The organism is Pradoshia sp. Z3_51 (assembly GCF_058215915.1).
Genome location: NZ_JBZAJC010000004.1, coordinates 173,014 through 230,684 on the forward strand (window position 1 = coordinate 173,014; position 57,671 = coordinate 230,684).

Sequence of the window (57,671 nt, forward strand, 5' to 3'; positions counted from 1 at the left end):
GATGCCGGAGTTAATGTGCCTGGCAGAACAGGTAACAAAACTACAGGCAGTTTGTTCCGTATGCGGATCCCCTGCAAGCCGGACGCAGCGTTTGATTGATAAGAAGCCTGCAGGCTATGAGGACCCTGTTATTTTAGTGGGTGCATCGGAATCCTATGAGCCAAGATGCCGTCATCATCATGAAGTACCAGGCAAACAAGAAACGGTACATACACCGATTAACGGTGGTATCGAAAACATAAAAACAAACAGGCTTTAAAAGGAATGAACACCTCCGGAGGAATAAGTGGAATTTGGGGGTGTTTTTGTATGTCAGAAATAAAAGGGTATGGCAGATTAAAGGATGTATGTTCATCTTTGCCGTCTCTTTTTTTCGTTTCCGTCTGATTGTGGTACAATAAACAAATCAAATACTGAGGTAAAAACCTCTTTTAAAAACCTGTTAATGAGGTGAAGAAATTGATCGATCGTTTACAAGCGGTAGAAGACCGATATGACAAATTAAATGAGCTTTTGAGTGACCCGGAAATCGTAAATGACACTAAGAAGCTTCGCGAATATTCCAAGGAACAATCAGATATTCAGGAGACTGTCTTTGCGTATCGAGAATATAAAGATGTACGTTCCCAATTTGTTGATGCGAAAGCAATGCTTGAAGAGAAGCTGGATGCTGAAATGCGTGAAATGGTGAAGGAAGAAGTAGATGAACTTTCCGGACAAATGAAAGAGTTGGAAGAAAAGCTTAAAGTATTGCTAATTCCCAAAGATCCTAATGATGATAAAAACGTTATTATGGAAATTCGCGGAGCAGCCGGCGGTGATGAAGCGGCCCTATTCGCAGGAAGTCTTTATAGAATGTACAGCCGTTATGCTGAGGCACAAGGATGGAAGATTGATGTAATGGATTCAAATCCAACGGGGCTTGGCGGTTATAAAGAAATCATCTTTATGATTAATGGAAATGGCGCATACTCCAAGATGAAATTCGAAAACGGTGCCCATCGTGTACAACGTGTCCCTGAAACAGAATCAGGCGGTCGTATTCACACATCAACAGCGACTGTGGCTTGCTTACCGGAGGCAGAAGAGGTTGAGGTTGAAGTTCATGACAAAGATATCCGTGTAGATACGTTTGCATCCAGCGGACCGGGCGGACAAAGTGTTAACACTACCATGTCAGCTGTACGTCTTACTCACGTTCCTACGGGGATTGTTGTATCCTGCCAGGATGAAAAATCCCAGATTAAAAACAAAGAGAAAGCAATGAAAGTATTGCGTGCTCGTATTTATGATAAATTCCAGCAGGAAGCACAGGCTGAGTATGACAGTGCTCGTAAATCTGCAGTCGGAACAGGGGATCGCTCAGAACGTATCCGTACGTATAATTATCCGCAAAACCGTGTTACAGATCACCGCATTGGATTAACCATTCAAAAGCTGGATCAAATCATGGAAGGCAAATTGGATGAAGTGATTGATGCATTGATTGTTGAGGACCAGGCTAGCCGTCTTCAAAATGCGGAGGATTAAGAATGATGAAAGTGTATGAAGCTCTTCGATGGGCTTCTTCTTTTTTAAGGGAGAATGGCCGTGATGAAAATGCTGGAGAATGGCTGTTGATGAATCAGCTGGGTCTATCCCGTGCTCAAATGCTTGCGAATATGCATGATGAGTTAACGGAAGAGGAAGAAGCTATCTTTATAAAGGATGTAAAAAAGCATGGAATCGAAGCAGTACCTGTGCAGCATATAATTGGCAGCGAGGAGTTTTATGGCAGGACATTTCTGGTGAATGGAGATGTATTGATTCCGCGTCCTGAAACGGAAGAGCTGATATTTCATGCCTTAGCTAAACTAAAAAAGCTTTTCAATCCTGAAGAGAAGCTGGACATGGCTGATATTGGGACAGGCAGCGGGATTATTGCGATTACGATGGCCTTGGAATGCCCAGGTATGAAAGTGACGGCTGTCGATTTGTCAGAGAAAGCATTGAAACAGGCAGCTGAAAATGCTCAACGCCTTCAGGCTGAGGTGGCGTTCTTGCAGGGGGATTTGCTCAAACCATTAATAGATGCTGGTAAAAGGGTGAATGTTCTTCTTTCTAATCCTCCTTATATTCCTGAATCAGATCATGCAATCCTTTCGGATGTGGTTAAAAACCATGAACCTCATCTCGCCTTGTTTGCTGGAAATGATGGCTTGGATTGTTATCGCCAAATTACATCAGATCTGCCAAGTGTACTTGCAGACAAAGCATTGGTTGGATTTGAAGTAGGCGCCGGTCAGGGAGAGCAAGTAGCAGAACTAATGCAAGCTGTTTACCCTGAAGCCCATGTAGAAGTCCTGTTCGATATCAACGGAAAAGATCGAATGGTCTTTGGCGAAATAAAAAGCTGAAACGGCTTGATCAGAAGCGAGGAGCATAAGACAGGGGCTCGGAGGGAGGTGCTCTTCCCTCCCGCAGAGGTCATGCTTATGTCCTGAGCTTCTAGCCGTTGAAGCTAGATTACATAAAAAGCTGAAGAGCCTGTATCGATGAACGAAGACTAAGAACGCCACGTCCTGTGGCAATGTCTTCATGACCAACATCCTGTAGGCCCGCGACGAGCATAAGATGAATACTCGGAGGGAGGCGTTCTTCCCTCCTGTAGAGTATTTGCTTATGACTCGAGCTCCTAGGCCCAGAAGCTGGATTACATAAAAAGCTGAGGCGACTGCCCAGCTCCGACAAGCATAAGGAGAGGCATGAAGGGAGGCTATTAAGGAACAAAGACTAAGAACGCCACATCGTGTGGCAACGTCTTTGTGATCAACTTCCTGTTGACCTCCGTAGTGGCTATCCTTATGACCTCGAGGAGCTAGGAGTCGAAGCTAGATTCTCAAAAATCCGAGATACCGTGTGCCCTGAAAAGATAGATTCCCAATATCTCCTTCTGCTAACATCCCGTAGTCTTTTCCACTTAAAGTCAATTCCATTCGGTCGCCGCTTTCCATCTCAAACGTCGCATAATACCAGGTACTGGACGAATTGTCACTTCCTCTGCTCTCTGATCGTTTGGTGACAACCTTAGCAACTACATTCAGCCTGGGCTGTTTATTATTATGACTCCATTTAGATAGGCTTTTGATGATAATAAATAGAAAAGTGCCAATGACTAAAATAAAAATAATACCAAAGATGATTGGAAATCCAGTTAAAAAAATGCCAAAGAACCCACCATCATCCATCAAAAAATTATCCATTTTTATACTCTCCCTTCCCTTAATTTCAAGAATGCGGTAAATAAAACGCAGTAGAAATAAAATTCAGATAATTATAGTTTAAGATAGAAAAAAACTGTCCACACTGTTTGTAAGTGAAGGGACGGTGTTTACGATGATGGCAAAAAAATATTTGCCTTTAATATATATTGTATTACTTTGTGCGGCAACAATGACTGGAATGATTATACCGAAAAACAGTTCTTCTGCGACAGAAACAGAGGTTCAAGTAATCCCGAATGAAGCGATCCGCTTACGGATCTTAGCAAACAGTAATAAAGAAGCTGACCAGGAATTGAAACGATCCATCAGGGATGAGGTCAATAAAGAAATTAACAAATGGGTAGCAGAATTAACTTCAATTGAGGAAGCCAGAAAAGTGATTGGTTCCCGTTTGTCTGATATAGAAGCTATAGCTGAAGATGTTATGGTCAAAGAAGGTAATGTACAAAAGATACAGGTTGATTTTGGTGAAACTGTTTTTCCAACTAAGCTATATGGACAATATTTATATCCGGCAGGCAAGTATGAAGCTATTAAAATCACATTGGGTGAGGGTCAAGGTGAGAACTGGTGGTGCGTCCTTTTCCCGCCGCTATGCTTTCTGGATTTCAACAGCGGAACAGCTGTAGCAAATGATTCAGCGTATGAAGAGTCAGCTGAAGAAGTTGCGCCAGTTAATAATAGTATGAACGAGGAAACTGCAGAACAAACGCAAACGGATGATCAAAAAATACAACCGATTAAGACTGCCGCCCAAACGGATAAATCGATTGAAAAGGCAGAAGATCAAGAAACGCAAATGGATTACGAGAACCAGTCTGAAGAAGCCGGACAAGATATCGCCCCTCCTGTTTATGAAAATCAGGATGAAGAGCCGGTTAAGGTGAAATTCTTTTTAAAAGAGATCTTGAAGGATTTGTTTTGAGAAACAGAATAGTACTCGGAGCAAATCAAGTTAAAAGTACAAATAGGAAGTGTTGTGCTGGAGCCGAAGTGGTTTCAGAATAGAGCGGGAAACTGGGAAATACCAGCCGAAGTTGAACAGAATTCAGCCGAACTGGCATAGAATTCAGCTGAATTTGCCAAAATAGCAGCCAACCGGATAATCAGCCTGATCCGGTTCTATTTTCCCTATTAATTCATATCCATATAGTAGTTGTGATTTGATAGTGAAGGGAGAATAGAAGGTGTATTATTTATCTATATCAAAAAGTACCGATATTGAAGGAATTGAGCGGTTTGCGGCACCTCAAGGAGTTGAGCTGCATCATGAAGACATTAGTTCAGGAAAATTTGTTTTATTAAAAGAAGAAGGCTCTATTAAAGGAATGATTGGTCTGGAGCCATGTGGAGATTATGGGGTGCTTAGGTCTTTTCTGTTTAAAGAGGAGGCTCAGGTGCAAGTACCTGCCCTGTTTGAAACGATCTTGGCTTTAGCAAAGGAAAAAGGGTTGAAAAAGATATTTCTGATATCGAATAAACTGCAAGCGTTAGGATTTTTTGAGGCTCTTCAATTTGAAAGAGTGAAAAACGGGGAGATTCCTAAAGACGTAAGAGATTCCTCGGTTGTGGAAAAGGTGTGGACAATAAACGAAACATATATCATGGAAAGAGCCCTATAAGGATGAAATTATCCACGATTTTATTGGCTTTATTCACAGACTGTGGATAAAGCTTGTTTTATTGTATAAATTCTTTTATACTTGCAAGGTGATTTTGTGAAAAATGTCGAGGAATCCTTATTTAATAAGTAATTTATAGAGAATGTTGTAGATTGGTGGCAGGTGATAATAGTGGAAACAAAAATGTGGACAGTGGATAAAATTGTGGATAAAGAAGAGGGTTATCCACAATTGATGGATGCGGCCCAAAAATTGAAAGCCGGAGAGCTGATTGCTTTTCCGACTGAAACGGTTTATGGACTTGGTGCAAATGCTTTACTTGGAGGGTCTGTAGCAGCTATTTATGAGGCGAAGGGAAGACCGAGTGATAATCCTTTAATCGTCCATATTGGAGAAAAGGAACAGGTTCATGGATTGGTGGGAGAAATTCCTGCAGTCGCAGATAAACTAATGGAACAATTTTGGCCAGGTCCGTTGACGCTAATTTTCCAAAAGAAAGAGGGCGTGTTCCCGGATGTTGTAACAGCAGGTCTTTCATCAGTAGCTATCCGAATGCCGGATCATCCGGTGGCATTGGATTTACTGAAAAAGGCGGGCTGTCCCACAGCCGCGCCAAGTGCAAATCTGTCTGGTAAACCAAGTCCGACAACAGCAGAGCATGTTCGCGAGGATTTAGATGGTAAAATTGCTGGGATCGTGGATGGAGGTCCAACTGGGGTTGGCTTGGAATCAACAGTACTTGATGTGACTGGCAGTATTCCGCAAATACTTAGACCTGGTGGTATTACGCGTGAACAACTGGAGAAGGTAGTCGGTGAAGTGTCTGTGGACCCTGGCTTGGTGAAGGACAGTGATGCACCGAAAGCTCCCGGTATGAAATATACACATTACGCACCGAAAGCCCCATTGACCTTGGTTGAGGGTACCCCTCAGTTTATCCAAACATTAATAAATGAAGAGCGGGACTTAGGTAAGCGAGTGGGTGTGTACACGGTTGACGAACATGCCCATTTGTATGAAGCTGATGTTATTATTACTGGCGGAAGCCGTGAGCAGCTGGACACTGTGGCTGAAAAAATGTATGGAGTGCTGCGCCAATTTGATAAAGAGCAGCCAGATCTAATTTTCGGAGAAGTGTATCCGGAGGATGGGATTGGGATTGCAATCATGAATCGCTTGAAGAAAGCGGCAGGAGGAAGAATCATCACACAAGACAAGTTCTAATTGATCCGGGACAGGCATATGTTTATTTAGGCTGGTCCCGGGAGGTTACTTGGATGGAACAAACGATGGTTGAATTTTTTGGCCTGCTTTTTATGGCTTTCGCACTCGGAATGGATGCCTTCTCAATTGGATTGGGAATGGGATCGTACAAGCTGAGGCTTAAGCAAGTACTCATCATTGGTTTTACTGTTGGTATTTTTCATGTGTGGATGCCGCTCTTGGGTATCTTTTCAGGAAAGTTATTATCCGCTCAGTTTGGATTGTTTGCCTCATACGCCGGTGCTGGTTTATTACTATTTCTTGGCTTGCAAATGCTGCTCACTGGAATTCAGGGTAAAGGTGAAACGGTTGTGGCTCCAGTTGGAACAGGATTGATTCTATTTGCGATAAGTGTCAGTTTGGATAGTTTCTCAGTTGGACTGAGCCTCGGAATGCTGGGATCCCGAGCGCTGATGACCATCCTGTGCTTTGGCTTTGCCGCCTTTTTCTTGACGGTGTCAGGGTTGTTGTTAGGGAGAAGAGTACATACATATCTCGGCAAATACAGCCTTGTTTTTGGGGGGAGCATCATGTTTGCGGTTGGGTTAAAGATCATCCTGCACCTGCATGGATAAAGATGTGTATCAGATTAATCTGATACATTTTTTTATTGTCCGTAAATATTCTATAATGGGGACAGGAGGGAAAATACGTTGAAGAATATTTTATTCGTTTGTACAGGAAATACATGTCGAAGTCCTATGGCAGAAGCTATTTTGCGAAATTATAATCTGTCTGATATAGAAGTAAAATCAGCAGGGGTTTATGCCTATGGGGGTCAAATGGCATCTGAGTATACGGTTACGGTACTTGATAAACACAAAATTGCGCAGGACCATGCCTCATCTCCATTAAAAGGAGAAGACATCGAGTGGGCAACCTATGTATTAACGATGACAGAAGGCCATAAGCAGTTAATTGCTTCGCATTACCCTCAGGCGATTGAAAAGACGTTTACATTAAAGGAATTTGTAAGTGACGATCCTGGGAACAGAGATATTTCAGATCCATTCGGGGGTAATGAACAAGTATATGAGCAAACTTTCCATGAATTATCTAAATGGATTAAAAAGCTTGTGGAAAAATTAAAAGACTAGATTTAGGATAGAAACTGTGCAGTTCAAATTGAAGGGAGCCATGTTACCATGAAAGTTATCATTGCATCAGATCACGGTGGAATAAATATAAGAAAAGAAATTATGAACCTAATGGAAGAGCTTGAGATTCAATATGAGGATTTTGGATGCGATTGTGAAACATCTGTTGATTATCCAGATTATGCGTTGCCTGTTGCTGAAAGAGTGGCAAAAGGAGAATTTGACAGAGGGATTTTGATCTGCGGTACTGGAATCGGAATGAGCATCGCGGCGAATAAAGTAAAAGGAATTCGTGCAGCATTGGTACATGATATGTTTAGTGCCCAAGCTACAAGAGCTCATAATAACAGTAACGTACTAACAATGGGAGAGCGTGTAATTGGTCCTGGTTTAGCCAGAGAAATTGCCCGCGTTTGGCTGACAACGGAATTTGAAGGCGGCCGCCATGAAACACGGATTGGAAAAATAGCTGAGGCAGAAAAATAAATCTTAGAAGGGCAGTAGAAGAATGAGTGAGATTAATTTAAAAGAAATAAAAACTCAGGTGACTGCCATTCTCGAAGATTTGGAAGCTCATTTTCCGATGAATGGCCGTTTGTTGGTAATTGGCTGCAGTACAAGTGAAGTAATCGGAAAGCGAATTGGTACAAGCGGGACGATGGAAGTGGCACAAGCAATCTTTGAGGCCATATATGATTTTTCTAAACAAAAGGGAGTCTACTTGGCTTTTCAGGGCTGTGAACATATTAATAGGGCTCTGATTATTGAACGAAAGACAGCTATTCAATATAATCTGGATGAAGTATCAGTTGTGCCTGCCCGGAATGCGGGTGGAGCATTGGCCGCTTGTGCATTTGCTAATTTCGAGAATGCAGTTGTGGTTGAGCATATTTGTGCTGATGCAGGCATCGATATTGGGGATACAATGATTGGAATGCATCTGAAGCATGTTGCAGTCCCGTTGCGTTCAGCGATTAGAGAGATTGGGAAGGCGCATGTAACATTTGCTATGACCCGGCCGAAACTGATAGGTGGGCCGAGAGCTCAATATGATAGAGTAAATATTAGAGAAATGTAAGAATTATACGTCAATGGAATAAATGACTATTGTCCTTTTTCGTGCTAGAATTGAAGGGATTAAATTGAAGATTTGTCCGTTTTGACGAAAAGGGAGGAAGCTATAAGATGAGGCATTTGCAAAAGCAAGACTCGCAAGTATTTGATGCAATTCAACAAGAATTGGACAGACAACGCGGTAAGATTGAGCTGATTGCTTCAGAAAACTTTGTCAGCGAAGCAGTAATGGAAGCTCAAGGATCCGTGCTTACGAATAAGTATGCGGAAGGATATCCAGGCAGACGCTATTACGGCGGCTGTGAATATGTGGACGTAGTTGAGGATTTGGCTAGGGAACGTGCCAAAAAGATATTTGGCGCGGAGCATGCAAACGTACAGCCACATTCAGGCGCTCAAGCAAATATGGCTGTTTACTTTACGATTTTGAATCCAGGAGATACGGTACTTGGAATGAACCTATCCCACGGAGGCCACTTAACTCACGGAAGCCCTGTAAACTTCAGCGGAATCCAATACAATTTTGTTGAATACGGTGTTGATGAAAAAACCCATCTTATAAATTACGAGGATGTTAGAGAGAAAGCAATCCAATGTAAGCCTAAATTGATTGTTGCCGGTGCGAGTGCGTATCCACGTTCAATTGATTTCAAGAAATTCCGTGAAATTGCAGATGAAGTAGGCGCCTATTTAATGGTGGACATGGCTCATATTGCAGGGCTTGTTGCAGCCGGTTTGCACCCAAGTCCAGTTCCTTATGCGGAATTCGTCACGACGACAACTCACAAGACATTGCGCGGACCACGCGGAGGAATGATCCTTTGCAGAGAAGAGTTTGCCAAGAAAATAGACAAGTCCATTTTCCCTGGTATTCAGGGAGGACCTCTAATGCATGTAATTGCTGCAAAAGCAGTGGCATTTGGCGAGGCACTTCAGGATTCCTTTACAGATTATGCAAAGGAAATTATAGAGAATGCAAAACGCCTTGGTGAAAGTCTGCAGAAGGAAGGACTTACGCTCGTTTCAGGCGGTACAGATAATCACTTATTATTAATCGATGTCCGCTCCATCAACTTAACTGGTAAAGTAGCAGAAAAGGTACTGGACGATATTGGTATTACAGTGAACAAAAATACGATTCCATTTGACCCAGAAAGCCCATTTGTAACGAGTGGGGTTCGTATTGGAACAGCGGCTGTTACAAGCCGTGGATTCAAATTGGAGGATATGGATGAAATCGCGGCAATCATCAGTCTCGCCCTCAAGAACCATGAGGACGAAGAGAAACTGAAAGAAGCTGCAGAGCGAGTGACTAAGCTATCTGGAAAATATGAATTATACCCTGAGTATTAAGGGTGAATAGAAGAGGTGTTGGTGAGTCTGATAGGACTTATTGACACCTCTTTTTATGATGTTTGGCAGTATAACATGTCGTTTTATATGGTTTGGGCAAAACGATGCTGAATGGGGATCAATGAGCCTGGAAATTTAGGAATGGCTGGAATGAGGAGTGTTTTGGCTGGTAAAATCCGTGGTTCGGCTGAATTAATATTAAAATTGGCTGGAATAATTGCCGCATTGGCTCAATTAATTCTCATTTCCGCTCAATTCACGGAAATTTCACATCCATTTACGTTTCTTTAACGATTTTAACACTTTAAAAAGTGGATAATAGAGAAGAAGGTATAGAATCATGTTTTATTAAAAAACTAATGAAGACTAAAAAGCTGAGGCGACTGCCCAGCTCCGACAAGCATAAGAGGAGGCACGTAGGGAGGCGCTCTTTCCTCCCGTAGTGGCTACACTTATGACCTCGAGGAGCTAGGAGCCGAAGCTAGATTGAATAAAAAGCTGAAACTCATTTAGGGAACGAAGACTAAAATCGCCACGTCCTGTGGCCACGTCTTCATGACCTACATCCTGTAGGCCCGCGAGGAGTATAAGACAGGATCTCGGAAGGAGGTGTACTTCCCTCCTGCAGAGGTCATGCTTATGTCCTGAGCTTCTAGCTGTTGAAGCTAGATTAAATAAACCTTGAATGCGGTAGATTTTGGCATACAGAAACTTAATTGAACTAATGGAGAATTTTCTGTACAATAAAACGAGTGCAAAAATAGGAACATAAAAGTGAGGAGAGATCCATATGGGAAAAGTTTATGTGTTTGACCATCCGTTAATACAGCATAAGTTAACATTTATCCGTGATAAAAATACGGGTACAAAAGAATTCAGAGAATTGGTAGATGAAGTATCTACTTTAATGGCTTTTGAAATCACCCGAGATCTCCCGTTAGAAGAAGTGGAAATTGAAACGCCAGTCAGCAAATCAACATCTAAAACAATTGCGGGTAAAAAAGTAGCCATTATCCCTATTTTACGTGCTGGTCTTGGTATGGTTGACGGCATGATTAAAATTATTCCGGCAGCAAAAGTTGGACATGTAGGTTTATACAGAGATCCAGAAACATTGAAACCAGTTGAGTATTATGTAAAACTTCCTGCTGACGTAGAGGAAAGAGAATTTATTGTAGTTGATCCAATGCTTGCGACAGGTGGATCTGCTGTCGATGCCATTAGCGCAATCAAAAAGCGCGGGGCAAAAAATATTAAATTCGTTTGTCTAGTTGCTGCGCCTGAAGGCGTTAAAGCAGTGGAAGAAGTCCATCCGGATGTCGATATTTTCATCGCTGCACTTGATGAAAAATTGAATGATCACGGCTATATCGTTCCAGGTCTAGGTGACGCGGGCGACAGATTGTTCGGAACAAAATAAAGATAATTTATAGAGGTGTTCATCAGCCGTTTCTGACTGATGAATACCTCTTTTTTTTGCGGATAATTGACTCGTCTTAGATCAAGTAAGTTCTCTGGGCGATACCTCAACTACACCGCTTTAAGGATTCCAGCATATGCTATTCAGGCATAAAAATATGCTGTGATAGCAGAACTGATTTCATTAAAAGCCTAAGATTTTAAATGTTCATCGCGCTCTTTTTTGATTTCTTGAATTCTCTTTATTTCTTCCTGATATTGTTCCTCGACTTCTGATGTGGCCGGAAGGAAGGATTCATTATTATAATCAACCCTTTTTCCGTAACGGATCATTTCATAAATGATCATACCATTATTAGGTTTTCCGTTAATTGTATGCATTGGTATAACGTCAAACAGAACATAATAAATCGCATAGAAAGCAAAGCGATCCCAAAATGTCTTGAACTCCTCAATAAAATGGTTGGCAATTAAAAAGTTGATGAGGAGGGCGATGGATAGGTTCATTAAAATCGGACCTAGATAGATGCAGATGTAAGCAAACTTACTCTTGCGCTTTAATTCATCATACGAAAACCAGCTATATAAGTGGTAGTATTTGCGAATATCGATCATTCCAATTTTTTTGATACGGGGGCCGGAACCAATCGTAAGTCTCGGATTGATTACGCCAAATAACCAGCTGACTAACAGATAGCCTGTCTCCCGAAGAAAAACAACGACAGGCAAGATGATAAAGGCAGAAATCACTAATGACGTAAGATCGGCCAGACCAAACATAACTCTACACATCCTAACTTAAATTACTCATATACCTGACACTCATACCCAGACCTATTTAACATACAAACAGGAAGAATGTGGACATTCATTTTTTTGTAATCAGGAGAATCAATCCATTACCCGAAAATGGAGAACACAGAACAACCACTATTTATTTTTACATGCATAAGAGACTGCCGTTAATCCATTCTAAAAACAAGGATGTGATAATCATTGAAGCAAATTTTAATTGGAGCTTTCATATTTATTCAATTAATAGTATATGCTCCACATAGTTCTGCTGAGGATATAGAGGTGGTGATGATTGAAACAGTAAAAGACACATCAGCTCATCGAGTGGCGAAAGAGCTGATAGAAAAGTATCCAGCAATCAAACCGCGCTATTATTTCAATTTAGTGTGCAACGGCTTTTCTGCTAGCGTACCTTCTATATTAATACCGAGATTAAAAAAGGAAGAATCAGTTTCAGCTATTTTTCTATCGGGTCCAATTAAAGCTACTATTAAAAAGAATTCTCTGCCAAAAGGTCAGCCGCAACTTCAATTCAACCAGCCAATTCAGGCTACGGGCAAAGGTGTAAAGGTCGGAGTGATTGATACGGGAATTGATTATAGGCACCCTGATCTTAAAGCAAACTATAAAGGCGGCTATGATTTAGTGGATCAAGATGAGGACCCAATGGAGACGATGGGGAGCTCTAAAAAAGCAACCATTCATGGGACGCATGTGGCTGGAATTATTGCGGCTAATGGAAAAATGAAAGGGATAGCTCCTGAAGCAAGCATTTATGCATACAGAGCACTAGGGCCGGGAGGATACGGAACAACTGATCAAGTCATTGCTTCAATAGAAAGAGCGGTAAAGGACAAGATGGATATTATCAATCTGTCCTTGGGAGATACGATGAATGGTCCGGATCTTCCTACAAGTAAAGCGCTCGATAAGGTAGTTAAAAAGGGAATAGTGGCTGTTGTAGCAAATGGAAATGATGGACCGGGTATTTGGACGGTAGGTACGCCTGGGACATCAGGGGGAGCGATCAGTGTAGGGGCGAGTTCAGATGCAGGTAAATCGAAGAGGTTGAATTTTACGAAACCATGGGCGGACATTGATTTTCAATTAACAGCAGGCTCCCCCGAGTGGGATTTTTCACATTCTATGATCATGACTTATGCAGGCCTTGGTAAAAGGGAGAATTACGAAAATATCAATGCGAAAAATAAAATTGTGTTAGTGGAGCGGGGAGTAATATCATTTAAAGATAAAGTAAAAAATGCAGTGAATGCCGAAGCTCTGGGTGTAATTATTTTTAATAATGAACCTGGTGAATTAAGCGCTTCTCTCGAAATGAATTCAAAAATTCCCGTAATCACCGTTTCGCAAAAAGATGGGCGAAAAATGAAAAAGGCTCTGGAAAATGGACAACTCACCTGTAGGACAATTGATATAGAAGAAAAAGAGAAATTAGCCTCCTTTAGTTCAAGAGGTCCGGTTATTCATAGCATAGCGATAAAGCCGGATGTAGTAGCACCGGGTGTGAGAATTGAAAGTACGATACCGGGCGGAACGTATCTTTCTTTGCAAGGAACGAGTATGGCTGCTCCTTATGTGGCGGGTGTGTGTGCATTGATTAAAGAGGTTCATCCTGATTGGAGCCCAGAAAAAATCAAATCGGCTTTAATGACCAGTGCTATATCGTTGAAAAATGATAAGGATGAAATATATCATACATTTGAACAGGGAGCTGGTCGGGTAAATGTGAAGGATGCACTGCAAGAGGATACATTTTTAGCTCCGTCATCTGTAACTTTTGGCATGGCAACCAATGGTCGAATGTATAAAGCGAATATAGTAGTAGAAAATAGAAGTAGTAGAAAAAAGCGATATTATTTTTCTATTCCACGTAAGGAAAGATTTATGACATGGAAACTGCCGTTAGCTTTTGTACTTGAAGGAGGCCAAAAGAAGAAACTGGAAGTTCAGCTTGAATTGGATAATTGGAAAGAGAAAAGTGAACTAGATGATGGTTATCTATACCTCAATGAAGCGGGAAGAAATAAGGTGCGCAAGATCCCTTACATTTTTGCAATGACGAAACCTGATTACCCAATTGCTGAAGGGGTAGAGGTTGTTCAAGAGAAAGGCGATCGCAAGATGGAAATAAGTGTTTATTTACCGTTTGGAGCCGATTCTGTAAGATTTACCTTGTATAATGCAGATTCACTTCTTTACATAAAAGATCTAGTAGAAGTGAAAGGTGTTAAAAGAGGGGTACTTAAACAAAAAGTCGACTTACCGGAAAATATCCTCTCAAATTATTACGAAATTGTGACAGAAGTTGAAAAAGACCATCAAAAAGTAGTGCTTAAGAATACAAATTACTTGAAATTTCAGTTAGAATGAAATTTATACACTTATTTTTAACATAATTGATAATTTATTCTAGTATAGGTAATGGATTTCACACCTATCTGAATTGACAATCATTTTTGCCTATTGTATTCTTACATAGGGTATAAATGGTAGGGTTTTCAAATTGACAGACAATTTTCCATTTATATTGTCAATTGTGTTGATTATACACCTCTAATATACATATCTGAGTTGATTCGATACAAAATAATAATCGCAGTGTTTTTCTGCAACGATTTACAATGTCTGCCGGTTTATTATAATTGATCGGCCCAATACTATCGGAATTTTATTGGTAGGTGGCTATAATCATAATCGCTAACAATTGGAACCCCTTATTGTCTCCTGATCGGATTAGTTAGTGAAAGGTGTATATGCTATCCGTTCAAATAACTCTTAATGGAGAAACCTATTCAAATGCTAGAAGTCCACATTGTTTTCAGACGCTATCTGAGGTACACGTTCACCTTATTATCCATTTATGTTATCCTATGGGGAGTAACCCCTTATAAAACAGAAGCCTTGGGAATGACACTTGGCAGTATAATTGGTATTTATAATATTTGGCTTTTATCAAGAAAAACTGCTCAATTAGGTGAGAAAGTGCTTGAGGGAAGCAGCATGAAATCACTTGGGACAATCTCAAGAATGGCAGCTGCAGTTTTAGCTGTCGCCATTGCTATGCGATATCCTGATCAATTTAATGTATTTTTTGTCGTATTGGGATTAATGACGGGTTACCTTGTCATTATGATAGATTTAACAATCCATAACATAAGGCGGGGGGAAAAGAGGTGAATTTAGATTGAATCATGGAGCACCTACAGTCGAATTAATGGGCCTTACTTTTAATCTTGGTAACGTTCTGATGATTACGGTCGCAAGTGTGATTGTATTTTTAATCGCCGTACTGTCGACAAGAAAATTGGCAGTTAAGCCATCTGGTATGCAGAACTTTATGGAGTGGGTCATTGACTTCGTCAGAAACATTATTAATAGCAATATGGACTGGAACACTGGCGGGCGCTTTTTAGTTCTTGGAACGACGCTTATCATGTACATATTTGTTTCAAATATGCTTGGTCTTCCATTCTCAGTTACTTATAACGGAGACCTATGGTGGAAGTCGCCAACAGCCGATCCAGTAGTCGCTTTAACCCTTGCAGTAATGATCGTAGTCCTTACAAACTTCTATGGTATCAAAATGCGAGGCTTTAAAGGGTACAGTAAAAACTTTGTATCACCTATGCCGTTCTTATTTCCGCTTAAGATTATTGAGGAGTTCGCGAATACCCTCACACTGGGCTTGCGTCTATTCGGTAATATTTATGCGGGTGAAATCTTACTCAGCCTACTGGCGGGATCTCTTGCAACAGATTTCTGGAGCAGTGCCCTTGCTATTGGTCCAACCATTGTATGGCAAGGTTTCAGTATATTTATCGGAGCAATCCAGGCATTTATCTTTACGATGTTAACAATGGTTTACATGGCCCACAAAGTCAGCGAAGACCATTAATAATATAAAAAATTTAACTATAGTTATACAAATTAAAGGAGGAACTTCATAATGGATTTGGGAGTTATAGCAGCAGCAATCGCAATCGGTTTAGCAGCTCTTGGAGCAGGTATTGGTAATGGTTTGATCGTATCTCGTACAGTAGAGGGAATTGCACGTCAACCAGAAGCACGTGGTATGCTTCAAACTACAATGTTCATCGGGGTAGCTTTAGTTGAGGCGATTCCTATCATCGCGGTTGTTATCGCGTTCATGGTAATGTAATTGACAATACTGATGGCGGAGAATCTAGGGATTATCTTCGCCATTCCTTTATGTTTACTAAAATCCGGCCGTGAGTTCACGGTTTAAACGTATATGCAATAAAAAAGCAAGCCGTAAAGACTTCTGAAGGGAGTGAAATAGGGGTGTTATTTAATAATTTGGTACTTGGAGCTGCAGCGCATAGCGGTCTAAATACGGGAGATATCATCTTCCAATTAGTCGCTTTCATCATCTTGATGCTTTTACTGAAAAAATTCGCATTTGGTCCTCTTATGGGCATTATGAAACAACGTGAAGAACATGTTGCGAGTGAAATTGAAGTAGCAGAAAAGAATCGTGCAGAAGCAGCTGCTTTGTTAGAAGAACAACGTACTATGCTGAAAGAAGCTCGCCAGGAATCTTTATCTCTTATTGAAGAGGCTAAGAAACATGGTGAAAAACAACGCGAAGAAATCATCGTTGTTGCCCGTCAGGAAGCTGAACGTGTGAAAGAGTCAGCGAAACGTGAAATTGAACAGCAAAAAGAACAAGCTATGGTTCAACTTCGTGAGCAAGTTGCATCCTTGTCTGTTCTAATTGCGTCTAAAGTGATTGAAAAAGAACTTAGTGAAGCTGATCAACAAAAATTGATTAACGATTACATTCAAGAGGCAGGAGAAGAGCGATGAGTAATACAGTTGTAGCAAAACGCTATGCAGATGCTCTTTTCCAAATTGCCAAGGAAGATAATCAAATAGACCGTTTGGAAGGCGAAATGCGGACTTTGAAGGAAGTATTTCTATCAAACAAGGAGCTTACTTTATTCCTTGAGCATCCAAAGGTATCTATGGAGAGCAAAAAAGACGCCATAAGAACGGCTTTTGCTACTATGTCTCCATCTATTCAAAACCTGTTAATGATTCTTGTAGACCGTCATCGCGAGGATATTGTGGCGACTTTGGCAGATGAGTTTATTTTATTAGTAAACGAATACACAGGTGTAGTCGATGCTAAAGTTTATTCTGTCCGTCCTTTAACGAAGCAGGAACAAGAAGGCATTTCAAAGGTTTTTGCCCAAAAAATTGGAAAACAAGCACTGCGCATTGAAAATATCGTAGACAGCAGTCTTCTGGGTGGAATCAAGCTGCGAATCGGTAACCGTATTTTTGATGGTACGGTCTCAGGTAAGCTAGAACGCTTGGAACGTCGTTTGCTGGGTTAATATTAGAAGTTAGGGGTGAAATTCATGAGCATCAGAGCTGAAGAAATCAGCGCGCTGATTAAGAAACAAATTGAAGGCTATCAATCTGATATAGAAATGAGTGAAGTCGGCACCGTAATCGTTGTTGGTGACGGTATCGCGCGTGTTCATGGATTGGACAACGTCATGTCCGGAGAGCTGCTTGAGTTCTCAAACGGTGTAGTTGGTATGGCGCAAAACTTGGAAGAAAATAACGTCGGTGTTATTATCCTCGGTCCTTTCCGCGACATTAAAGAAGGAGACGAAGTACGCCGTACAGGCCGCATCATGGAAGTACCAGTAGGTGAGGCTATTATCGGACGTGTCGTTAACCCTCTTGGACAACCACTTGATGGTATGGGTCCAATCGCTACAACTGCAACATTACCGATCGAAAACAATGCACCGGGTGTAATGGATCGTAAGTCTGTACACGAGCCTTTACAAACAGGTCTTAAAGCGATCGATGCCCTTGTTCCTATCGGACGTGGACAACGTGAATTAATCATTGGTGACCGTCAAACAGGTAAAACATCTGTAGCGATTGACACCATTTTGAATCAAAAAGATGAAAACATGATTTGTATCTATGTAGCAATCGGTCAAAAAGAATCAACAGTTCGTGGAACAGTTGAAACTTTCCGTAAGCATGGTGCATTGGATTACACAATCGTTGTTTCAGCATCTGCATCTCAACCAGCTCCATTGCTATACTTGGCTCCTTACAGTGGGGTAACAATGGGTGAATATTTCATGCGCCAAGGCAAGCATGTCCTTGTTGTATATGATGATTTATCTAAGCAAGCAGCAGCATATCGTGAGCTTTCCTTGTTGCTTCGTCGTCCTCCAGGCCGTGAAGCATTCCCAGGGGATGTATTCTACTTGCACTCCCGTCTATTGGAGCGTGCTGCTAAATTGAACGACACACTTGGTGCGGGTTCAATCACAGCATTACCGTTCGTTGAAACACAAGCTGGAGATATCTCCGCTTATATCCCAACAAACGTTATCTCCATCACAGATGGACAAATCTTCTTGCAATCTGATTTATTCTTCTCCGGCGTACGTCCTGCGATTAATGCGGGTCTATCCGTATCCCGTGTAGGTGGATCAGCGCAAATTAAAGCAATGAAAAAAGTTGCCGGTACTCTACGTTTGGACTTGGCATCATTCCGTGAGCTTGAAGCATTCTCCCAATTCGGATCTGACTTGGATAAAGCAACTCAAGCGAAATTAAATCGTGGTCAACGTACAGTTGAAGTATTAAAACAAGATCTTCATAAGCCATTGCGTGTAGAACAACAAGTATTAATTCTATACTGCTTGACTCGTGGATTCTTAGATGATATTCCATTGGCTGATATCAGGCGTTTTGAAGCTGAAATCATTGAATGGACTGCACGTAACCACAACGAATTATTTGAACATATCCGCACTACTGGCGATCTGCCAAAAGAAGAGGATATGAAAGCAGCAATCGCTGAATTTAAAAAACAATTTGTTGTATCGGAATAACAGGATAGGCATTTAATAAAGGATGGTGAGAAGAAATGGCATCATTACGTGATATAGATGCGCGTATAAAATCAACGAAAAAGACGAGCCAAATCACAAAAGCCATGCAAATGGTTTCCGCCTCCAAATTGAATCGTGCCGAAGCAAACGCGAAAGCTTTTGTACCGTACATGGAGAAAATCCAAGAGGTCGTAGCGAGCATTGCGAATGGAAGCTCGGATGCATCTCATCCGATGCTGGTCACTCGTCCTGTGAAAAGAACCGGATATCTGGTTATCACTTCCGATCGCGGATTAGCTGGACCATATAATAGTAGTGTCTTAAGAAAAGTTTATCAGACAATCAATGAACGCCATAAATCCCCGGATGAATACGGTATTATCGTTCTTGGGCGGGTGGGAAGTGAATTCTTCCGTATCCGCGGTATGAACGTTATCCAGGAAATGGTCGGATTGTCTGATCAGCCAAGCTTTGATGACATTAAAGAAATAACCGCCAGTACGGTAAAGTTATTCGCAGACGAAACTGTTGACGAAATCTATATGTACTACAACCACTTTATTAGTGCTATTTCCCAAGAAGTAACGGAAACTAAACTTTTACCTCTTGGAAGTGTAGAAAGCGATGCTGTAGCTACACTTTACGAATTCGAACCAAACCAGGAAGAGATTCTTGAAGTGTTACTGCCACAATATGCTGAGAGTTTAATATATGGCGCATTGTTGGATGGTAAGGCAAGCGAACACGCATCACGGATGACAGCAATGAAGAGTGCAACTGATAATGCTTCTGAGCTTATCGGCTCTCTAACATTGACATACAACCGTGCACGCCAAGCTGCAATTACACAAGAAATTACCGAGATTGTCGGCGGAGCCGCTGCACTCGAATAGATAAAATGGAAATATAGATTCGAACATTCACACGGCATAGAGTAAATAGGAGGGAATGGAATGAACATAGGACGCGTTACTCAAGTCATGGGTCCGGTTGTCGACGTTAGATTTGAAAACGGCAAACTACCTGAGATCTATAACGCTCTGAAGATCAACATTTCCAAAGGAGCGCCTGCTGATGAGGCAGAATACCTTACTTTGGAAGTTGCTCTTCACTTAGGCGATGATACGGTTCGTACGATTGCAATGGCTTCTACAGACGGATTAGTCCGTAATGCAGAAGTAATCGATACAGGAGCACCAATTTCTGTACCGGTTGGAGACATAACACTTGGTCGTGTATTCAACGTATTGGGTGAAAAAATTGATTTAGATGCTCCTTTAGAAGGCAACTATCAAAAAGATCCAATCCACAGAGAAGCTCCAAAATTTGAAGAGTTATCTACTGAAGTTGAGATCCTTGAAACAGGTATCAAAGTAGTAGACTTACTTGCACCTTACATCAAAGGTGGAAAAATCGGATTGTTCGGTGGTGCCGGTGTAGGTAAAACTGTATTAATCCAAGAATTAATCAACAATATCGCCCAAGAACACGGTGGTATCTCCGTATTCGCAGGCGTTGGAGAACGTACTCGTGAAGGAAATGACCTTTACCACGAAATGACTGACTCCGGTGTTATCAAGAAAACAGCCATGGTCTTCGGACAAATGAATGAACCGCCTGGTGCACGTATGCGTGTTGCCTTGACAGGTTTGACAATGGCTGAGTATTTCCGTGATGCACAAGGTCAGGACGTACTTTTCTTCATCGATAACATCTTCCGTTTCACACAAGCCGGTTCAGAGGTTTCTGCCCTGCTTGGACGTATGCCATCTGCCGTTGGTTACCAACCAACATTGGCTACAGAAATGGGTCAATTACAAGAACGTATTACATCCACTAACGTGGGTTCTGTTACATCTATTCAAGCAATTTACGTACCAGCCGATGACTACACGGATCCGGCTCCGGCTACAACATTTGCCCACTTAGATGCAACAACAAACCTTGAGCGTAAACTTTCTGAAATGGGTATTTACCCAGCGGTGGATCCGTTGGCATCTACTTCCCGTGCGCTTTCTCCTGAAATCGTTGGAGAAGAACACTATGAAGTTGCCCGTAGCGTTCAATCTACATTACAACGTTACAGAGAGTTGCAAGATATTATTGCCATTCTAGGTATGGATGAATTGGGAGAAGAAGATAAATTAGTTGTTGCCCGTGCACGACGTATTCAAAACTTCTTATCTCAAAACTTCCACGTAGCTGAACAGTTTACTGGTCAAAAAGGTTCTTATGTACCAGTTAAAGAAACTGTTAGAGGCTTCAAAGAAATCCTTGATGGTAAATACGACAACCTTCCTGAAGATGCATTCCGCCTAGTTGGACGCATTGAAGATGTTGTAGAAAAAGCTAAGCAAATGGGCGTTGAGGCTTAACCGAAGGATCTTATAGGAGGGCGCATATATGAGAACGATTAAAGTTTCTGTAGTTACTCCTGGCGGTCCTGTGTTGGATGAAGAAGTAGAAATGGTCAGTACGAAAGCAAAAACGGGGGAACTTGGTATTCTTGCCGGACATATTCCAATGGTAGCTCCACTTGATATCGGTTCCGTTCGTTTAAAAACGGGTAACAATACAGAATGGGTTGCTGTATCCGGTGGATTCATGGAAGTCAACGGTGAAGAAGTAACCATACTCGCACAGTCAGCTGAACGTGCTGAAGATATTGATACTGCTCGCGCCAAACAGGCTAAAGCACGTGCTGAAAGACGACTTCAAGACAGACAAGTTGAAATTGATGCACATCGTGCTGAATTGGCACTTAAGCGTGCTTTAAACCGTCTAGATATTGCTGAACAAAGACAACGTTAAACGTTGAATAAACTCCAGGGGAGAGGGGCCCCTGGAGTTTTTTTGTACATAACTTGGCAAATGAGAAATATATATAGGATATGAGGAAGGAAGAATGGAACAAGTGGGATGAGAGGACTTTGTCTCTTGCTGTTGGTTCGGTGGGAGGTCGGTCATAGGTCGGTGGTAGATGGGTGAAAGATCGGTGATAGGTATGCGGAAGGTGGGGGAAAGGAGCTCTGGGGTACCTATCAGGCACCTATGCCCTACCTATACTGGGGTAAAGGCCGGTCATAGGTGTGTGAAAGGTGGGGGAAAGGAGCTCTGGGGTACCTATCAGGCACCTATGCCCCACCTATACCGGGGTAAAGGTCGGTCAAAGGTATGTAGAAGGTCGTAGAAAGCTCTGCTATCAACTACCTATGAGCCACCTATCATCCCCACCTATCCAATAAAAATTGAGATAAAAGTGGTATGACCAAAATCACCATATCATATCGACACGTATATATCAGAATGTTATAATGTATACGGTTACATATTGAATATTTAGAAAATTTTAGTGGGGAAAATGGGGGGATGAGATTGGCATCACTACATTGGTATCAGAACAATTATATAATCGTTCTGGTTTTTTTATGCCTTGGAATATTGCTTCCAATTGTAGCATTGTCTTTGGGAAAGTTATTAAGACCTCACAAACCTACCGACGCAAAAGGTACAACTTACGAAAGTGGCTTGGAGCCCTTTCATGATTCAAGGGTTCAATTTAATGTACGTTATTATATCTTTGCCCTGCTGTTTGTTTTATTTGATGTAGAGACCGTATTTCTTTATCCATGGGCGGTAGCCTATGAAAAATTAGGCGTATTTGCATTAATTGAAATGCTGATTTTTGTGTTGATGCTTGTACTTGGATTACTCTATGCCTGGAAAAAGAAGGTGCTGAAATGGAATTAAAATTGGAAGAGCTCTCTCCAAGGGAGAAGGATGAACTGCAACGTACGATATTTTTGGCAACACTGGAACAGGTAAAGGGATGGGCGAGAGGAAATTCCCTATGGCCACTTACATTTGGACTGGCATGCTGTGCTATTGAAATGATGGCTGTTGGTTCCTCGCATTATGATGTTGATCGATTTGGTTCCTTTTTTCGTACATCTCCACGTCAATCAGACGTCATGATTGTTTCAGGGACTGTGACAAAGAAAATGGCTCCTATTTTAAGAAGACTGTATGACCAAATGCCTGAACCGAAGTGGGTCATCGCGATGGGTTCCTGTGCTACCGCAGGAGGTCCATATGTGCGCTCCTATAGTGTAGTGAAGGGAGTCGACCAAATAGTGCCGGTTGATGTCTATATACCAGGATGTCCTCCCAATCCTGCAGCTCTCATATATGGAATCAATAAATTGAAGGAAAAGATTAAATATGAGGCAAAAACTGGGAAGAAGGTGTTGTAGTTGAGCGAAAAAGACTTATCCCAGCAAAAGAAAGAGGCAGCAGAAAAGGCGAAGGAAGCAGCCAAACAAAAGCTTGCTGAAAAGCAATCCTCCGAGCAATCACCTAAAGCAGATCCTCATCAAGATAAAGATGATATCGCTCTCGCGAAAGCAAAAGCGGCAGCCGCGGCCAAGGCAAAGGCAGCTGCAATAGCGAAGCAAAAACGGACAGAGGGAGAAGCAAACTCTGAGTCCACCACACCGCCAGAGGAAACAGAAAAAGAAAAAGCCATCGCCCTCGCGAAAGCAAAAGCAGCAGCCGCAGCCAAGGCAAAAGCAGCCGCAATAGCGAAGCAAAAACGAATAGAGGGAGAAGCAAACTCCGAGAACGCCACACCGCCAGAGGAAACAGAAAAAGAAAAAGCCATCGCCCTCGCGAAAGCAAAAGCGGCAGCCGCAGCCAAGGCAAAGGCAGCTGCATTGGCGAAGCAAAAACGAACAGAGGGAGAAGCAAACTCTGAATCCACCACATCGCCAGAGGAAACAGAAAAAGAAAAAGCGATCGCCCTCGCGAAAGCAAAAGCGGCAGCATTGGCGAAGCAAAAACGCACAGATGGAGAAGCAAACTCTGAATCCGCCACACCGTCAGAGGAAACAGAAAAAGAAAAAGCCATCGCCCTCGCGAAAGCAAAGGCGGCAGCCGCAGCCAAGGCAAAGGCAGCTGCATTAGCGAAGCAAAAACGGACAGAGGGAGACACCGAATCCACCAAACCACTAGAAGAAACAGAAAAAGCCAAAGCAATTGCAGTAGCAAAGGCAAAAGCCGCGGCAGCAGCCAAGGCGAAATCAAAACTTGCCGAAAAAACATCCGCACCTGCATCAGAAGAAGCGCCATCTCCAAATCAATCCCTGCTTGATACCTATCGAACGATACTTGAAACCAATATTGGAACTGAAATTTTGGAAGATGCCTATATTAATAGGCTTTCTAAGGATGTACCAACGATTGTTTTAAAAAAGGAAGCATACTATCGAACTCTCGAATTTTTACGAAAAAATGAGCAACTGAAGTTTAATTATTTATCTGAGATTCACGGAACAGACTTTGTCACCCATTTCGAGGTATATTTATATTTGTATTCATTTCCATATCAGCGTGAAATTGTCATTAAGGTCAAGGTGGATCGAGAGCAGCCAGAGCTGGAATCTGTCGTGCCGTTATGGATAGGTGCAAATTGGGCAGAGTCAGAAATATATGATTTGCTGGGCATAACGTTTACAGGCCATCCGAACTTAGAACGAATACTACTTGGGGAAGACTGGGTTGGTCATCCACTGCGCAAGGATTATGAGCAGTATGATGATGTGGAGGTGTAGGAGGGCATGATTCGAACGGAAGAAATGCTTTTGAATGTAGGGCCGCAGCATCCAAGTACACATGGTGTTCTGCGGATTGTCGTTAAAATTGATGGAGAAATCATTACCGAGGCAAAACCGGTTATTGGCTATTTACATAGAGGAACGGAAAAGCTGGCGGAGAACCTGCAATACACTCAAATTATTCCCTACACCGACCGGCTTGATTATTTATCTGCCATGACCAATAACTATGTGCTCTGCCATGCGGTCGAAACAATGATGAAGATTGAAGTGCCGGACCGGGCTGAGTATTTAAGGGTTATGGCCATGGAACTGGGGCGGATATCGAGCCATCTTGTGGCATGGGGGACATTCGTGCTGGATTTGGGAGCGACCAGTCCATTTATCTATGCATTCAGGGAAAGGGAAATGATTCTTAATTTCCTGAATGAGCTATCTGGTGCCCGACTGACATTTAATTATATGCGTGTTGGTGGTGTGAAATGGGATGCACCGGATGGATGGATTCAAAAGGTGGCTGAATTTATTCCATATATGCGTGAACAGCTGCAGGGATACCGTCAACTGGTAAGCGGAAATGAGATCTTTTTGACACGGGTGAAGGGTATAGGAATTTACTCCGCTGAAGAAGCGATTGCCTATTCATTAAGCGGTCCAAATTTAAGATGCACAGGTGTGAAACAGGACTTACGAAAAACGGCTCCTTATTCGATTTATGACCGTTTTGATTTTAAAATAGTTACACGTGAAACAGGGGATGTGTTATCCAGATATGAAATTCGTCTGGATGAAATCGAAGAATCCTTAAAGATTCTTGAACAATGTATTGAACAATTTCCTTCTGATGGGCCTGTTATGGCTAAGGTTCCAAAAATAATAAAGCCGCCAAAAGGGGAAGGGTACGTCCGAATTGAATCACCAAGAGGAGAAATCGGTTGTTACATAGCGAGCGAGGGAAAAAAAGAGCCGTACCGTCTTAAATTCAGGCGCCCGTCTTTTTACAACCTGCAAATTTTGCCGAAGTTATTAAAGGGAGAAAATATCGCCAATCTGGTTGCAATATTGGGTGCAATTGATATTGTCCTTGGGGAGGTTGATGGGTAATGATTCAAAATTTACTTACCTCAACTCCGAGCTGGAGTTCATTTGCAGTCTTTGCTGGTTCGGCAATTGTACTCATGTTCGTCATACTGGGATTCGTGACATTTGCCATTTTAGCAGAGCGAAAGGTTATGGGGTATATGCAGCTGCGCCATGGACCCAATCAGCTTGGAGGGAAATGGGGCTTACTCCAGACAGTTGCAGATGTCCTCAAATTGCTACTTAAGGAAGATACGATTCCGGATCAGGCTGATAAACCATTGTTTAAATTGGCTCCCTTTATTGCGTTTGCACCTGCGATGGTTGTTGTAGCTACATTGCCATTCACAGAAGCTCTGCAATTTGCGGATTTGGGTGTAGGGTTGCTCTATTATATTGCAGTATCTGGGGTTAGTACAGTTGGGATATTGGCAGCAGGATGGGCTTCCAATAATAAATATTCCTTAATGGGCGGGATGCGTGCAGGTGCACAAATGATTTCCTATGAGGTTCCGCTCGTCATGTCTGTGATTGGGATTGTTCTCTTAACAGGCAGCTTAAATTTAAATGATATTGTAGAATCCCAGGCAGGTGTTTGGAATATTATCCGCCAGCCAATTGCGTTTGTTGTCTTTCTGATAGCGGCAGTAGCAGAATTAAATCGCGTTCCTTTTGATTTATCCGAGGCTGAATCGGAGCTGGTAGCAGGATTTCATGTTGAATATTCGGGTTTTAGATGGGCATTCTTTATGCTTTCAGAGTATGTGTACATGTTTGCGATGGCCACATTGACTGTAATCCTGTTTTTTGGAGGGTGGCAGCCTCTCCCGTTCCTTGATTGGATTCCAGGTGCCGTTTGGTTCAGCTTGAAATGGTTTGCGGTCACGTTTTTCCTAGTTTGGATTCGTGTGACGTTCCCACGTTTACGAGCAGATCATTTAATGGAGTTTGGCTGGAAGGTGTTATTGCCGGTTGCCTTACTAAATATCTTTGTAACAGCATTAGTCATAAAAATAATAGCCTAAGATAGAGAGAGTAATAGAGGGAGGGAGAAAAAAATGTTCGGTTTAGCTAAGGGTCTGAAGTACACACTGAAGAATTTATCTCGTGAAAAAGTGACCTACGATTATCCAAATGAGTCGATTATGGTACCCGATCGTTTCCGCGGCATTCAAAAATTTTATCCCGAAAAATGCATTGTATGTAATCAATGTATGAATATTTGTCCAACAGATTGTATTCATCTGACAGGTAAAAAACACCCTGACTCTACTAAAAAAGGCAAAATTATCGATACCTATGATATAAATTTTGAGATTTGTATACTATGTGATTTATGTACAGAGGTTTGTCCAACTGAAGCCATTGTAATGACGAATAATTTTGAACTGGCGGAGTATAGCCGGGATGAGTTATTTAAGAATCTGGAGTGGCTTGATGAAAATGACGAAAATATTCGAAAGGTGAATCAATAATGAGTGGAGAAATGACAGCATTCATTGTGCTGGGATTAATAGCAATCTGCGGCGCTGTGCTGATGATCCATCTAACCAAGGTCATGCATATGATGGTGTCACTTGTGTTTACCTTTATCAGCATTGCCGGAATCTATGTGTTACTGTCAGCAGAGTTTGTGGCAGTAGTCCAAATCATGATTTATTCTGGAGCAATCACAATCATTATGCTTTTTGGAATTATGCTGACCAATCACCGCGACCCAAGTGTAACAAAGGCAAGCATGTGGAGGAAAGCCTTTGTCCTAATAGGGGTTTTGGGCTTTGCAGGTGCAGTCTATGCAGGCATTTATAATTTAAACTTTGCAGAGACTGTCAATACAGCGAGCGGCGAGACAGATCTGGTCAGTCAATCGAGTACCCTGCATTTAAATAATACAGAGAAAATTGGGATTGCTATTTATACGAAATTTGTGATTCCATTTGAGCTTGTATCCGTATTGCTGCTGGTTGCCTTGGTAGGTGCTGTCGTATTGGCGAAAAAAGATTCTCAGAAGGAGGAGGAGAAATGACTTCAGTTCCGCTTCCTGCCTATTTAACACTAGCGTTGACACTATTCTGTATTGGGCTTTATGGTGCTCTGACAAAGCGAAATATAATTATTGTCCTCGTATCGATTGAATTAATGCTAAATGCCGTGAATATCAATCTAGTAGCTTTCAGTAAGCTTGGACCGGCCCCTGCCATAACCGGGCAGGTATTTGCTTTGTTTGCGATTGCAGTAGCAGCTGCCGAGGCTGCAGTAGGACTCGCGATTTTATTTTCACTTTATCGGAATCGAAAAACTGTCAATATAGATGAAATGGACACATTGAAAAATTAACGTCAATGGATAACACGAATTGAAGAGGGGAACTGCTGCTCTTCAATCATAAGGGGAAATGTTTATATGATGAAGCTTGTATGGGTCATTCCTCTTTTCCCGCTCCTGTCATTTGTGCTTCTGCTTGTGGTTGGAAAGAGGCTGAAGGCTTCGAGTGCATACATAGGGATTGGCTTCACGTTACTTACTTTCCTTTTCTCCCTCCTGGTTCTCATTGGCCGCCTTCAATCACCAGACTATCGCTCTGTAGTGGATTGGCTAAGAATTGGTGAGAACCAAGTGACAATGGGGGTAGAGGTAAACCAATTAAATGCGTTGATGCTGGTGATTGTTTCACTTGTAAGCTTACTGGTACATATTTATTCAATTGGGTATATGCAAGGCGATGGAAGGGTGCCTGTTTTCTTTGCTTATTTGGGGCTGTTTACATTCGCCATGCTGGGTTTGGTGGTTTCACCGAATCTCCTGCAGCTCTATATCTTTTGGGAATTGGTCGGATTGGGATCATTCCTGTTGATTGGCTTTTATTTTTACAAGGATGCTGCCAGGCGCGCAGCTAAAAAAGCGTTTATTATGACCAGAATTGGAGATATCGGACTTTTAATCGGCATTATCATCTTATTCTGGAAAACAGGCAGCTTTGAGTATGAAGCGATTTTCTCAGCTGTAGAAAATGGAGTCCTGACTTCAGGCTGGATTACAGCCACAGCGCTGTTGATTTTTATTGGTGCTATCGGGAAATCTGGCCAGTTTCCATTACATACATGGCTTCCTGACGCGATGGAAGGCCCGACTCCCGTATCGGCATTAATCCATGCCGCTACCATGGTGGCAGCCGGCGTCTATTTAGTCGCAACGATGTTTCCTCTGTTTGCAGCGAGTGAAACAGCCATGCTGACTGTAGCGATTGTTGGTGCGTTTACAGCCATCTTTGCCGCTGCAATTGCCACAGTCCAAAAGGATATTAAACGGATCTTGGCTTACTCCACGGTCAGCCAGCTCGGCTATATGATGCTCGCACTTGGGACAGCAGGCTATGTGGCCGGTGTATTCCATTTAACGACTCATGCATTTTTTAAAGCACTATTGTTCCTGGCAGCCGGCAGTGTCATCCATGCTGTTCATACTCAAAATATCGACGAGATGGGTGGCTTGTGGAAAAAATTACGGCGAACTGGTCCATTGTTTTTAATCGGGACATTGGCCTTAACCGGATTTCCACTCCTATCAGGATTCTTTAGTAAGGATGAGATTCTTATATCTGTTTGGGAGAGCGGCCATACCGTCCTATTTATAGTTGCATTACTAACATCCATTTTGACGGCTTTTTATATGTTCCGCCTGTTCTTTATCGTATTTTGGGGACCATCATGTAATGAAACAAAGGATGTGCAGGAATCACCTGGTTCCATGACAGCTCCGATGATGATACTTGCTGTACTTTCTATCTTTGCAGGCTATGTTAACACCCCGTGGTTTGGAACTTTTCTTGGGGATTGGCTGGCTGATGGGAACCGATATCTGGACCATGCACATATAGAGGGGCCAATTTGGATACCTATTGTGGCAACTCTTGCCTTTTTAATTGGAAGCGGCACCGCCTGGCTGATTTATGGTAAAAGGAAAAGTGTCGGTGTGGAGAAGGAAGTTCCGGGACCGCTTTATCAAATACTGGAGAACAAATTTTATATCGATGAATTTTACGAGTTTACAATTGTGCGGATGGTGAAGGGCTTCGGAATGATTCTCTCCTGGGTTGAAAAATATATCCTGCAGGGAATTGTGTCATCTGTTTCTTACTTGATCAATTTTGGCGCTACTAAAGGTGCCAATGCGCATAATGGCCAAATGCAGATATATGGGACGATTGCTCTGATTGGCCTGGCTGCCGTACTTGTGATCTTTGCATGGACAGGAGGGTATGTCAGATGAACCCATATATTCTTAGTTTGCTCGTTTTCTCCCCTTTGCTAGGGATAGCTGGATTAATGTTTGTTTCGAAAAACAATGAAAACGCACTGAAACGATTAGGTATATTGGGAACCATTCCACCATTGATTCTTACAATCTACCTATATAGTGAATATCTATCTGGAACGAAATTTACGGTGTTTTCGGTTTTTCATAAGTGGTTTCAATTAGGAGGCGGGGGAGTTAGGCAAAGTCAATTATATGCCATACCCTTTGAACTGAGCCTGAACGGAATCTCCCTTGTGATGGTAATTCTTACAGCGATTTTATCAACATTGGCAGCACTAGCCTCTGTTCTTCAGATAAAAAAAGAATGGAAGGGCTATTTTATTCTTCTTCTCTTATTAGAGGTTGGTATGCTGGGTGTCTTCCTATCTCAGAATCTGATTTTATTCTTCCTCTTCTTTGAGGTTACCTTGGTGGCCATGTTCTTCTTGATTGGGAAATGGGGTTATTTCGACAAAGAAAAAGCCGCATTTAGCTTCTTGATTTATAACGGCTTAGGCTCTTGTATCCTCTTGTTTGTCATCATGGTACTTTTTGCGAGAACCGGCACAGCCAATATTGAGATATTGGGGCAAATCTTATCAGTTGGCGGGCAGACGCTTCTAGCTCCAATCAGTACAGAATTGAAATATATCCTCTTTACGGGGATTGTCATCGCTTTTGGAATCAAGCTGCCGATTTTTCCGTTCCATTCCTGGATGCTGCGAGTCCATGTACAGGCGCCTCCAGCAATTGTTATGCTGCATGCCGGAGTATTACTGAAGATTGGTGCTTATGGGTTAATCAGATTTGGAATGGGATTGTTCCCAGGTGAGTTTAAAGAGATGGCCTTTTGGATTGCTTTGCTTGGCGTCATTAATTTCCTATATGGTGCTTGGCTTGCTTTGCAACAAACGGATTTCAAGCTCGTGCTGGCCTATTCCTCAATCTCTCATATGGGAATTGTCCTTATGGGACTGGGGGCATTAAATACAGCAGGAATTCAGGGTGCTTTATTTCAGGTTGTATCTCATGGCTTGATCGCCGCCTTGCTTTTTTTACTGGTTGGCTTTCTTTATGAAAGAGTCGGAACTACAAATCTGAAAGAACTTGGTGGATTGGCTAAATCTATTCCGGTTTTCTCGGGGATTTTACTGGCAGGAGGGATGGCTTCACTCGGTTTGCCGGGGATGTCCGGTTTTATCAGTGAATTCATGGCGTTCATGGGATTGTTTAAGACCGAACCAATCCTTGCTGCCATTGGTACGTTAGGAATTGTATTGACTGCTGTTTACGTGCTGCGTGCCGTTCTAAATATGACATTTGGAGCGCCCAAGAACGAGTTATCCATCGCCGACTTAAAACCGAACGAAGCGGTACTGGCATTTGTATTACTTGGTTTTATTATTTTGATCGGCGTCTGCCCTGCCATCCTGGAAGGACCGCTTCAGGCTGAAATTGCTGACATGATGACAGGGATAGGGGGTGACTAAGATATGGATATGGAAACATTACTGTCGATGAACTGGAATTTAATGATACCTGAATTTATAATCCTTGGTGCAGCGATCATCCTCTCTATATTGGATTTATGCATGCCTAAACAATTTGGAAGAAAGGTACTTGGCTGGTTTGCTTTTGGTAGTATCGGGCTTGCCATCATTTCTTTAATTGGCTTATTCCCATTGGAGGCTGGCTCGATTTTGTATGATACATTCCGATTGGACGCCTTTGCCAAAGCATTTAAGCTTATACTTTTGATTGGATTAGCCTTTGTCATGGTGCTGGCTGTGGTACATAAACCGAGAGCTGGGATGCAGCCGTATCAGGCAGAATTTTATTATTTACTTCTAACTGCTTTATTAGGTGCCATGATCATGACATCAAGCGGAGATTTGATTACATTATTTGTGGGGCTAGAGCTTTTGTCCGTTTCATCCTATATTCTGGCTGGAATGCAGAAAAATAACCGAAAATCAGCTGAAGCTTCAATGAAATATGTGGTCAATGGGGGAATCTCGACAGCCATCATCCTGTTTGCACTGAGTTATATGTACGGCGTGAGCGGGACGACGAATATATTCGAAATTGGAACTATATTTGCCACCCAAGAAAACTCGCAGCTTCAATATATTGCTGGACTATCCTTCTTTATTTTCGTAATCGGGATATCCTTCAAGCTGGCAACCGTGCCTTTCCATATGTGGGCACCTGATGTATATGAAGGATCGCCGACGCCGGTGACTGCCTTCTTGAGTATTGTTTCAAAAGCAGCAGGCTTTGCGCTTTTACTTCGTATCGTTGTTACCGTGTTTTTAACAGCAACAATGGATGATATCGGATTCCTATCGATTTTTACGGCCAATCAAAACTATCTGGCTGTCCTGGCTAGTATAACGATGATTGCCGGAAATCTAATTGCATTAAGGCAAAAGAATCTGAAACGAATGCTTGCTTATTCAAGCATTGCCCATGCAGGATATTTGCTTGCTGCGGTTACAGCCTTTGGAGAATATACGATTGAATCGATTTGGTACTATTTTGCTGCATACATCCTAATGATGACCGGGGCCTTTGCCGTCATCCAATTCATAGCAGAAGATAGGAAGATTGGGGACGAGGATCAATATATGATGGCCGGCCTGTATAAAAAATCACCATTTTTGGCGGTTTCCATGTGTATTTTCATTCTCTCCATGGCAGGAATTCCTGGTACGGCAGGATTCATTGCAAAGCTGAATATTTTCATGAACCTTTTTGCGAAGGAACAAGGCCATTATATACTGGCAGCAATCATGCTGGTGACTACCGTAATTTCCTATCTCTATTACTTCAACATCATTGTCCATCTCTTTATGAGGACGGAAGAAGAAACAAAAGGTAAGATGAAAATATCAGTCATCCACTATGTAATCGGAATTTGTGCTGTGGGATCGATCCTGTTCGGATTATTCCCTCATTATTTGCTCGATTTCTTCCATCAGAACTTCACGGATATATATCAAATGTTAAAATAAATTTACATGACCAGGAGGGAAAATACCTCCTGGCTTTTTATTTGTTTTCTTTGTAAAGAAAACTTAATAATTACCATTAAATTGTGAAGAAGTGAATCTAGCTATTAACAGGTGTTATGTTGTAAAATAATATTATGCGTGCCTAAATATGTCTGTTTATTACATTATTTGATAGAATCCGTTTATTTCATACGATTTAGATTCTTTTTGTTAGAAAATGTCGATAATTTGTAGAAAAAGAGGAACGGTCCTTTTAAATATGGTACACTGAATTCGTATATCTTTAGTTTTGAAAGGAAAAAAGACCATGAATTCATTCGGAATGCAAGCTTTGCTCAGTATTGTGAGTCATTTGTTTTTTATAGCTGTTACATGGTGGGCATTACAAGCGCTGCACTTTGATAAGCTGCTGAGAGCAGGAAGAGTATTTCAGGCAAGAGTGCTGTATATATTGCTGACCATTACCATCGGTTCAGCAGTCAGCGGATTTTTTCTTGATTACTGGAGTTATGCTCAGCAATTAACGAATCTCTTTAATTAACCGAAGCTGTCAGAAAGTGACGAACGGATTTCTGTATGCATATGATTCCCTAAGGTAAAACTAAGGCAATAGGGGAGAGTGGCATACATGAAAAAAGTGATTCTTTCAATAATTGTTGGTTTGATGATTTTATATGTGGGGAATAAAACGACAGAAGCATTGGCTAAAAGCGACTTGCTAATGATTGCTGAGGGTATAAAGCGTGTCGATCCAGCAGCAGAAATAACGGATTGGATTGTTTTGGCCCGAGCAAGTGTTGATAATCAATTTTCTGAAGTGGCGGCTGACATACAGACTGAATATACCAATTATGTTTGGAGCGAAGATTCCAGCAGCAACGGAAAAACATTGGTTGGTACATATCTGAATGAAAAGTTGAATATTACCTCGAAGATTAAAATCATGTCCAGTGATTCACAAAAAACAGTTCTAATTACGAGTATAGAAGGGACTGAGTGGACACGTGGACAAGTTGATTTTATCCAAAACTGGCTAAAAAATGGGACAAAGGTCATGTTTAAGGACCCCCCTCACTATTTCTCTTGTATCAAAGGGATAACCGGTGCTAATATGGATAAGGTTCTACTAAAAAACTGGATGAATGAATATGAAGCTAAGTCAATGGAAAGTGCAATAGAAAGTAATTTTATTTCTGTTGCTGCAAAAAGCAATCAATTTAAGAATATGATGACCAATGGAATGAACCTCCAACTGGCCTTTCGAGATATCAGAGAGGATCAAAAGAACAGTGGGACACAGTTTACCATTGGCACACCGATAATAGCATTTGAATACTAATATAGAGATATTGAACGCGGAGGGGAATAACTTTGGAAAAAATCATTGTCCGCGGCGGAAACAGGTTAGAAGGTACAGTTCGTGTAGAGGGTGCAAAAAACGCCGTTTTACCTGTATTAGCTGCAACATTATTAGCAAGTGAAGGAAAAAGCGTTCTTAAAGACGTTCCGGAGCTATCCGATGTATATACAATTAATGAAGTAATCCGAAATTTAAATACAGAAGTCACTTTTAGCAATAATACTGTAACAGTGGATGCCTCAAAGCCATTAGCAGAAGAAGCGCCGTTCGAATACGTTCGTAAAATGCGTGCTTCAGTCCTTGTAATGGGATCTTTATTGGCTAGAAACGGAAAAGCTCGCGTCGCTTTACCTGGCGGCTGTGCAATTGGTTCACGTCCAATTGATCAGCATCTAAAAGGGTTTGAAGCAATGGGCGCTAAAGTGAGAGTCGGCAACGGTTTTATCGAAGCTGAGGTTGATGGTCGTCTTAAAGGTGCAAAAATCTATTTGGATTTCCCAAGTGTAGGAGCTACTGAAAACATCATGATGGCTGCTGCATTGGCAGATGGTGTCACTGTATTAGATAACTGTGCAAAAGAACCTGAAATTGTGGACCTGGCTAACTATTTGAATAAAATGGGTGCAAAGGTTAAGGGTGCAGGAACAGCTACAATCCGTATTGAGGGTGTAGAAAAGCTATATGGTACTGAACATTACATTATTCCTGACCGTATTGAAGCTGGAACTTTCATGGTTGCTGCTGCAATTACAGGCGGAAATGTATTGGTGCAAGGTGCAGTAATGGAGCACTTATCCTCTCTTGTGGCTAAAATGGAAGAGATGGGTATTACAATCAAAGAAGAGAAAGATGGCCTGCGTGTAATTGGGTCAGATAGCATGAAAGCAGTAGATATTAAAACAATGCCGCATCCAGGGTTCCCGACTGATATGCAATCTCAAATGATGGCATTGTTGTTACGTGCCAATGGAATAAGCATGATTACTGAAACGGTCTTCGAAAACCGCTTTATGCATGTAGAAGAATTCCGTCGCATGAACGCTGATATTAAAATTGATGGCCGTTCTGTTATAATTTCTGGAGAAGCAAACCTTCAGGGAGCTGAAGTAGCAGCTACAGATCTGCGCGCAGCAGCAGCCTTGATTTTATCCGGACTTGTTGCTGACGGTGTCACTCGGGTAACAGAGCTTAAGCACTTGGATCGTGGATATGTGAATTTCCATGGTAAACTTGCTGCGCTTGGTGCAGATATCGAGCGTATTAATGAATCCTCTGAGCAGGAAGAATCTACAGTTATTGCGGAAAACGCGTAAATTTTAGTGCGTTGAAAGCCAGACAGAAATGTCTGGCTTTTTCGTTTTCACGAAAAACGGTGGAAAATTTAGTGGTTACCTTTATATAAATATCAACGTATATAGAGTTACCCACAGGTGTATAAACAAATTAACAACAAGTTATTCACAATTGTAACAGGGTTATCAACAGCCTTATCCACATAAATGGGTGTGAAAATAGCTCTCCAACATTTCAAACCTTTATTTTTCAAGTTTTTTTAAAGATTTTATTAAAAATATTGGTCGTTCACTAGTTATCCACAACTTTATACACAATTCCATCACTTCTGGGGGTAACTCACTAAATAATCTGAAATTTTAATAGACTATAATTGATAAAATAAAGGAAAGGAGATTTTTAGTTTGAAAGACATAAGCGTATCGACCATAATAAAACTTATTTTAATTGTTTGCTTAGCGGTTTTAATCTTTAAGGTAGCTAAGATTTTATTTGATGTTTTATTGTTTGGAATCATTCTATATATTTTATTTAGTCTTTACAGAAACTATGAAAAGAAAAAGAAGAATCATTCCTAATAAATAGTTTGCCCCTCTTAACTATTTATAGACATATTCATATAAGAGAATTCATACATATGAAGTGTTGGACAGTTAACTGAATAGAGGGGAGACTACTATATGAAGCATTGGAAACCGATTATTTTTGCTATTAGTCTTGTTGCAGCCGTTACTATTATGATTCCCACACTCCTGGTCGCACCTTTTAATGATGATGAAGCAGAGGCTGAGCAGCACGTGTTAAGGGAACCGAAACAGCAGCCGGAGAAAAAGGCCGAGATACAAACAACCATCCAAGTGTACAGAAACACTCAAAAGACGGTGGAGGCTGTAGATTTGGAGGAATACGTAGCTGGTGTAGTTGCCGCTGAAATGCCTGCTAATTTCGAGTTAGAGGCATTAAAGGCACAAGCCCTGACAGCCAGAACGTTTATCGTAAAGGCACTTACAGCCACAACGAAGAAGGAAATTCCAAAGGGTGCCGATATAACGGATACTGTGAATGATCAGGTCTATTTAAATGATAAAGAGTTAAAAGCTGCCTGGGGAAATAAATATCAAACGAATATGCAAAAGATTAAAGAGGCCGTTTCCGCAACGAAAGGGCAGCTTTTAACCTATAAGGAAGAATTAATTACTCCATCTTTTTTCTCAACCAGCAATGGATACACCGAGAACTCAGAAGATTACTGGCCGAATGCACTTCCATACCTGCGCAGTGTGGCCAGTCCCTGGGATGAGAAATCCCCAAAATATTTAAGCGAAACAACGATATCGTTATCAGAGTTTGAACGTCTCCTAAATGTGAAGGTTGCGAGCAAAGAGGATGTTGGCAAGATAATTAGCCGAACAGAAGGAAATCGAATTGGAGAAATCGAGATAGGCGGTAAACGTCTCACTGGTAAAAAGGTAAGAGAGCAGCTTGGCCTTAAATCAAGTGATTTCTCCTGGTACAAAAAGGGCGACCAAGTTGTAATCACGACAAAGGGCTACGGTCATGGAGTAGGAATGAGTCAGTATGGAGCGAACGGAATGGCACAGTCAGGTAAATCCTATAAGGATATCATCTCCTACTATTATAAAGACGTAAAAATATCACAGGCAACAGCCTACCTGCCTACGTATACAGCGAAGAAGTGAACTGATCAGAGCCTTTGTATAGGCTCTTTTTTATTTTCTTCTTATAAATAAATTATTTCATGCATAATTTCAGCTTGTATTACAAAAGATATAAATTTTTTCACCGCCCATGTATATATTTTCTGAAAAGTGTTCAGAATGATGACAGAGGTGATGAAAATGAGAGAGGAAGAAAATAAACGATCTTCTCAGTCAAAAGTAAAAAGTATAATGAAAAAGCGTTGGTTTTTGCCGGCAGTTTATATTTTTAGTGCAGCGGTCCTTTTGACAGGTATTTTAGTTTATCAAGCAAGCGATAATGAATTTACGCAAGATCCATCTGAGAACAAACAAAACATTACGTCTGAAAATAATGAGCCATCTATTGAAGTGAACAATTCGCTGGAAACCTTCACAATTCCAATGAGCGAGGCAGAGTCTGCTGTCATTAAAAAGGAATTTTATGATGTGGATGGAGATACAAAGCAACAGGAAGCATCCCTTGTTGTCTATAATAATACGTATCAGCCTAACACAGGAATCGACTATGCCATGAAGGATGGAAAAGGCTTTGATGTTACGGCTGCTATGAGCGGAAAAGTGAAAAGTGTGCAGGAAGATGCATTACTCGGTAACTTAGTTGTTGTTGAGCACGATAAAGGGATAGAAACTCATTATTCCTCCATTAAGGATATTAAAGTAAAAGAGGGAGACAACCTTAAACAAGGTGAAACCTTTGCCAAAGGCGGAACAAGTGCTATTAATGAAGAAGCTGGCACCCATGTCCATTTCGAAGTAAGAAAAGATAATGTTGCTGTCAACCCGTTAGAGTATCTTGATAAACCAATCAGTTCTTTGAAAGCTGAGAAAAAAGAAGCCGATACAAAGGCTAAAGATTCAGCTGATCAAGAAAAAGAAGAAACAACTGAAAATCAAGATGATGCAGGTAATGAAACATCTGAGGACTCAAATGAGAATCAAGAGTCCGATCCAAATCAAGAACCAGGTAACGAATAAAGAAAATGCCTTCAGGCTCTATTGTCTGGAGGCATTTTTTTCGACGTATTGCCTGTTATTTCTCGGGAAATAGTGCAGGAAAAAAAGTTGTCGAATAGGCTTAAATGGCACGAAAACCAAAGAAGTCTTGTCCTTATTGCATGTTTTGTGCATAAAAGTGGAACCAAGCTAATAAACTTTTACAAACCTGACACATAGAGAATGCAAGAGGTGAAGACTCGTTAAATCTATCAGGAATCCAAGACAATGAATTACTCATTCATAAAAATACATACTAAAGGCTGCAATACAGCGAATCAACATCTCGTACTTCTCAAAAAAATAGGGAGGGCGAGGGAATTGCACGATTACATCAAAGAAAGAACTATCAAGATTGGAAAGTATATCGTGGAAACGAGAAAAACAGTTCGCGTAATCGCGAAGGAGTTTGGTGTATCCAAAAGTACTGTCCATAAAGATCTAACTGAACGACTGCCAGATATAAATCCGGAATTGGCTAATGAGGTTAAGGAAATACTTGATTATCATAAATCAATCAGGCATTTAAGAGGCGGAGAAGCAACCAAGCAGAAGTATAAAAAAACAGAGGAAGAGCCGGTTCAGTAATTGAATAACAGGAGGAAGGGGCCGGAGGAAATCAACGGCCTTTTTAATTTGAGTCATATTCCCTACACTGTTCCTGAATATGGCAGATTTTTTGGTAATATAGTTCCTTTTGTTCTACAAAATATGATAAAATTTTTAATTAGTACAGTAGAAGGAATTGTAGAGTTCCTTGAGGAGGATAATTAGGTTATGTTTTCGAGAGATATTGGAATCGATTTAGGTACTGCAAATGTACTCATTTATGTAAAGGGTAAAGGAATTGTGCTGAATGAGCCATCTGTCGTAGCCTTGGATAAGAATACTAATCGTGTATTAGCTGTTGGAGAAGAAGCACGCCGTATGGTTGGCCGTACTCCAGGACATATTGTTGCCATTCGACCGCTTAAAGATGGAGTGATTGCTGACTTTGATGTAACGGAATCCATGTTAAAATACTTCATTAACAAATTGGACGTAAAAGGATTCTTATCAAAACCACGTATCTTGATTTGCTGTCCAACTAATATTACAAGCGTTGAACAAAAAGCGATTCGTGAAGCAGCAGAGAAAAGCGGCGGCAAAAAGATTTACCTTGAGGAAGAGCCAAAGGTAGCGGCAATCGGCGCAGGTATGGACATCTTCCAACCAAGCGGTAACATGGTCATCGATATCGGCGGAGGCACAACTGACATTGCCGTATTATCAATGGGGGATATCGTTACATCAGCATCCATAAAAATGGCTGGTGACAAATTTGATGCCGAGATTCTAAATTACATCAAACGTACATACAAGCTTTTAATCGGAGAGCGTACAGCTGAAGATATAAAAGTGAAAGTTGCGACCGTTTTTAAAGGTTCCCGTAATGAAACTATTGATATTCGCGGACGTGATATGGTGACAGGGCTACCAAAAACCATCACAGTTGGTTCAGAAGAAATCGAAGAGGCATTACGTGAGTCCATTCATGTCATTGTTCATGCAGCAAAATCTGTGTTGGAGCAAACACCTCCAGAACTATCCGCTGATATTATTGATCGCGGAGTAATTCTAACAGGCGGCGGAGCTCTGCTTCACGGCATGGACATGTTATTGGCTGAAGAACTAAAGGTACCTGTATTAATCGCAGAAAATCCAATGGATTGCGTAGCAATAGGAACAGGTATGATGCTTGATAATATCGATCGCATCACGCGCCGTAAATTAGTTTAATCGCCAGGCAATAAAAAAACCAGTTCAGTTGATGAACTGGTTTTTTTATATGTATAAAGGGATGTCCTCTGTTGGAGGGCAATGCCGTGCATGGGAATGATTCATCTATGATGCGACCTGTGCCTGTGTAAAGGTGGGTGAAAGGCAGGTGAAAGGTAGGTGAGAGGTTGTAGTGAAGCAGGTATGGTCCGCCTATGCCCTGGCTATGAGGCACCTATACCCGGGTATAGGCCGGTCAAAGGTAGGTGAAAGGTAGAGGAAAGCAGGTATGGTCCACCTATGCCCTGGCTATGAGGTACCTATACCCGGGTAAAGGTCGGTCAAAGGTAGGTGAAAGGCAGAGGAAAGCAGGTATGGTCCACCTATGCCCTGGCTATGAGGCACCTATACCCGGGTATAGGTCGGTCAAAGGTAGGTGAAGGGTAGAGGAAGGAAAGCAGCTATGCTCCGCCTATGCCCCGGCTATGGAGCGCCTATACCCGACCTATGCAACACCTCTACAACATCTCTCCTTCCACACAACTCCAGTTAACACTACAAAGTCCACATATACTCCCCCTATGTCGAGAGAAATCGGTTTTTAGGAAAAAAGTCCGTATCTTATAAAATTATTCCCTATATAATGGTAATATGGCTGTTTGTTAGGCCTATTTGGGGGTGGAGAAATGTTTAAAGGATTCTATACAGCGGCATCCGGTATGCTGGCTCAGCAACGCAAAACGGAGCTGCTTGCAAATAATTTAGCGAATGCCAATACGGTCGGATATAAAGAGGATCAAGCGAGTGTACGCTCATTTCCAGAAATGCTGCTTAGCAGTTATGAAAAAGTGAATCTTCCCGTTGAGGAATCAGTATCCATCAATCATTCAAAATATGTGGGTGCATTGAACACGGGTGTTTATGTACAAGAGACTATCCCGTCTTTTTCACAGGGTGATGTTAAAACAACCGACAATACTACGGACATGGCTATTGTAGATCAAGCTATGCCTATTTATCCTGAAAGGAATCAACCGGGTACGGCCCTGTTTACAGTTGAGACTCCTGATGGCTTGAGATATACACGAAACGGGAATTTTACATTAGATGGCTCAGGCTATTTAACAACTGCTAACGGTTATTATGTCCTAGATGAGAATAGGGAACGTATCCTTTTAAACTCCGAAAATTTTGCGATTAGTTCTCAGGGTGAGATATCTGAGGGAACATTGAATAGAGGACGAATTGGAATAAGCTTTAGCGCTACTCCAACGGCACAGCTCATCAAGGAAGGCGATGGATTATACCGGATCAATGAAGGAGAGCTGCCTTCTGCCTATACATTAAATAATGTTCAATTTGCTGTTCAACAAGGTTCAATTGAACAGTCTAATGTGGATTCATCTAAAACAATGACTGATATGATGGCTGCCTATCGTACATTTGAAGCCAATCAAAAGATTGTACAAGCCTATGATCAAAGCATGCAAAAAACCGTCAATGAAATAGGTAAGCTGTAAACGATAAAGAGCTGAATGAAGAGGAGGGTAAATAAGGATGAATCGAATGATGATAACCTCATCAAATACAATGGGGCAGCTGCAAAAGAAGCTGGAAACAGTTTCGAATAATATCTCAAATACTTCGACGACCGGTTTTAAAAGAAAAGAAACCTATTTCTCAGACATGCTCGCTCAGGAATTCAATAATCAGGAGCGAACTGAGAAGGAAAAAGGCCGATTGACGCCAAATGGTATTCGAGTGGGTGTTGGCGCAAAAATGAGTCAGTCTCAGCTTAATTTGGCACAGGGTAATCTGCAAAAAACGGAACGTGACTTGGATGTCGCCCTTACTAATGAGAATTTATTTTTTGCCATTCGCACGGCAGATGGCACTAGCAGTGAGCTTGGTTACACAAGGGATGGGGCTTTTTATCTTAGTCCAGCTTCTGATGGATCTAATCAAGTGCAATTGGTAACATCAAATGGCAGTGCAGTATTGGATGAAAATAATCAGGAAATTAGGATAAATGGTAACCCTAGTGACATAACATTTACAGATAAAGGCCAGCTAAATGTCACTACTGAAAATGGGACTCAATCATTTAATCTGGGGATTATCTCCGTCAAGAAGCCACAATTTATGGAAATGATAAATAATAATACTTTCACTCTTCCGAAAAATATGGCACAATTGGATGTATCAGAAAACGACATATATACCCAACTAACCGGTGCTTTTAGAGAAGAAATTTCTATGGTTCAAGGAAACTTGGAGCAATCTAATGTCGATATTAGTACTGAGATGACAGAAATGATGCAAACTCAGAGGTTATATCAATTTCAATCACGAACGGTTAGTATGGCCGATCAAATGATGGGGTTGGTCAACGGTATTCGTTAAAGGAGTAAAAGAATGCAAGCGTTGGTTAATAATAAAAGTGAGCAGACTGAGTCTGAACCAAACAGTCGAATAGATAGAAAAAAACTGGGTAATGATCAAAAAATCAAAATCCGGTTAGTGCCACTTTGGGCTCGTATTATAATTGTCCTTGTGTTGACGATGATGGCCCTTGTTGGTGGAGCCATGGTTGGCTATTCCGTTATGGGTGATGGAAAAGCAATGGATGTTTTTAAGAAATCTACATGGACTCATATCGTTGATTTGGTCAATAAGGACACGACGGAGAATAAAGACAAATAATACGGGCAGGAAGGCAAGATATATCCCTTCCTGTTTTTTATTAGGTAGGAGAAGTTTGATGAAAAGTGGTCTTACCACTTTCGCGTCTAATTACACTTGCTGCTGGCCTGCAGGACGTGGCGCATAAGTCGTCTCAGCTTTTTAGTGTAATCCAGCTTCAGGGTCTAGGATTTCAGGACATAAGATAAAGCCACTGCGGGGGATAAAAACGCCCCTACGTGCCTTTATCTTATGCTCCTCGCGGGCCTATATGATATAGGTCATGAAGACGTTGCCACAGGACGTGGCGCATTTAGTCTTCGTTCCTTGAATAAGGCCCTTCAGCTTTATAGTGTAATCCAGCTTCGACGGCTAGAAGCTCAGGACATAAGCATGACCTCTGCAGGAGGAAGAACACCTCCTTCCGATGTCCTGTCTTATGCTCCTCGCGGGCCTACAGGATGTAGGTCATGAAGACGTTGCCACAGGACGTGGCGCATTTAGTCTTCGTTCATTGATTAAGGCCCTTCAGCTTTATAGTGTAATCCAGCTTCGACGGCTAGAAGCTCAGGACATAAGCATGACCTCGGCAGGAGGAAGAACACCTCCTTCCGATGTCCTGTCTTATGCTCCTCGCGAGCCTACAGGATGTAGGTCATGAAGACGTTGCCACAGGACGTAGCGCATTTAGTCTTCGTTCCTTGAATAAGGCCCTTCAGCTTTTTGATGTAATCCAGCTTCGACTCCTAGCTCCTCGAGACATAAGTGTAGCTGCTGCGGGAGAGAAAAGACGCTCTCCCTACGCACCTCATCTTATGCTTTTCGGAGCTGGGCAGTCGTCTCAGCTTTTTAATAATAAGGGGGAAATTATATGTTAGATGTTCAGCAAATTAAGGAGATTATTCCGCATCGGTATCCGTTTTTGTTGGTTGATCAGATTTTGGAGGTTGATGAGGGGAAGCGGGCAGTTGGTGTTAAGAATGTGACGGCGAATGAGGAGTTTTTTAATGGTCATTTTCCGGATTATCCGGTTATGCCGGGGGTGCTGATTGTGGAGGCGCTGGCTCAGGTGGGAGCGGTGGCTGTTTTGATTAAAGAGGAAAATAAGGGCAGGCTTGCTTTTTTTGCCGGTATCGATAAATGCCGCTTTAAGAGACAGGTGCGTCCTGGTGATCAACTGCGTTTGGAAGTAGAATTGACGAGAGTACGCGGTCCGATTGGAAAAGGAATTGGCAGGGCAACTGTGAATGGTGAGCTGGCTTGTGAAGCTGAAATAACATTTGCTTTAGGCGATCAGAAATCCTGAAATCCTTAATACTCACGTAAAAAATAAAAAAGCAGAAGGGCCAAAATGTACTGGCCTTAAAAGTTAGACAGCAAACAACTTTTAAGGGGCAGTTCACATAAATAGCCTTTCTGCTTTTTCGCCTACTTATTTTGCATGAAGGTAGCCAATAGGCAAGCACCGATCCCGGCTGCCAGTACGGAAGTTAGGACTGGGTGTTTGGATGCTTTTACATAATAGCTTGTTTCGCGGATCCAGCCTTTATTGGTGCCGCGTTCATGCAATCCATATCCAGCTTTATACAAGGCGCTTTCCTCCGGTGGGTTGGAGGGACGGTCATCATGCTGTGTATGATACATAGTCTTTTCCATAAATTTATCAGTAAGCCTTGGGGCAAACCGGCCAAGCATAGCCAGGAGTTTAGCCTGAGATCCAACATACATATCGCGTTTTGGATGCTCTGCGGCAAAAAGGATGGCCTCGGCTACTGTTTCAGGTGCATAAATCATCCCTATATGGGTCGGCTGCTTTTCCAGATAACTACGAGCGTGCTCATTGTAAGGTGTGTCAATTCTTCCGGGATGAATGAGTGTCACAGAAATCGGCGCATTTTCCTTCTCGAGCTCCATCCGCAGGTTCTCCGTCCAGCCGTGTAAAGCAAATTTTGCGGAAGAATAGGTTGACTGAACAACAGTTCCCCTATCGCCGAAGAAGCTGCCGATATTAATAATGGCACCTGGGCCACCACGTTTTTTATAATGCTCGACCGCGATTCTGGATCCGTATACGACACCCCAAAAAACAGTATCAAACATGCGGCGCATATCTTTTATGCTGACTTCGGTTGTTTTTCCATAAATCGAAACACCCGCATTGTTCACCCATGTATCAAAGCCGCCAAAATTCAAGATGGCTGTTTCAGCAATTTTAAGGACATCCTCTTCAACACCAACATCTGCATCAACCCAGACTGCTTCATGCCCCTTGCTTTTCAATTCGTAGACTAATTCCTGGAGGGCATCTTTATTCCGGGCTGCCACAACAACCTTGGCTCCTTTTTCAGCTGCCATACGTGCCGTAACAAGCCCAATCCCACTAGAAGCACCAGTAATAACAATTACCTGGTCTTTCAGCTCCTTTAAATGGAGTCTCTCCATAGATTGATCTTTCATCTGTTCGACTTTTTTTATATCCATAAAGTATTCCTCACTTATGATGTATGCCTTTTACCTTGAGGCCTTTATGCAAAATGCTTTTTAGGAACTCCGGCTGTATTAGTATGAACCATCCATACAATAAAAATTAGGGTAAGCATCAGCTGAAATAAGGAGCGAACACATTTACGGTGAAGGGAATTTTCACAAATACGTTTAGAATTTACCTGTTTGTGTTATTAAAGGAATATAGGCTAGTGTAAAAGCACTGGCACGTGGATAACCATATCACTTCTCCCTATTTGAAGGCCCAAATGTTTGGGCCTGCTTTTTTTTGCTCCATCATAATCTGCCCTCTTCTGGGTAATCTAAAAACAGACCTGATCAGGTCATAAAAGTTTGAAAGGAGCATGCCGAATGCAGAAGTTTTATAAAGCGATTATGGGGGTTGCGTTGGCATCTGTGTTAATGGTGGGGTGTAATAATAACGATGACAATAACCCGCCTCCAGAAGGTAACAACAACCATGAGCAAAATAACGGTACGAACGATAATAATGGGATAGATACGAACGAAAGTACAAAAGATAATAATGGTACAAATGGTAACAACGGAACGAATGGTAACAATGGTATCAATCGTAACAATGATAATAATGGTATGAATGATATCAATGATAATGGTTCCGATCTAGATAGTGGCAATTTAGATACAGATGTAAGAGAAGATGGGGATAGAATCAGGAACGATGCAGATCGAGGCGCAGACGATATCCTTGATAACAACAATAACAATGGTAAAGATAAAAATAAGTAACAAGTTTAAGCTGGCGAGGTAATCTCGCCAGCTGTTATTTATTACTACCCAGGCCTTCTTTAAAGGCGTTTTTTAAATCCTCACCATTATATCCTTCATCTACTAGTGTATCCAATAGGAATTCAACGGCTTCTCTTCTGCGATTGCGAATCTTTGCCCGAAACAGGATGCTGGCGAATTGATCCATCTTGCGGACATCAGCGATAGTTGCATCGAAGTAGGCAGGGATATTATCCTTCTTTGTGATGATACAGCTAACGGTAAGCTTGTCAGTATCAGCAGTGATTTCCTTGAAAAGATTGAAATGTTCATAATCAACGACTGCCTCAATAAGCCAAGTGTTAGCCTCATTTTCTTTATTAATAATTAATCCGTCTAGGATATGTAATTCGGTTGGATGCTGATTGTCTGGAAGTAACTGCAAGGAAACTAACTTAAAGGTTTTCATCAACTTACCTCCAATTTTAAATTATTATATGTTCATTATAGCATGGTAAAAAAAAGAAAAAATATTTATATTGTTTGTCGAAGAGTTTGTTAAATAATTCACAGATTATAAATATTGATTACAAACACCATATTTATATATTCAAAAAGGAAATTTGAGTGAAAATCTCCCTCTAAAGTCCCAAATCGCCTCTTTTACTTTTAACCATAACTCTTTTATGATACCTCTGTAAGCTATAAAAAAGAGAGGTGAAGGTAGTATGTTAAATCAGGTTGCGCTTGTTGGAAGGTTGACGAAGGATCCTGATCTGCGTTATACACCGGAGGGGAAAGCTGTATCAAACATTACTTTGGCCGTTACGAGAAATTTTAAGAATGCTGATGGCGAGTATGGGACGGACTTTGTAAACTGTACACTTTGGAATCGGGCAGCTGAAAATACCGCATCCTATTGTCAAAAAGGTTCTGTAGTCAGTATCGTTGGAAGAATTCATACACGTAATTATGAAAATCCAGAAGGAAAGCGTACGTATGTAACAGAAGTTATAGTGGAAAGTGTTAACTTTTTAGATCGAAAACGGGTGAATAACCTTCATGAAGGCAGTCTGGAAACGAACGCAGTGCCTATTTTATGAACGAGCGGGAAGTAGTCGCTGATTTAATCCGAATCGTTGGTAGTGTAAATAGCCGTGTATCCAAAAGTGAGTCAGATTTGAGAAAAATCGAACAGACCCTGCAAATCCTCATAAAAGAATTGTCTAACATGAAGGAGCTTCAATATCAATTATGTGAACAAACGTATCAACTCCACGAACATTAATCCCTCACAAACATAATCTGCACACAAAATGCCTCCAATACACTTATAAAAGTTATACCCCCTCTTGATAGCCGCCAATGCGCGGCTTTTTTTCAGTTTTGGGATAATTATTTTGCTAAAAGGTAAATTTCTATTAGAAATAGAATTGAAATTATTGGTAAGATAACGGTAGATACATATTTTCTTATTACAGCCAGGAGGGATTTAAGGTGAAAGCAAAGGATTTCATGATTAAGGATGTAATCAGTTTAAATGAAGATGCAAGTATTAAAACATTGCTGGAAGTATTGATGAAACATAAAATCGGAGGACTTCCTCTGGTCGATCCAAACAATAAACTGTTAGGGATTGTAACAGATGGGGATGTCCTTAGATATATGAACCCAAAAGCCTTCATTTCCTCTTATGTCACTTATATAGAAGAGTTGGATGAAACCTTAAAATCAAAAAGTGAATCTCCGGTTAAAGCAATTATGAAGAAAAAAGTAGTCTTTGTTCGAGAAGAGGATGAGCTTGAAGATGTACTCAAGCTGCTGGCAGCACACCATTTCAAAAAGATACCTGTAGTCAATGAAAATCGTCAGGTTGTAGGTGTAATTAGCCGTGGGGATATGATTCGTAAATTAGGCGAGTTACTACTTGAAAAATTGTAAGAGAAAGGAGGCTCATTCCTGAGTCTCCTTTTTATTTCTATTGGCGTACAATTGTTACGTAAAAACGTCCCCAGCAGCTTTGCCATAAGAAATCGATACTTAAAATAGTGTTGATAGAGTTGCGATGCTTCTCAATCATCCTTTGGGCAAACATGTTAGCATCCCGTTCAACCCATTGTGATTGATAGCCATTTCTGCCTGTGTTGACATAAGGCGTATTATACTGCCTCTTCATATAGACACGCTGGTAGGCATGGCGAATTTCATGAAAGAGATCCTGTAGTAAAAACAGCTGCATAAGCCCGCGCTCGTATTTTTTGTTTTTTACCTTATGGTTAAAGGGAAATAATGCAATCTTACCAAGCTTATGGTATCCGCCCAATGTGCCATTTAAAGAATCCTCATAACACCAATCATCAATAAATTCCTTTCCATAATGGGTTCGGTCTGCGATGACCTGATCTGGATGATCGTATATGGAAATGGTCATTCCTAAGTATTTATAATCGTCATAAAGTAATTTGAGTATTTGTTTAAGCTGGAAATCGGATAGGATATTTGAATGATTACGTAAAACTGTTTTCGCTAATCTGGAGGGGCGATTTAAGGTACTTTCAAGAGAGATGTTTTCTTCTACGATCATTAATGTAAGCAACTCCTGTTAATTAATCTGGCTGTTTTAATTGGACATATAACATGATATGCCAGGACCGTGACTATACATTCGCAACAAATTACTACATAAATGGATATAAAGAATGTGGAAAAAGAAGGAATAATGTAGGAAAGTATACAATGAAGAACAAATTTCGTCAAATAAGTGGTTTGACATTATTTAAAAGAGGGTAAGTAAATAAATGCTTAAAAAAGGAAAGAGGAGAGACCCCTTTCCTTACTTATACAAATTGCTATCTTGATTGATATATAGAGTCGTTTCATAGTACATATCATCTCTATATTGATTGGATAATTCATCTTCAATAGTTTTATAGGTGAGATATGGAGCGGTTTCTGCCTGTACGTGTTTAATCTTTACCTGAGTGGAAATCTCCTGCTTGCCGCAATTCTTCCCGACAGTTAAAAATTTCACGTGTACGGTAGGTGATCCCTTTTTTAGGTGCATTGAAGGAATTGCTTTGTCACCATCTGTATTCGTCGCCTCCACCTGTTCAATGGCCAGCCTCTCCTCAGGCTGTGAATCTAAATAAGCAAGTAAATATTCTTGTTTCCATTTTTCCTCATCAAGTGAATAATCATATTCAGAGATAGTCGTATATAAGTGAAACGCAATGAAGCCAACCGCGGCTAAGGAAATTACTCTTATACCAACCGCAACACTGGATAAAGATCTCCGATCACGTATGACATGATAGAAAATAGCTATTCCAATGATTGTCCAACAGATCAACGCAATATACGTAAGCGGTGCATTAGCTAAATCTTGTGTCTTCTCAAAAGTTTGTACAACCTCTTTAAAACTCAGTTTCCTCACCTCAGTTTCCATTTCCTGTTACTAATAACTGTAAATTATTTTATTTATATAATCAATTTTTATTATTTCGACTCTAATAGGTGCAAAAAAGCCATCCCCTATTTTTTAAGATGGGGATGGCCAAAAAGTTATCTTTCAAGCACCAGCAAATCCTTTAATTCATCCGAGGATAGCTCGGTAATCCAATTGTCACTTTGGACGATTTCATCATTAAGCGATTGTTTTTTCTCCAGCATAACGTCAATTTTCTCCTCAAGTGTACCGGAGGAAACCATCTTATGGACATGTACAAAGCGCGTTTGCCCAATACGGTAGGCACGGTCGGTCGCCTGATTTTCAACAGCTGGATTCCACCAACGGTCATAGTGAATGACATGGTTGGCAGCCGTCAGGTTAAGCCCTGTACCGCCGGCTTTCAGAGAAAGCAGAAGGATCGGATACTTGCCATCCTGAAAATCGGCCACCATGGTATCCCGTTGTTTTTTATTGGCGCTGCCGTTCAGGAATGGAACGACATGACCATAGCGGCGCTCAGCAATTTGCTTAATCATATTACCCATTTCAATGTATTGGGTAAAAATAAGGACACTTTCATCCTGTTCATAAATGATATCGAGCAATTCGATTAGCTTTTCCATTTTCCCGGATCGATGAAGAATATGTTTTGGTGCCTCTTCCTTTAAATAAAGGGCAGGGTGATTACAGATTTGCTTCAGCTTGGTCAGCATCTGCAAAATAAGCCCTTTTCGTTCAAAACCGCTCAGTTTTTCAACTTGATCGAGCGTATCTTTAACAAGCTGTTCGTATAAAGCGGCTTGCTCGGTTGTTAGGCTGATAAACTCCTTTTGCTCCAATTTATCCGGCAGATTGAGAGCAACCTCTTCATCCTTTTTCGTCCTTCTTAAAAGGAAAGGCTGAATAAGTCTTTGCAGGGTGGCAATTTTATTTTTATCACCATTGCGTTCAATCGGTCCGGCAAAGTTTTTATCAAATTGCGTTTGTGAGCCAAGATAGCCTTTATTAATAAAATCAAAAATGGACCAAAGCTCACTCAGTCTATTTTCCATTGGAGTACCGGTTAAGGCGATGTGATGTATGCCTTCAAGCTTACGGGCAGACCGGGATTGCTTCGTATGGGAATTCTTGATATTCTGCGCTTCGTCGAGCACAACTGCATTCCATTGCATGGATAAAAAGTCTTCCTCATCCTGATGAAGCAAACCAAAGGTTGTCAGAATCACATCGGCATTACCAATCCCATCCTTAAACTGTTCACCCTTCATACGACTTGGACCATAGTGAAGATGCACGTTCATAGATGGAGCGAACTTTTCAAACTCCTTCTGCCAGTTTCCAAGCACGGAAGTCGGACAGACAATCAAGGATGGCGCTTTTGCTGGACCATTCTTCGCCTCAACCGCTAACAGATAGCTGATGAGCTGAATCGTTTTCCCCAGACCCATATCATCGGCCAGACAGGCACCGAATCCATATTCACGTAAGAACATCAGCCAGCTCATTCCCTGTTGCTGATACGGCCGCAATTCGCCCTGGAAGGCATCGGGTACCTGGACAGTCGGGATATCTTGCAGTGAGTTGATGCGCGTCATAAAGCGTCTCAGGTCACTATTCAGCTCAAATTGAATTCGTGCGTAATCCCCTTCATTCTCATCCTCGAGCTCCTCATCCTGTGCGAACTCCTGCTGAAGTAAGTCATTTATACGCAATCCGCGCTCATCTGCTTCCTTCTTCAACTCTTGCATGCGTCTCATCAAGGCAGGGTCCAGTTTCACCCAGCGCCCTCTAATATAGACAAGCTTCCGTTTTTCCTCAACAAGCTTGTTAAATTCCTCCTCGGAAACCTCAGCACCATTGACGGAGAAACGCCAATTATAGTCGAGCAAGGCATTCATACCTACAAATGATTTTCGGCGGCTCGGTGAATTTTTCACTTTAGCCTTCATGGCGATTTTCGCATCCTTAATTGCTTGCCACCACGATGGCAATAGAATTTCTACGCCAAGCATATGCAGGACCTCGGAGGCATCCGTTAAGAAATCCCAGGCCTGATCCTCAGTGACAATATCATCAATCCAAGGGAAAATATCCTTCCAGCGGGCGATTTCCTTCTCAGCCATCTCTAAATGTTTTTTCCAGGCAAAAGGAATTCTATGGCGATCATCCCATACGAAAAAGTGCTCCTCATTTCGTTTGCCGCGCATAAACGGTTCTAGCTTCCATTGGTCAACCTCATCACCCGCTGCAAAATCAGGCTCGCTCAGGCGCATTCCCATAGAAAAAGGCAATTCATCTTCTTTGGCACCGGTCCATATTTCCCAACGGTCTCCGTCAAAGAAGCGGCTGAGTACCTTGGTCGGGATACTCTTTTCAGCAAACAAATCAAGCAAATCACCTACGCGATGATTGCCGGGACGGTCTTTAATCGCTTCATTTAACCATTCCTCTGCAAAGCGCCGAACCGTTATGGTTTGGATTCCGTCATGCTCGTGTCTGGCCATTTCCTGTTCCCAAAAGGAGTCCTGAAAGTCTTCGAGAATTTCCTGTGGGAGCGGGAAGGTAATGCCGTCTTGATTCCTATCGTTAAAATCAGGCATAACCGTTCCGTTTTCAACGGTTTCATATAAGGATTGGGCCAAAGCTAAACTAATGGATGCCCAATTGGACCAGGACCAATTAATAAAGCTGTTGAAAGGCTCTTCTGCCAGCACCTTCATCCATTTATGGGCGCTCATGAGGACACCGCTTTTACCATCAAGTGTTTGGATATCCACTTTCGTACCAAAGAAACTATCCGCATCCCAAAGAAAGAAGCTTGTTGCCCACAATTCGGCTGGGACAGGCTCACCCTCGTCCGTTCCATAAATAAAGACGCGTCCGCCTTCAAGTAATTCAATTTGAATATGAAGAGTTTCAATCAGCTGCATCAATTAACTTTCCTTTCTTTAGTTCTTCCTGAAAAGCACGTAATCGCTTATTATCGTCGCTGATGTATTCAATATAAGATTCCCAAACGTTTACGCGCTTAAGTTTTTTATAAATAGTTCTCAGCTTTTTCAAATAACGGACCGCTTCCCGGTAGGATGAACGATTTTTAGCCGCAATCAAATTAACTACCTGCAGATGCAGAATAGGAAGGAGGACTTCAGGCTGTTCCTTTTGGATTTCCTTTGTTTGATTGGACCATTCATAAAGGACATCAACACGCTCAGCAACCTGGAGCTCGACCCATTTTTTATACTCCTTCTTCTCATACAAATAGTGTGAATATGGAATAAGGGAGTAAGGAATAGTTTCTCTTAGAATACGCTCTAGCAAGTCGAAGCGTTTGGCGGCTGAGCAAAAAGGACGAATAATTTGCAGAGCATTATATAAAAATCGAGTTCTCTTATACTCCTGAGTCTGATAATCATGTAAATAAGCTTTAATATTTTTTGAGAAGAATTCAACAAAGGGAACCATTCGAGCATGTTCCTTTGCATTATGCAGTTCCTCTAACACAAAGGTAAGGAAGAAGCAGGATATCGGACCAAGCTTATTTAGACATTCTAACGCCTGCTCATCCTTGCCATCGACCATATATATGTGAATCATCATCCAAAAGACCAACTCAATTTGCAAGGAGTCAGCGAGAGCCGGGAGCTGGTTTGACAAACGATCTATTTCAGCCCCGCGTTCTTCTTTAGTTGTAATGATATTTGTCCAAATCGTACGATAGATATCCCAGCGATAATAGCCGCTTTCCATTTCACCGGTTGGCAAATGCTTTGTTTCATCAATCCAGGAATGGATAAACTCCTCTGAATCAAATGGACGAATAGAGGATTCAAACCGATGAACCTCATCCTTAAAGGCAAGGAACAATTCGTGAATCATAGATTCGAGTAATTCTTCCTGGAAGTGATCCTTCGTACTACTTTGCAGATCAAATAAATGTACCAAGCCCATATAGTAGGCAATGCTGCGGTATAAAGGCACCCATTGCTGATTGGAGGGCTCGCTGCGCTGAATCGCACGCTGAAAATTAGACGCAGAGCGGTTTATCCCGGCCATAAAGTAAGGAGGGATGGCTAACTCTTCCCGTGCGGAACGGATGAAAAATTCCTTCCAGGCACTGTATGTATGCTCCGGTTTAGAAGGCTTGCTTTTTTCTTTATATACGGGTCCATTTTTTAGTGATTCCTTTAAACGGAACATGGGGTCCTCTTTGTTCTTCCAATGATCCACCCATTCCGTTACGCTGGCTTCCTTACTGTAGGCAGCAAAGAATACAGCCAGCTGATGCCGGCATAAATCAATCGCCGGACAAGAACAAGAGCTATTGCTTGGAAAACTTAAATCCAAAGTGACGTTCACCTTTGTCACGTCCTGTACGACACCTTGAATAAGATCAGATTCGATCGATAGCTTTACCACTGTCCCTTGACGATAAAGAACAAGACCCTTCGAAACTAAATTGACATCATTAGTTGATTTAGGAGAGAGAATATCCGAAATTCGCTCCCCGTAGAATTTAAGTGCATCGTGCATATATCATTCTCCTTACGAGACAGTTTAACCAAGTTTAATCTTAATTGTAACAAAACTGATCAAAAAAACGTATGAAAAGGGGGAGGAAAGTAGAAGACTAAAGATAAAAATGAAAAAGAAGAGAATGCGATGAATGTAAATCGAGGTGCAGATAAACGAAAGAAATATAGATGGTTATGGATTTCCGGCTTCGTAATTGTGATTGTCCTGGTTGTCGGATATCCTATTTATCAGGCCTTTCAAGCCATAAAGGATCCACTGCGGGAACGCCAATCTCCCTATCGAGAAGAACAGCTAGATTTAACTAAAAAAGAGCCATTCTCCTTATTGCTGCTAGGTATTGATACAAACGGCAGACCGGATACTACTATGGTCATAACGGTCAATCCGGAACACAATAACATTAAAATGCTCGGTATCCCACAGGATACAAGAGTTAAAATTGCTAGAAGTGAGAATTGGGATAAAATTAGCGATGCCTATCAAGAAGGCGGAGCGGAACTATCGATGGAGACCGTTGAACAATTTTTAGAAATCCCAATTGATTATTATGTGAGCATTAACACGGATGGAGTGGAGGAGCTGGTAGATGCCATCGGAGGTATCACCGTAGAAAACCAATTAGACTTCTCTTATGATGGCCAACATTTCGCTAAAGGTAAAATCCAGTTAAATGGTGAAGAGGCTTTGGCTTATATGCGCATGCGCCAGTTGGAGCCAAATGGAGAAGAAGGACGGCAGCAGCGGCGGTATGAGGTAATTGGTGAGGTAATTCGAACAGGTGCCAATATCCGAAGTTTAACTCACTATGATCAAATCGCTACTACCTTAATGAATAATGTGAAAACAAATATCACAATTTCAGAGATGATAAAAATAAAAAATAATTATCAGGAGGCAGTTCAGCATATTGATCGAATCAGCATGGAAGGTGCAGCTAAAAAAATAGATGGAATCTATTATGAGGTAATTAGCGCGGAAGAGGTCAAAAGAATTAAAGGAATTTTACAAAAACATATGGAATATTTTAGGGATTAAAGGTAGAATAAAGAATATAAAATATTCGTTTAGGAATATTCCTGGAGTTATAAAAATATGCGTCAGAGCGAGCATTTATGCATAAACATGTAGGAATATCGGTGTTTTACTCATATGTGGTCAGGCCACCTTCATAGGCACTCCTGTTATACTAGGAACAATTAACCAATGAAGGAGGCTGGGCATAGTGGAGTTAAACGTAAAAGTACAACCAAAGTTTATTGACGGTGAGTGTTCAATTGAATTTTCGTTCTCTTTTGATTGGGAAAACAAGAAAATTGGTGAAGCGGTTATTCTGACATGTGAAGAGGAAATGGACGCTCAACTTATTGAAGAAAAGCCGATGCTAAACCCTAAGAAACGTGAAACAAAATACCCGAAAATTGCCTTTGTCACGGACCTAGCAGTCATAGACGGACATAAAACAGCCGCTATAAATGAAATTAAAAAATTTCTAAACGTCATTGGAATCCAAAATATTCGTTACCAAGATAATCGACTAGCCAGTATGGCATAAATCATATATGATAAGACCAAATTTTGCTCTTAGGAGGCGGGATTTGGTCTTTTTGCATTTATATGAGTGTTGCAGCAATTACCGGGGTAAAAGTTCTCTCTGGGTGTTTTAAGGCAATACTCTGTTATTGGAGAGAATGCAATGACTAAAAGACTGTTTTTCTTTAAATATAGGCATAAAAAGAAGTTTTTGGGATGAATAAACAAACAAAATCTGTTCATATGTCCCTAGAGACATTAAATTATCGGCTTATATTACTAAAGTAGCGATATTAGCAAACTATTGAGCGATTTTACATGGTTATTGAGCGAAAATGAACGGAATTGAGCTAAATATAAAATAATTGAGCTAAATTGAAGATGAATTGAGCGAAATGAGCTTTTATTGAGCGAATTAGAGAGGTTATGAGCGGAATTTATGGTCATTGAGCGATTTGTACTGTAAATGAGCTAATTCCCGATAACGCCTCTCCGTTTCATACCTATTAAAAAATAACCTCCCTAAAAGAATAGCCAAAACCGTGAAACAGCCACAGCAATAGGATTATTAGCCATGGTGTTTTAATATCTTTCATACAGGCAAGCATACAAGGTACATACAAAACGAATTAATCAATCGATTAATTAAGAGAAAACCGCCATTCTGCAAGTCTTTGGTATTTACCTTGTGGATGAATTCGGCTAGGATAGGAATATGAATAATGCTAGGAAAAAGATCATATACCGTTTAATCCTTTTATTGTTGGTTGTAGGAGTAGTATTTTATTCCTCCTCACAGCCTTATACCGAACAAAATATTCAACCGTTGTTGAGTGAGAACTTAAAGCTCCCTGATTCGGTAGTGGCTTTGCTTTCAAAAATAAGCTTCACCTATGCTGGTGTAGAGATTAGTGTGGAAGCGTTAGGGTTGCCAGGTTTTATTGAGTTTTTTATCCGTAAGGGTGCCCATTTTAGCGTTTACTTTGTAATGGCGTTTATATTGGCCAGTATCGTCAGAGTATGGGTACAGCGAGCGGTGAAGGTAACGGCAATCACGATGGGAATTGTCTTTCTGTATGCCTGCTCAGATGAATGGCATCAGTCATTCACAGGTGACCGCACGCCACTCTTCCATGATGTGATGATTGATACAGTGGGTGGATTGACAGGGATTATCTTATATTTTGTATGGAAAAAATTCCGAAATTAATATTTATTGGAGAGAGGCTGGAACATAACTAGCTTCAAATAAGAGAAAAGGTTAATTGAATACACACAAATTCGCCTTTCTTTATATTGGTATTTAAAATCTAGTAGAGCTTAGGCACCGGTAAAAAAAATATACCATTCAGACAAGCTTATTTGGAGAGGTAAATATCTACGCTGCCTTTTCAACGGACGCTATTATTGTTACGGTATAATTGAAAAAGCTGATCATGTTTTAGAATGATCAGCTTTTGTTATGTCTCCGTAGTGTAATTCCAAGGAACTCTTTTTTTCCTTCAGAAGGTTCATATATTTTTTATCTTCGATTAATTCGAATATCGAAATAGCCTTATTTAAATAATATATGGAATCCGAATACTTACCAAGCTTTTCAAGATTGTAGCTAACTTGATAATGTAATTCAGCCAATGGGAATAGATTGTCTTTTTCTAAGCAATATTTTATACCGTTTTTACAGTATGTAATAGATTCATCATATTGTTTCAATCGAGTATACACTCTGGCAATATTATAATACAGCCGCGGTAAAATCGAATGATCACTAATGAAAACTAAATGTGATAAATGCTCTTTAGCTTCCAAAAATATTTTTAGAGAAATCTCATTCTGATTGTCTGTAACATAGACTGCTCCCATAGACATGAGTACTTCTATTTCTCTTTCATTCCAAACTTTATCCAAAACATGTGTTAAGTCAATTGCTGACTTAAGCAATTCTATAGATTTTTCCACATTATTATTTACAGCATGCTCATAGACACCCTTGTGCCATAAGATCAGCTGTCTGTTACGCCCATTTTGCGTAAAGAGCGGATTGTCCTCTTCTAATTTTACAATTCTATTCATCTCTTCGTAGAGGAGATGGCGCCGCGTTAGCCGTAACTGTCTGCTTACCTCATTAACATAGTCTACTCTAGGAGTAGAACCAATTTCAAAGAAGTAGTTAACATCCACTCCTAATTTTTGTGAAATGAGATATAAGGTATTAGCATAAGGATATACATCACCTTTTTCAATTTTACTTATCTGTGCTTGTGTACATATTCCTTGGGCTAGCTCATCTTGAGATAGTTTAAGTGATTTCCTC

61 protein-coding genes (2 of these 61 only partly in view) are annotated in these 57,671 nt (G+C 41.2%); 52 read left to right on the top strand and 9 right to left on the bottom strand.

Features of this window, described 5'->3' with window-relative positions; genetic code table 11:
- From AC4BHA_RS10180 to prmC, 3 genes are all read left to right on the top strand, one after another.
- Positions 1-259, top strand: the final stretch of a protein-coding gene (locus AC4BHA_RS10180; protein WP_066109338.1) for a thymidine kinase. 380 nt of this gene lie to the left of the window's left edge; the window shows 259 of its 639 coding nt (coding positions 381-639); the start codon falls outside the window, past its left edge; the stop codon is at positions 257-259.
- Between the two features lie 200 nt (positions 260-459).
- A complete protein-coding gene (gene prfA / locus AC4BHA_RS10185; RefSeq protein WP_066109335.1) occupies positions 460-1,530 on the top strand; it encodes a peptide chain release factor 1 in 1,071 nt (356 codons plus the stop codon).
- 5 nt (positions 1,531-1,535) lie between these two features.
- Positions 1,536-2,396 (top strand): peptide chain release factor N(5)-glutamine methyltransferase, encoded by an 861-nt coding sequence (gene prmC / locus AC4BHA_RS10190; RefSeq protein WP_066109759.1) that lies wholly within the window; start codon positions 1,536-1,538, stop codon positions 2,394-2,396.
- A gap of 474 nt (positions 2,397-2,870) precedes the next feature.
- Here prmC and AC4BHA_RS10195 read toward each other — a convergent pair whose 3' ends face one another.
- On the bottom strand, positions 2,871-3,242 hold the full coding sequence (locus AC4BHA_RS10195; RefSeq protein WP_066109332.1) for a DUF2500 domain-containing protein: 372 nt from the start codon (positions 3,240-3,242) through the stop codon (positions 2,871-2,873).
- Positions 3,243-3,375: 133 nt separating this feature from the next.
- On the opposite strand from AC4BHA_RS10195, the gene spoIIR reads away from it, so the two are divergent.
- From spoIIR to upp, 10 genes are all read left to right on the top strand, one after another.
- On the top strand, positions 3,376-4,188 hold the full coding sequence (spoIIR, locus tag AC4BHA_RS10200) for a stage II sporulation protein R (protein WP_490558508.1): 813 nt from the start codon (positions 3,376-3,378) through the stop codon (positions 4,186-4,188).
- 262 nt (positions 4,189-4,450) lie between these two features.
- Entirely contained in the window at positions 4,451-4,885 is a 435-nt protein-coding gene (locus AC4BHA_RS10205) for a GNAT family N-acetyltransferase (protein WP_066109331.1), read from the top strand.
- 171 nt (positions 4,886-5,056) lie between these two features.
- Positions 5,057-6,109: an L-threonylcarbamoyladenylate synthase gene (locus AC4BHA_RS10210; protein ID WP_066109328.1), complete on the top strand. Its 1,053-nt coding sequence runs from the start codon at positions 5,057-5,059 to the stop codon at positions 6,107-6,109.
- Positions 6,110-6,162: 53 nt separating this feature from the next.
- Positions 6,163-6,723: a manganese efflux pump MntP gene (locus AC4BHA_RS10215; RefSeq protein ID WP_066109327.1), complete on the top strand. Its 561-nt coding sequence runs from the start codon at positions 6,163-6,165 to the stop codon at positions 6,721-6,723.
- Between the two features lie 78 nt (positions 6,724-6,801).
- Positions 6,802-7,245, top strand: a complete 444-nt coding sequence (locus AC4BHA_RS10220; protein WP_490552827.1) for a low molecular weight protein arginine phosphatase — start codon at positions 6,802-6,804, stop codon at positions 7,243-7,245.
- Positions 7,246-7,293: 48 nt separating this feature from the next.
- On the top strand, positions 7,294-7,731 hold the full coding sequence (gene rpiB / locus AC4BHA_RS10225; protein WP_066109324.1) for a ribose 5-phosphate isomerase B: 438 nt from the start codon (positions 7,294-7,296) through the stop codon (positions 7,729-7,731).
- A 22-nt stretch (positions 7,732-7,753) separates the two neighbouring features.
- Complete coding sequence (locus AC4BHA_RS10230; RefSeq protein ID WP_066109323.1) at positions 7,754-8,323, top strand: TIGR01440 family protein; 570 nt, start codon at positions 7,754-7,756, stop codon at positions 8,321-8,323.
- A gap of 107 nt (positions 8,324-8,430) precedes the next feature.
- A complete protein-coding gene (gene glyA, locus AC4BHA_RS10235) occupies positions 8,431-9,672 on the top strand; it encodes a serine hydroxymethyltransferase (RefSeq protein ID WP_066109321.1) in 1,242 nt (413 codons plus the stop codon).
- A gap of 150 nt (positions 9,673-9,822) precedes the next feature.
- The gene (locus AC4BHA_RS10240) at positions 9,823-9,963 is read left to right on the top strand and encodes a hypothetical protein (protein ID WP_175354322.1); all 141 of its coding nucleotides are present in this window, start codon (positions 9,823-9,825) and stop codon (positions 9,961-9,963) included.
- Positions 9,964-10,462: 499 nt separating this feature from the next.
- Complete coding sequence (gene upp, locus AC4BHA_RS10245) at positions 10,463-11,092, top strand: uracil phosphoribosyltransferase (RefSeq protein WP_066109318.1); 630 nt, start codon at positions 10,463-10,465, stop codon at positions 11,090-11,092.
- A gap of 191 nt (positions 11,093-11,283) precedes the next feature.
- Here the strand turns inward: upp and AC4BHA_RS10250 are convergent, their stop codons facing one another.
- Complete coding sequence (locus tag AC4BHA_RS10250; RefSeq protein ID WP_066109314.1) at positions 11,284-11,871, bottom strand: hypothetical protein; 588 nt, start codon at positions 11,869-11,871, stop codon at positions 11,284-11,286.
- Positions 11,872-12,087: 216 nt separating this feature from the next.
- On the opposite strand from AC4BHA_RS10250, the gene AC4BHA_RS10255 reads away from it, so the two are divergent.
- From AC4BHA_RS10255 to fabZ, 32 genes are all read left to right on the top strand, one after another.
- The gene (locus AC4BHA_RS10255; RefSeq protein WP_140461891.1) at positions 12,088-14,277 is read left to right on the top strand and encodes a S8 family serine peptidase; all 2,190 of its coding nucleotides are present in this window, start codon (positions 12,088-12,090) and stop codon (positions 14,275-14,277) included.
- 426 nt (positions 14,278-14,703) lie between these two features.
- Positions 14,704-15,084 carry an ATP synthase subunit I gene (locus tag AC4BHA_RS10260; RefSeq protein ID WP_066109306.1) on the top strand — a complete coding sequence of 127 codons (381 nt, stop codon included), beginning with the start codon at positions 14,704-14,706 and terminating at the stop codon, positions 15,082-15,084.
- A 7-nt stretch (positions 15,085-15,091) separates the two neighbouring features.
- Complete coding sequence (atpB, locus tag AC4BHA_RS10265) at positions 15,092-15,802, top strand: F0F1 ATP synthase subunit A (protein WP_066109305.1); 711 nt, start codon at positions 15,092-15,094, stop codon at positions 15,800-15,802.
- 57 nt (positions 15,803-15,859) lie between these two features.
- Positions 15,860-16,066, top strand: a complete 207-nt coding sequence (gene atpE, locus AC4BHA_RS10270) for a F0F1 ATP synthase subunit C (RefSeq protein ID WP_066109752.1) — start codon at positions 15,860-15,862, stop codon at positions 16,064-16,066.
- 143 nt (positions 16,067-16,209) lie between these two features.
- Positions 16,210-16,734, top strand: a complete 525-nt coding sequence (atpF, locus tag AC4BHA_RS10275) for a F0F1 ATP synthase subunit B (protein WP_066109304.1) — start codon at positions 16,210-16,212, stop codon at positions 16,732-16,734.
- A complete protein-coding gene (locus AC4BHA_RS10280) occupies positions 16,731-17,267 on the top strand; it encodes a F0F1 ATP synthase subunit delta (RefSeq protein ID WP_066109301.1) in 537 nt (178 codons plus the stop codon). Before atpF ends, AC4BHA_RS10280 begins: the two co-directional genes overlap by 4 nt.
- A gap of 24 nt (positions 17,268-17,291) precedes the next feature.
- On the top strand, positions 17,292-18,800 hold the full coding sequence (gene atpA, locus AC4BHA_RS10285) for a F0F1 ATP synthase subunit alpha (RefSeq protein WP_066109298.1): 1,509 nt from the start codon (positions 17,292-17,294) through the stop codon (positions 18,798-18,800).
- 35 nt (positions 18,801-18,835) lie between these two features.
- The gene (gene atpG, locus AC4BHA_RS10290) at positions 18,836-19,693 is read left to right on the top strand and encodes an ATP synthase F1 subunit gamma (protein ID WP_066109294.1); all 858 of its coding nucleotides are present in this window, start codon (positions 18,836-18,838) and stop codon (positions 19,691-19,693) included.
- A 60-nt stretch (positions 19,694-19,753) separates the two neighbouring features.
- Positions 19,754-21,175, top strand: coding sequence for a F0F1 ATP synthase subunit beta (gene atpD / locus AC4BHA_RS10295; RefSeq protein ID WP_066109291.1), 1,422 nt, complete (start codon positions 19,754-19,756; stop codon positions 21,173-21,175).
- Positions 21,176-21,203: 28 nt separating this feature from the next.
- Positions 21,204-21,611 carry a F0F1 ATP synthase subunit epsilon gene (locus AC4BHA_RS10300; RefSeq protein ID WP_066109289.1) on the top strand — a complete coding sequence of 136 codons (408 nt, stop codon included), beginning with the start codon at positions 21,204-21,206 and terminating at the stop codon, positions 21,609-21,611.
- Positions 21,612-22,169: 558 nt separating this feature from the next.
- Positions 22,170-22,550: an NADH-quinone oxidoreductase subunit A gene (locus AC4BHA_RS10305; protein WP_066109283.1), complete on the top strand. Its 381-nt coding sequence runs from the start codon at positions 22,170-22,172 to the stop codon at positions 22,548-22,550.
- Positions 22,541-23,053, top strand: a complete 513-nt coding sequence (locus tag AC4BHA_RS10310) for a NuoB/complex I 20 kDa subunit family protein (RefSeq protein ID WP_066109280.1) — start codon at positions 22,541-22,543, stop codon at positions 23,051-23,053. Before AC4BHA_RS10305 ends, AC4BHA_RS10310 begins: the two co-directional genes overlap by 10 nt.
- The gene (locus AC4BHA_RS10315) at positions 23,054-24,409 is read left to right on the top strand and encodes an NADH-quinone oxidoreductase subunit C (RefSeq protein ID WP_490558509.1); all 1,356 of its coding nucleotides are present in this window, start codon (positions 23,054-23,056) and stop codon (positions 24,407-24,409) included. It begins immediately after the preceding gene.
- A 6-nt stretch (positions 24,410-24,415) separates the two neighbouring features.
- Complete coding sequence (locus AC4BHA_RS10320) at positions 24,416-25,516, top strand: NADH-quinone oxidoreductase subunit D (protein WP_066103293.1); 1,101 nt, start codon at positions 24,416-24,418, stop codon at positions 25,514-25,516.
- Positions 25,516-26,517 carry an NADH-quinone oxidoreductase subunit NuoH gene (nuoH, locus tag AC4BHA_RS10325; protein ID WP_139892084.1) on the top strand — a complete coding sequence of 334 codons (1,002 nt, stop codon included), beginning with the start codon at positions 25,516-25,518 and terminating at the stop codon, positions 26,515-26,517. Before AC4BHA_RS10320 ends, nuoH begins: the two co-directional genes overlap by 1 nt.
- A gap of 33 nt (positions 26,518-26,550) precedes the next feature.
- Positions 26,551-26,967 carry an NADH-quinone oxidoreductase subunit NuoI gene (gene nuoI, locus AC4BHA_RS10330; protein WP_066103287.1) on the top strand — a complete coding sequence of 139 codons (417 nt, stop codon included), beginning with the start codon at positions 26,551-26,553 and terminating at the stop codon, positions 26,965-26,967.
- Positions 26,967-27,518, top strand: coding sequence for an NADH-quinone oxidoreductase subunit J (locus AC4BHA_RS10335; RefSeq protein ID WP_490558510.1), 552 nt, complete (start codon positions 26,967-26,969; stop codon positions 27,516-27,518). The genes nuoI and AC4BHA_RS10335 overlap by 1 nt, the downstream gene beginning before the upstream one ends.
- Entirely contained in the window at positions 27,515-27,829 is a 315-nt protein-coding gene (gene nuoK / locus AC4BHA_RS10340; protein ID WP_066103278.1) for an NADH-quinone oxidoreductase subunit NuoK, read from the top strand. Before AC4BHA_RS10335 ends, nuoK begins: the two co-directional genes overlap by 4 nt.
- 66 nt (positions 27,830-27,895) lie before the next feature.
- On the top strand, positions 27,896-29,761 hold the full coding sequence (nuoL, locus tag AC4BHA_RS10345) for an NADH-quinone oxidoreductase subunit L (RefSeq protein WP_490558511.1): 1,866 nt from the start codon (positions 27,896-27,898) through the stop codon (positions 29,759-29,761).
- Positions 29,758-31,278 (top strand): NADH-quinone oxidoreductase subunit M, encoded by a 1,521-nt coding sequence (locus AC4BHA_RS10350; protein WP_139892087.1) that lies wholly within the window; start codon positions 29,758-29,760, stop codon positions 31,276-31,278. Before nuoL ends, AC4BHA_RS10350 begins: the two co-directional genes overlap by 4 nt.
- Before the next feature lie 3 nt (positions 31,279-31,281).
- Positions 31,282-32,802: an NADH-quinone oxidoreductase subunit NuoN gene (gene nuoN, locus AC4BHA_RS10355; RefSeq protein WP_139892088.1), complete on the top strand. Its 1,521-nt coding sequence runs from the start codon at positions 31,282-31,284 to the stop codon at positions 32,800-32,802.
- A 307-nt stretch (positions 32,803-33,109) separates the two neighbouring features.
- Positions 33,110-33,343 (top strand): DUF1146 family protein, encoded by a 234-nt coding sequence (locus AC4BHA_RS10360; protein WP_066103265.1) that lies wholly within the window; start codon positions 33,110-33,112, stop codon positions 33,341-33,343.
- 87 nt (positions 33,344-33,430) lie between these two features.
- Positions 33,431-34,141, top strand: coding sequence for a YwmB family TATA-box binding protein (locus AC4BHA_RS10365; protein ID WP_066103262.1), 711 nt, complete (start codon positions 33,431-33,433; stop codon positions 34,139-34,141).
- Between the two features lie 32 nt (positions 34,142-34,173).
- A complete protein-coding gene (gene murA, locus AC4BHA_RS10370; RefSeq protein WP_066103259.1) occupies positions 34,174-35,475 on the top strand; it encodes a UDP-N-acetylglucosamine 1-carboxyvinyltransferase in 1,302 nt (433 codons plus the stop codon).
- Between the two features lie 660 nt (positions 35,476-36,135).
- Positions 36,136-37,155 carry a stage II sporulation protein D gene (gene spoIID / locus AC4BHA_RS10375; RefSeq protein WP_066103256.1) on the top strand — a complete coding sequence of 340 codons (1,020 nt, stop codon included), beginning with the start codon at positions 36,136-36,138 and terminating at the stop codon, positions 37,153-37,155.
- A 159-nt stretch (positions 37,156-37,314) separates the two neighbouring features.
- A complete protein-coding gene (gene spoIIQ / locus AC4BHA_RS10380) occupies positions 37,315-38,151 on the top strand; it encodes a stage II sporulation protein SpoIIQ (protein WP_490558512.1) in 837 nt (278 codons plus the stop codon).
- 339 nt (positions 38,152-38,490) lie between these two features.
- Positions 38,491-38,757 carry a sporulation transcriptional regulator SpoIIID gene (gene spoIIID / locus AC4BHA_RS10385; protein ID WP_139892089.1) on the top strand — a complete coding sequence of 89 codons (267 nt, stop codon included), beginning with the start codon at positions 38,491-38,493 and terminating at the stop codon, positions 38,755-38,757.
- Positions 38,758-38,946: 189 nt separating this feature from the next.
- A complete protein-coding gene (locus AC4BHA_RS10390; protein ID WP_066103249.1) occupies positions 38,947-39,948 on the top strand; it encodes a rod shape-determining protein in 1,002 nt (333 codons plus the stop codon).
- Between the two features lie 665 nt (positions 39,949-40,613).
- Positions 40,614-41,447 carry a flagellar hook-basal body protein gene (locus AC4BHA_RS10395; protein ID WP_490558513.1) on the top strand — a complete coding sequence of 278 codons (834 nt, stop codon included), beginning with the start codon at positions 40,614-40,616 and terminating at the stop codon, positions 41,445-41,447.
- A 37-nt stretch (positions 41,448-41,484) separates the two neighbouring features.
- Entirely contained in the window at positions 41,485-42,330 is an 846-nt protein-coding gene (locus AC4BHA_RS10400) for a flagellar hook-basal body protein (RefSeq protein ID WP_490558514.1), read from the top strand.
- A 12-nt stretch (positions 42,331-42,342) separates the two neighbouring features.
- Positions 42,343-42,630, top strand: a complete 288-nt coding sequence (locus AC4BHA_RS10405; protein WP_066105709.1) for a DNA-directed RNA polymerase subunit beta — start codon at positions 42,343-42,345, stop codon at positions 42,628-42,630.
- Between the two features lie 850 nt (positions 42,631-43,480).
- The gene (gene fabZ, locus AC4BHA_RS10410) at positions 43,481-43,915 is read left to right on the top strand and encodes a 3-hydroxyacyl-ACP dehydratase FabZ (protein ID WP_066105716.1); all 435 of its coding nucleotides are present in this window, start codon (positions 43,481-43,483) and stop codon (positions 43,913-43,915) included.
- 122 nt (positions 43,916-44,037) lie between these two features.
- Here fabZ and AC4BHA_RS10415 read toward each other — a convergent pair whose 3' ends face one another.
- Positions 44,038-45,090 (bottom strand): SDR family oxidoreductase, encoded by a 1,053-nt coding sequence (locus AC4BHA_RS10415; RefSeq protein ID WP_490558515.1) that lies wholly within the window; start codon positions 45,088-45,090, stop codon positions 44,038-44,040.
- Positions 45,091-45,465: 375 nt separating this feature from the next.
- On the opposite strand from AC4BHA_RS10415, the gene AC4BHA_RS10420 reads away from it, so the two are divergent.
- Entirely contained in the window at positions 45,466-45,864 is a 399-nt protein-coding gene (locus AC4BHA_RS10420) for a hypothetical protein (protein WP_066105720.1), read from the top strand.
- Positions 45,865-45,898: 34 nt separating this feature from the next.
- On the opposite strand, the gene AC4BHA_RS10425 is transcribed toward AC4BHA_RS10420, so the two are convergent.
- Positions 45,899-46,312 carry a YwpF family protein gene (locus AC4BHA_RS10425; protein ID WP_066105723.1) on the bottom strand — a complete coding sequence of 138 codons (414 nt, stop codon included), beginning with the start codon at positions 46,310-46,312 and terminating at the stop codon, positions 45,899-45,901.
- A gap of 259 nt (positions 46,313-46,571) precedes the next feature.
- Between AC4BHA_RS10425 and AC4BHA_RS10430 the strand changes: the two genes are divergently transcribed.
- From AC4BHA_RS10430 to AC4BHA_RS10440, 3 genes are all read left to right on the top strand, one after another.
- Positions 46,572-46,946: a single-stranded DNA-binding protein gene (locus tag AC4BHA_RS10430; RefSeq protein ID WP_066105726.1), complete on the top strand. Its 375-nt coding sequence runs from the start codon at positions 46,572-46,574 to the stop codon at positions 46,944-46,946.
- Positions 46,943-47,131 carry a hypothetical protein gene (locus AC4BHA_RS10435; protein WP_066105730.1) on the top strand — a complete coding sequence of 63 codons (189 nt, stop codon included), beginning with the start codon at positions 46,943-46,945 and terminating at the stop codon, positions 47,129-47,131. The genes AC4BHA_RS10430 and AC4BHA_RS10435 overlap by 4 nt, the downstream gene beginning before the upstream one ends.
- Positions 47,132-47,340: 209 nt before the next feature.
- The gene (locus tag AC4BHA_RS10440; protein ID WP_490558516.1) at positions 47,341-47,784 is read left to right on the top strand and encodes a CBS domain-containing protein; all 444 of its coding nucleotides are present in this window, start codon (positions 47,341-47,343) and stop codon (positions 47,782-47,784) included.
- Between the two features lie 37 nt (positions 47,785-47,821).
- Here the strand turns inward: AC4BHA_RS10440 and AC4BHA_RS10445 are convergent, their stop codons facing one another.
- The 4 genes from AC4BHA_RS10445 to AC4BHA_RS10460 form a co-directional block, all read right to left on the bottom strand.
- Complete coding sequence (locus tag AC4BHA_RS10445; protein ID WP_490558517.1) at positions 47,822-48,427, bottom strand: DUF3920 family protein; 606 nt, start codon at positions 48,425-48,427, stop codon at positions 47,822-47,824.
- 249 nt (positions 48,428-48,676) lie between these two features.
- Positions 48,677-49,276, bottom strand: coding sequence for a hypothetical protein (locus tag AC4BHA_RS10450; protein WP_490558518.1), 600 nt, complete (start codon positions 49,274-49,276; stop codon positions 48,677-48,679).
- Positions 49,277-49,404: 128 nt separating this feature from the next.
- Positions 49,405-52,221, bottom strand: a complete 2,817-nt coding sequence (locus tag AC4BHA_RS10455; protein WP_490558519.1) for a DEAD/DEAH box helicase — start codon at positions 52,219-52,221, stop codon at positions 49,405-49,407.
- Entirely contained in the window at positions 52,208-53,824 is a 1,617-nt protein-coding gene (locus AC4BHA_RS10460) for a hypothetical protein (protein WP_490558520.1), read from the bottom strand. Before AC4BHA_RS10460 ends, AC4BHA_RS10455 begins: the two co-directional genes overlap by 14 nt.
- A 129-nt stretch (positions 53,825-53,953) precedes the next feature.
- Between AC4BHA_RS10460 and AC4BHA_RS10465 the strand changes: the two genes are divergently transcribed.
- From AC4BHA_RS10465 to AC4BHA_RS10475, 3 genes are all read left to right on the top strand, one after another.
- Positions 53,954-54,862, top strand: coding sequence for an LCP family glycopolymer transferase (locus tag AC4BHA_RS10465; protein WP_490558521.1), 909 nt, complete (start codon positions 53,954-53,956; stop codon positions 54,860-54,862).
- A 187-nt stretch (positions 54,863-55,049) separates the two neighbouring features.
- Entirely contained in the window at positions 55,050-55,379 is a 330-nt protein-coding gene (locus tag AC4BHA_RS10470) for a hypothetical protein (RefSeq protein WP_490558522.1), read from the top strand.
- A gap of 693 nt (positions 55,380-56,072) precedes the next feature.
- The gene (locus tag AC4BHA_RS10475; protein WP_490558523.1) at positions 56,073-56,567 is read left to right on the top strand and encodes a VanZ family protein; all 495 of its coding nucleotides are present in this window, start codon (positions 56,073-56,075) and stop codon (positions 56,565-56,567) included.
- Between the two features lie 224 nt (positions 56,568-56,791).
- Here AC4BHA_RS10475 and AC4BHA_RS10480 read toward each other — a convergent pair whose 3' ends face one another.
- Positions 56,792-57,671 carry the 3' portion of a helix-turn-helix domain-containing protein gene (locus AC4BHA_RS10480; RefSeq protein WP_066105763.1) on the bottom strand. Its footprint extends 38 nt past the window's final position, so 880 of the gene's 918 nt are visible here — the last part of the coding sequence; its start codon lies off the right edge, out of view; it ends in the stop codon at positions 56,792-56,794.

Coding starts and splice junctions, on each gene's coding strand:
- prmC (WP_066109759.1), top strand. CDS start 1,536: ATGAAAGTGTATGAAGCTCTTCGATGGGCTTCTTCTTTTTTAAGGGAG.
- AC4BHA_RS10195 (WP_066109332.1), bottom strand. CDS start 3,242: ATGGATAATTTTTTGATGGATGATGGTGGGTTCTTTGGCATTTTTTTA.
- spoIIR (WP_490558508.1), top strand. CDS start 3,376: ATGATGGCAAAAAAATATTTGCCTTTAATATATATTGTATTACTTTGT.
- AC4BHA_RS10215 (WP_066109327.1), top strand. CDS start 6,163: ATGGAACAAACGATGGTTGAATTTTTTGGCCTGCTTTTTATGGCTTTC.
- rpiB (WP_066109324.1), top strand. CDS start 7,294: ATGAAAGTTATCATTGCATCAGATCACGGTGGAATAAATATAAGAAAA.
- AC4BHA_RS10230 (WP_066109323.1), top strand. CDS start 7,754: ATGAGTGAGATTAATTTAAAAGAAATAAAAACTCAGGTGACTGCCATT.
- glyA (WP_066109321.1), top strand. CDS start 8,431: ATGAGGCATTTGCAAAAGCAAGACTCGCAAGTATTTGATGCAATTCAA.
- AC4BHA_RS10240 (WP_175354322.1), top strand. CDS start 9,823: ATGAGGAGTGTTTTGGCTGGTAAAATCCGTGGTTCGGCTGAATTAATA.
- upp (WP_066109318.1), top strand. CDS start 10,463: ATGGGAAAAGTTTATGTGTTTGACCATCCGTTAATACAGCATAAGTTA.
- AC4BHA_RS10250 (WP_066109314.1), bottom strand. CDS start 11,871: ATGTTTGGTCTGGCCGATCTTACGTCATTAGTGATTTCTGCCTTTATC.
- AC4BHA_RS10260 (WP_066109306.1), top strand. CDS start 14,704: ATGCTAGAAGTCCACATTGTTTTCAGACGCTATCTGAGGTACACGTTC.
- AC4BHA_RS10280 (WP_066109301.1), top strand. CDS start 16,731: ATGAGTAATACAGTTGTAGCAAAACGCTATGCAGATGCTCTTTTCCAA.
- atpA (WP_066109298.1), top strand. CDS start 17,292: ATGAGCATCAGAGCTGAAGAAATCAGCGCGCTGATTAAGAAACAAATT.
- atpG (WP_066109294.1), top strand. CDS start 18,836: ATGGCATCATTACGTGATATAGATGCGCGTATAAAATCAACGAAAAAG.
- atpD (WP_066109291.1), top strand. CDS start 19,754: ATGAACATAGGACGCGTTACTCAAGTCATGGGTCCGGTTGTCGACGTT.
- AC4BHA_RS10300 (WP_066109289.1), top strand. CDS start 21,204: ATGAGAACGATTAAAGTTTCTGTAGTTACTCCTGGCGGTCCTGTGTTG.
- AC4BHA_RS10305 (WP_066109283.1), top strand. CDS start 22,170: ATGAGATTGGCATCACTACATTGGTATCAGAACAATTATATAATCGTT.
- AC4BHA_RS10310 (WP_066109280.1), top strand. CDS start 22,541: ATGGAATTAAAATTGGAAGAGCTCTCTCCAAGGGAGAAGGATGAACTG.
- AC4BHA_RS10320 (WP_066103293.1), top strand. CDS start 24,416: ATGATTCGAACGGAAGAAATGCTTTTGAATGTAGGGCCGCAGCATCCA.
- nuoH (WP_139892084.1), top strand. CDS start 25,516: ATGATTCAAAATTTACTTACCTCAACTCCGAGCTGGAGTTCATTTGCA.
- nuoI (WP_066103287.1), top strand. CDS start 26,551: ATGTTCGGTTTAGCTAAGGGTCTGAAGTACACACTGAAGAATTTATCT.
- AC4BHA_RS10335 (WP_490558510.1), top strand. CDS start 26,967: ATGAGTGGAGAAATGACAGCATTCATTGTGCTGGGATTAATAGCAATC.
- nuoK (WP_066103278.1), top strand. CDS start 27,515: ATGACTTCAGTTCCGCTTCCTGCCTATTTAACACTAGCGTTGACACTA.
- nuoL (WP_490558511.1), top strand. CDS start 27,896: ATGATGAAGCTTGTATGGGTCATTCCTCTTTTCCCGCTCCTGTCATTT.
- AC4BHA_RS10350 (WP_139892087.1), top strand. CDS start 29,758: ATGAACCCATATATTCTTAGTTTGCTCGTTTTCTCCCCTTTGCTAGGG.
- nuoN (WP_139892088.1), top strand. CDS start 31,282: ATGGATATGGAAACATTACTGTCGATGAACTGGAATTTAATGATACCT.
- AC4BHA_RS10360 (WP_066103265.1), top strand. CDS start 33,110: ATGAATTCATTCGGAATGCAAGCTTTGCTCAGTATTGTGAGTCATTTG.
- AC4BHA_RS10365 (WP_066103262.1), top strand. CDS start 33,431: ATGAAAAAAGTGATTCTTTCAATAATTGTTGGTTTGATGATTTTATAT.
- spoIID (WP_066103256.1), top strand. CDS start 36,136: ATGAAGCATTGGAAACCGATTATTTTTGCTATTAGTCTTGTTGCAGCC.
- spoIIQ (WP_490558512.1), top strand. CDS start 37,315: ATGAGAGAGGAAGAAAATAAACGATCTTCTCAGTCAAAAGTAAAAAGT.
- AC4BHA_RS10390 (WP_066103249.1), top strand. CDS start 38,947: ATGTTTTCGAGAGATATTGGAATCGATTTAGGTACTGCAAATGTACTC.
- AC4BHA_RS10395 (WP_490558513.1), top strand. CDS start 40,614: ATGTTTAAAGGATTCTATACAGCGGCATCCGGTATGCTGGCTCAGCAA.
- AC4BHA_RS10400 (WP_490558514.1), top strand. CDS start 41,485: ATGAATCGAATGATGATAACCTCATCAAATACAATGGGGCAGCTGCAA.
- AC4BHA_RS10405 (WP_066105709.1), top strand. CDS start 42,343: ATGCAAGCGTTGGTTAATAATAAAAGTGAGCAGACTGAGTCTGAACCA.
- fabZ (WP_066105716.1), top strand. CDS start 43,481: ATGTTAGATGTTCAGCAAATTAAGGAGATTATTCCGCATCGGTATCCG.
- AC4BHA_RS10415 (WP_490558515.1), bottom strand. CDS start 45,090: ATGGATATAAAAAAAGTCGAACAGATGAAAGATCAATCTATGGAGAGA.
- AC4BHA_RS10420 (WP_066105720.1), top strand. CDS start 45,466: ATGCAGAAGTTTTATAAAGCGATTATGGGGGTTGCGTTGGCATCTGTG.
- AC4BHA_RS10425 (WP_066105723.1), bottom strand. CDS start 46,312: ATGAAAACCTTTAAGTTAGTTTCCTTGCAGTTACTTCCAGACAATCAG.
- AC4BHA_RS10430 (WP_066105726.1), top strand. CDS start 46,572: ATGTTAAATCAGGTTGCGCTTGTTGGAAGGTTGACGAAGGATCCTGAT.
- AC4BHA_RS10435 (WP_066105730.1), top strand. CDS start 46,943: ATGAACGAGCGGGAAGTAGTCGCTGATTTAATCCGAATCGTTGGTAGT.
- AC4BHA_RS10445 (WP_490558517.1), bottom strand. CDS start 48,427: ATGATCGTAGAAGAAAACATCTCTCTTGAAAGTACCTTAAATCGCCCC.
- AC4BHA_RS10455 (WP_490558519.1), bottom strand. CDS start 52,221: ATGCAGCTGATTGAAACTCTTCATATTCAAATTGAATTACTTGAAGGC.
- AC4BHA_RS10460 (WP_490558520.1), bottom strand. CDS start 53,824: ATGCACGATGCACTTAAATTCTACGGGGAGCGAATTTCGGATATTCTC.
- AC4BHA_RS10465 (WP_490558521.1), top strand. CDS start 53,954: ATGAATGTAAATCGAGGTGCAGATAAACGAAAGAAATATAGATGGTTA.
- AC4BHA_RS10475 (WP_490558523.1), top strand. CDS start 56,073: ATGAATAATGCTAGGAAAAAGATCATATACCGTTTAATCCTTTTATTG.